Genomic DNA, 57,671 nt, shown 5'->3' with positions numbered 1-57,671 from the left:
GAATCAGTTATTCGTAAAGATTTTTTTACATAGATCCAGCTCGTCTCTCATAAAGATGTAAATATATATGAAACTAGAGGTGGGACATGAAAAGAAAAAGTCCATTCCCTATCCTGATTATTATCATTATGAGTATGGGATTAATTGCTTTTACACTATTTAAAATAATAGGTAGCAACCCAATGATCCAAAGCCCTGAAGAAGTGATTAAAACCTTTTACCAATATGAGAAGGAAGGGGATTTCGGAAACTCATGGAATCTTTTTCATTCAGAGATGAAAAAAAGGTTTGCAAAGTCAACTTATATTCAAACGAAGAATCATGTGTTTTTAGGTCATATGGGAGTAAAAACCTTCGACGTGAAGGTGGGAGAGGTTAAAAAGGTAAAGAGGTTTACATTCAGTAAGGATGGGCTAACGTTTAAAGATGCAAGGAAGGCAGAGGTTACCTTACTTTTTGATAGTCAATTTGGTGAGTTGGTCATAAATCAAACCTGTTATGTTGTGCGGGAAAAAGGTGAATGGAAGGTTTTATGGAATTATAATTTTTGAAAAGAAGAAAATGGAAATGATTTTACTTTAAAAAATGGTTTTAATTTGAAAGTACGGGGTATAAATTAACTAATTATTTAATAAAGGAGGTCATTAGCTGTGTCGCTGTTATATGTAAAGGCTCGCGAAAAGTATGAGTTAGACTCGAAGGTAGCTCACCCCCAAGTGACTCAAATGCGCGAATTTCGAAGAACAAAGCCCGCACCTGTTGTAAAAAAGAGCTAATGGAACCCAACGTTTAACAAATGAGTGAAATCCTTCAGTCTAAAATTTATTTTAGGCTGTTTTTTTTATTTTGACACATAAATAAGAAAATCCAGGCTCTATATGCCTGAATTTTCTTTTTCACTTTATTCCAAATCCTCACCAATAATTCTTACTTCTCGCTCTAATTCTACATCAAACTTTTCTTTTACCGTTTTCTGTACATGTTCGATCAATGAAATATAATCGGATGCTGTTGCGTTATCTTTGTTAACAATAAATCCGGCATGCTTTGTAGATACTTCTGCTCCTCCAAAATTAGTTCCTTGTAGCTCACTATCTTGGATGAGTTTTCCAGCGAAATATCCAGGTGGTCGTTTGAATACACTTCCGCAAGAAGGGTATTCTAGCGGTTGTTTTGATTCTCTTTTGTAGGTTAAGTCGTCCATAACTTCCTTAATTTCATCATAATCTGCTGGTTTTAAAGTAAATGTTGCTTCTAACACGATGTCTCCATTGTCGGAGATGTTACTATGACGGTAATCAAGCTCAAGGTCAGCAGCTGTTCGTTTCACGAGATTTCCTTCTCGATCCACTACATAGCAATAATCAAGAACATCTTTGATTTCTCCACCGTAAGCACCTGCATTCATAAACAACGCTCCACCAACTGTACCGGGAATCCCACATGCGAATTCTAGACCAGAGAGCTTTTCAGCTAATGCTCTTCTAGACACATCAATAATAGCAGCACCACTCTGTGCTACGATCTGTTGGTCATTCGTTTTGATGTCTTTGAAGTTTTTTAAATGAAGGACAATACCGCGAATTCCACCATCTTTTACAATTAAGTTGGATCCGTTTCCTAATAATGTGAATGGAACATCCACTTCATTTGAAAGTTTCACAATGCTCTGTACCTCTTCATATGTGGTGGGAGTTAAAAAGAAATCTGCTCTTCCACCAAGCTTTGTATACAAATGCTCTCTTAACAATTCGTCTCGTTTAATATTGTCAGAATGCATGACGTTTGATAATTGTTCGAACACTTTTTCTTTATTGTACATTCTATATCAGTCCTATAAAGTAATTTTCTTATCCTTAATACTAAATCCTACCCTAACATTATATGATGAAAACCCATGAAAGTTAAATGGTTTCCTATGGCAGGTGGAAATCTCATTCTAAAGGTATGGTTAATAGAGGAGGCTTTAAGTTTAATATAAGAAAAAGAACCCCCATAATGGAGGTTCTTGGTAGCACTGTCTTATTCTTTAATATTAAACGATTTAGCCACTGCAGAGATGAAGTTCGTCATGAAATTTCCTTTTTTCTCTTGTCCTGGGTTTGTAGCACCGCTTTGCTTGAATTTTATAGAATATTTTGCAAAGCCACTTTCTTCGGTTTTAATGTACTTATACGTTCTCGCATCATGAATATATTGTTTAGCTTTAGGAGAGGTTTCAAATACAACATTTACATCTCCATGGATTGGAGCAAAAGTCCAGTTGCCATCTGCTTCAGGATTAATACTACCTTTTTCCATTATATAATTAATAATCACATTTCGATTCTCGTCTGGAGCTTGAATAATGATGTTAGATCCATCAATTCCTGGGAAGTGTCCGCCTCCGCTAGCTCGATAATTGTTTGTTGCCACAATGAACTTTTGATCTGGATCAATTGGTTCACCGTTAAATGTAAGATTCTTTATTCGGTGCGAGTCTTCATTGATAAGTTTACCGTCCGTTCCATACCTTGCTGGTTTCGTTACATCAATTTCATACGTGACACCATCAATGACATCATAATTATAAGAACGGAAATCTCCATTTACAAGGGATTGTTCTTCTGAAGTTTCTGTATCAATGTGATTAAATTGTCCTGCAGACATTTCTAACCATTCTTTTACCTGAGAACCATTGATTAAGACTGCTTGTAGCGTATTAGGATATAAATATAGGTCTGCTACGTTTTTAATGGCAATTTCACCGGCGGGAATATCTGTGTAATAAGAAGAATCTCCACGAGTTCCTGCTTTAAATGGTGCTCCAGCTGATAATACAGGTATTCCTTCATACTCAGTACCTTGAATATACTTTTCAACATACCATTTCTGGGCATTCGTTACAATTTGTATAGAAGGATCATCTTTCACCTGCGCAAAGTAGCTATTAATTGGAGACGTTGTTTCTCCCACTGCACTTCTTACCCAATCTATCGTATCATTATGGTCTTCTTCAATAGCGCTGAAAATTTCTTCGTCCCGATCTACCAAAGCATTCCCATCTTTATCAGCAATTCCCCTTGTTGAGGTCTGTGAATTTACAACTGCCCATTTTCCATCTTTGTGTTCTAGCTCAAGATCTACAAGACCTAAATGACTACCCCAATATCCTGGCATAACTGAAGGTACTCCGTTGATCGTTCCTTTTTTCGTATCTACACCTTCAATTCCATCATAGGAAGAGGAAGGGAAGGTACCATGTGAGTGACCGAAAAGAATTGCATCTATTCCATCTACTTTAGAAAGGTCGTATGTTGCATTCTCTTCCATTCCGTCATTGGTTACCGTCCCAATTCCAGAGTGTGGAATGGCAACGATAATGTCTGCGCCATCTGCTTTCATTTGTGGAATGAACCTATTGGCTGTTTCAACCATATCTTTTGCAATCACTTTGCCTTCAAGGTTTGCTTTGTCCCACTGCATGATTTGTGGTGGAACAAATCCAATGACTCCAACTTTGATGGAATGTTTTTCTCCATCTTCATCAATAACTTCACGATCGAGTATTTTGTATGGTTCGAAATAGTTCTGATCATCAGACGGATCGTTATTTCCATCATTGATAAAAACATTGGCGTTTACATATGGAAAATTAGAGCCCGCCAATGATGTTTCTAGAAAATCCAACCCATAGTTAAACTCGTGGTTTCCGACATTTCCAGCATCGTAGTCTAGTAAATTCATTGCTTTATATACAGGGTGAGTTTCACCAGATTGAAGTGGATTTACTTTTGCCACGTAGTCACCCAGTGGATTTCCTTGAAGAAGATCGCCGTTATCAAATAAAAGACTGTTTTTTGACTCTGAACGAGCTTGTTTAATAAGAGTAGCGGTTTTGACAAGGCCATATTTGTTTGTTTCTGTGTCTTGGTAGTAATCGTAGTTTGCAAGGTTTACATGAATATCCGTTGTTTCGAGAATGCGAAGTTTTACAATATCCTGATCCATTACATCAGCATACGTAATTGAAGGAGTGGCTTGTGGAATAAGAAGACCTAATGCTAAGGTAGAGCCGGCAATAAGCTTTTTTTTACGTGAGACAGAATTTTTCATCAATGGTATCTCCCCTAAATATGTATTTATTGTCAAACAATTACATCCTAGCATAATAATTTAAATTTAAAATGGTTTAAAAGTATGATTTATTTGAAAAATGTTATTATTTTGTAAATGGATTTTTGTCATTCTCTTTTGCCAAAAAACAAGGGTAGTTCAAGAGGATGTTCGTTTAAAAACACTTTCTGTATGGATGCTAAATAGTGTTTACTTTTATTTGTCCAATAAGATAGGATAGATATATTGTAAAATCCGTTATAGCATCTAAATATCTATTAAATTATACATTTAGGACAAAAGGTGATGTCGGAAGGAGGAAGCAGGTTGGCTCGACTATATATAGCATTAATAGGCCTAAGTCTTATTTGGGGAATGTCCTTTGTTTTCATTAAATGGCTTGTTGATCCGGTAGGTGTGTGGGGAACGGTTTTCTTACGTTGTTTGGCAGGTGCTCTCGTACTTCTTCCTATCTTCTTTAGACAGAGAAGAAAAGCAGAAAAGAAGCCGTTACCCTTATGGAAGTTATTCGTTGTGGGCATAGGAAACGCAGCTCTCCCTTGGACTTTGATTGCCTTAAGTGAAACGCAGATTAACAGCAACACAGCCTCCATTCTCAACGCAACGACACCGATTTGGACAGGATTGGTTGGTTTTTTACTTTTCTCTGTCGTTTTAACGAGCTTTCAATGGGTTGGTATTATAACTGGTTTCTTCGGTATTTTAGTATTAATGAATTTCGAAGTGAGTGGCATATTTTCATCTGATTTTGTTGGAGTGGGAACAATGGTTTCAGCAACGCTCTGCTATGCATTCACCTCCCAATTTACGAAGAAATACCTCGCTGGAACGAGTGTTGTGGTGATTTCCACGTTTCAGCTGTTAATTGGTGCAGGAGTCGGTTTTGTTGGTATGCTAATGACTAGTCCGATTTCAATGGGAAGCCTCTTATCTGGAGAAGTCATTCTCGGTATCATTGGACTAGGATGCTTTGGATCTGGAGTTGCAACACTTCTTTATTTTTATATAATGACAAAAGGTAGCCCGGAATTTGCGTCTACGGTGACGTACCTTATTCCTGGCACCGCCATGATATGGGGATTCTTATTGCTGGGAGAATCTGTGACGCCTAACCTGCTATTAGGATTACTCATCATTTTTGTAGGAGTATTTTTATCCTCAAGGAAATCGAAAAAAGTCATTTCGTCCTTACGTGTTGGAATGAGATAGAAATTTAAACAAACGTTTGATTAAGAGCATGAACCCTTTGTAGGAATGGGTTTTTCAATCTTAAACAAACGTTTGATTTATTTTTAAAAGGCAATAATTAACGCCGTTTTTACGTTGAACATAGTGCAAAATACGCTATATTCATATAAAATGATAAGGATACATAACATAGCCTATTAGTGATTGAAAAATAGATAAAAGGAGGGGATTTTATGAAAACAGCCATTGTCACGGATAGCACCGCCTACATCTCCAATGCATTGCGCGATCAACTAAACATACATATGATTCCTCTAAGCGTCATTTTCGGAGGAGAAACCTATCGAGAAGAGATTGATATTACAGCAAACGAGTTCTACGAAGAAGTAAGGAGCCAGGACAGACTACCAACCACTTCGCAGCCTCCTATTGGACACTTCGTGGAGCTCTTCGAAACACTTTCCAAGGAGTACGATGCAGTCATTTCCATCCATTTATCAAGCGGCATCAGCGGAACGTACCAAGGGGCCGTTAGTGCAGGAGAAATGGTTGAAGGAATTGACGTCTATGCCTATGACTCAGAAATCAGCTGTATGGTTCAAGGTTTTTATGCCCTTGAAGCAGCAAAGCTCGGTCGTGAAGGAAAGACAGCAGAGGAAATCGTCACTTTACTCGACGAAATGAAACAATCCGTTCGAGCCTACTTCATGGTCGATGACTTATCACATCTTCAACGCGGTGGCCGTTTATCAAGTGCTCAAGCCATTATCGGCAGCCTGCTACAAGTAAAACCGCTTCTTCATTTTGTGGACAAAGTCATTGTTCCTTTCGAAAAAATTCGTACAAAGAAAAAAGCATTAAAACGAATTGAATCCCTCCTTGAAGAAGACGTGAAATCAGGAGAGATCTTTCAAGCATCTATCATCCATGCCAATCGAGAAGAGGAAGCAATGGAATGGATGGAGGAGCTTCAGAGAAAATATCCAAACGTCGAATTTGATGTTAGTTATTTTGGTCCTGTAATCGGAACTCATTTAGGTGAGGGTTCGATGGGAATGGGATGGAGTCGTAGGGTTAGTCAGTAGGGAGTTGGTGGTGCCTGGTACAAATGGCAGGAGAAGTGCCAGGTACAAAAGGAAGGATTTGTGCCAGGCACCAATCGTAAGGGGAGTACCAGGCACCAATCGCAAGGAAAGTACCAGGCACCAACCAGTGAAAATGTACCAGGCACCAAACCACCAACTACGTACCCGCTCCATCTTTTTGAAGGAATTCCCAACCCCAACAAAGAATAATATACCTAACCCCAAAAAGGAGCGATGCCATTGCGCTATGCACTAGTAGAAAATCAATTAATACCCGAACCATTCCACGATAATCTATCTTCTCCCCTTCAAAAAATAGCCGACTTCATGAACCTACCCCCACAACCTCTCAATAAAGATTTCTCCTATTCTCCTAGACTACAATCCTTTCTCAGCGGACGATCCCTTTTATTAGATGAAATGCCTTTCGATCTCAAATGTCTTCATGAACATTACCTGAACGGCTACCTTACTTATGGAAAGGGAGTGGAACAGAACTGTTGCCATCGATGCGGCAACACCCGGAATTTTGCTTCCTTTCAATGTGCAAGGTGCTACACGAAATGTACCTATTGCCGAAACTGCATTATGATGGGACGAGTCTCTGAGTGTACTCCACTATTGAGATGGACTGGCCCAACTCCTGAAAAGACCTGTGTTAGGAGCTTCTGTTGGTCTGGTGTTCTTTCACCTGCACAAAAAGAAGCATCCGATAGAGTCGTTGATGCCATTCAATATGATAAAAGCCTATTGGTTTGGGCGGTATGTGGAGCAGGGAAAACGGAAGTCCTATTTGAAGGCATTCATGAAGCTCTCAAGCAAAACAAACGAATCTGCATCGCTGCTCCTAGAACAGACGTGATTCTTGAATTATCTCCTCGGCTCCAAAAGGTTTTCCCAACCAACTCTATCACCACCCTATTCGGAGGTTCAGAAGAACGTCATAATTACGGACAGCTTGTTTTGTCTACCACTCACCAGCTCTATCGTTTTCAGGATGCATTTGATGCCATGATCATTGATGAAATGGATGCCTTTCCGTATTCCTATGACTCTTCACTACAATGGGCAGTGGAAAAAGCACGCAAACCCTGTTCCTCTATTATTTACCTAACAGCCACCCCTGATAAGAAAACACAGCAGAAATGTAAAAACAGAGAACAAAAATATATTAGAATTCCTGCCCGATTTCACAAGCAGCCCATTCCTCTGCCACGGTTTGTCTGGTGTGGAATTTGGAAAAAGGCTCTTGAGAAAAATAAACTTCCACCTCCTTTGAAAAAATGGACACTCCACAAACTACAGCAAGAAAAGCTAGCCCTCATATTTTTTCCAACTGTTGAACTCATGGAGAAAGCCTTGCCTCTTTTTCAAGAACTGAACCCTCAAATCGATTCCGTTCATGCAGAAGACCCTTTAAGAAAAGAAAAAGTCACCAAAATGCGTAATAAAGAAACTCCGATCCTATTAACTACTACTATTTTGGAAAGGGGAATTACCATTCCTAATATTGATGTTGCGGTGCTGGGTGCAGAAGAAAGGATATTCACTGAAAGTGCCCTCGTTCAAATCAGTGGAAGAGTAGGAAGAAGTGCCGAATTTCCAAGTGGAGACATCGTCTTTTTTCACTTTGGCCGTACAAATGAAATGGTCAATGCTCTTCTTCATATTGATCGTATGAACAAGGAAGCTAGAAAGAGAGGATTGTTTCATGGAAAATAGCTGTCTTTATTGTGCTGGTGAAATTGTCGAGGTTATGTCATGGTGTAGTATATTTTCAAAAGAGAAATCATTTCTTTGTGTAAAGTGTGAGAGTCAACTAGAAAAAATCAAAGGGAAGCGGTGCAGGGTTTGTTCTCGTTCTCTTGAAACTCTCCCACCTGAATTAATAAAAGGTGAGGTTTGTTTCGATTGCTTCCGTTGGGAGTCAGATCCTAAGTGGCAAGGGATATTACACAATAACACTTCTATCTTCTATTACAATGACTTCTTGAAAGACTATCTTGCTCAATACAAATATCGAGGGGATTATGAATTGGCAAAAAGCTTCACGCCTCATATAAAATCCTGCCTAAAATCTCTTCATTTCGACATCATCATCCCGATCCCTCTAAGCAAAAAACGACTATACGAACGAGGTTTCAACCAATCCACAGCTCTTTTAGAAAAATTAGAGGTCCGTCCCTCAAACAACCTTTCTCGAACACATTCAGAAAAACAATCGAAGAAATCGAGACGAGAGAGGCTTGTGAAGGAGCAGGTTTTTCGATTGGATGAATCGAATGTAGAGGGTAAGTCGATTTTGTTGTTTGATGATATTTATACGACGGGTACGACGTTGAGGCAGGCTGCTAGAATTTTGAAGGTGGCTGGTGCAGTAGAAGTTTCATCCTTAACTGTCGCCAGGGGTTAAACCAAATCCACATCCTGCCGATATAGGTAGTAAGAGAAGTGTATCATCAGGAGGAATAGATATGTCAGAAATTATGAATTGTCCACGTTGTAATGCTATTTTTATGAAAAATCAATTTCGTGATGTGTGTGATAAATGTTATAAAGAAGATGAAAAAATGTTTGAAACCGTAACCGGATTTTTGAAAAAACGAGAGAATCGTGCTGCTACCATGGAGACAGTCTTGACCGTTACAGGAGTGGATGAAGAGCTTCTGTATAAATGGGTGAAAAAAGGGCGAATTCATTCTAAGCAATTCCCAAACCTGGGTTATCCTTGTGATAAATGTGGGAAGATTATACAAACCGGAAGAATTTGTGACGGGTGCGCCGGTGGACTGATAAGTGACTTAAAAAAGTTTGAAGATGAGCAAGAACGGAAAAAACAAAGAGACTCGTCTCCTAGTACGTATTACACAATGAAAGATAAACGCTAGCTAGAAAGAAGACAGTTTGTATTTCCTCAGATTGTCTTTAAATCTTTTATAGGTCCTTTATAGTCTAAATAAAATTAGGAATAACTGACCAATGGGTAATACTAAACATTCTTTTTAACAATCCGATATAATAGGTAGTAATCAATCGAACGTGAAGAAAGCGAGGGGAAAATGATGAAGATTAACAATATCGGTAATCAAAACATCAATCCTTACAAACGTAACATGAATAAAATGGATCAAGTAGCGAAGACAGGAAAAACCGCTGCAGATAAAATTGAGATTTCTTCTACTGCGAAGGAAATGCAGGAAGTATCGAAGCTGGGGAAAGAACGTCAAGCCAAAGTAGAAGCACTAAGAGATCAAGTGCAGAACGGTAACTACACCATTGACGCAAAAGCCATTGCAAAAGGCATAAAAAATTTCTATCACCAAAACTAATGGAAGGAGAGGTCAAACATGTTAATCACAACTCTGGAAAAGCTTTATAAGTTGCATAAAAGTTTATACGACCTCTCCGTTCAGAAAACCAACGTTATAAAAAAAGGTAATATGAATGAGCTTGATCAAATGTTAAAAGAAGAGCAAAAGCATCTTGCGGCTATTCATACAATTGAGTTAGAGCGACAACAACAATCGGTTCTCTACTTACAAGCACAAGGTGTTCAATCCAACGGTGCTCCAACGATTTCTCAGTGCATTGAGCATAGTTCAGAAGATGATCGACAGGAGCTCATTACCTGGCAGCAAGAGCTTGTTTCCATCATAGACGAGCTAAAGAATCGAAACGAATTGAATCAAAAGCTAGTCTATCAATCTCTTCAATTCGTCAATATGAATCTATCAATGATGCAACCTCAACCTGATCAATCCACTTATACACGTCCAAATGGTGAAAAAAATTCACCTTCTGGGCGATCCATGTTTGATTCAAGAGCATAATTATTTGAAACGGAGGCAACACCATGCGATCCACTTTTATGGGGCTAGAAACAGCTAAACGAGGGATGTACACTCAACAAGGTGCCCTTTATACAACTGGCCATAATATCTCAAATGCCAATACACCTGGATACACTCGTCAACGAGTAAACTTTGAGCAAACAGAACCATATCCTGCTCCTGCCATGAACCGTCCACAAATTCCTGGTCAAATTGGAACAGGAGTCGAAGCCGGTTCAATTCAGCGTGTTCGTGAATCGTTTCTGGACGTACAATACCGTGGCGAAAACAACAAGCTTGGGTATTGGGATACGAAGATGGAAGCTATGAAAAAGATGGAGGAAGTTATGAATGAACCCTCTGATTCAGGCTTGTCAAAAACGATGGATATGTTCTGGCAGTCCCTTCAGGATTTGGCTGTAAACCCGTCGAACTCTGGAGCCCGCTCTGTTGTCCGTCAACGTGGAATCGCTGTTGCTGAAACGTTTAATTATTTGTCTTCCTCGTTAACAAATGTGAGAAATGATTTAAACTACGAGCTTTCTGTGAGCGAAAAACAAATCAACTCTCTAACAAGGCAGATTGATAAAGTAAATAAACAGATTGCTGATGTAGAACCACACGGCTATTTGCCAAATGACCTCTATGATGAGCGCGATCGATTGATCGATGAACTATCTCAACATGTATCGATTCAAACGAGCTACCAATCAAATGGTGGAGCATCCTCCCCGGTTGCTGAAGGAGCCGTTACGGTAAAATTAGTAGGAAAGAATGGGAATTTCGCCGTTAATCTTGTTGGGAAAAACGGAGCAAATGAAATTAAAGTTTCTCAAAAAGGTTTTAAAGACACAGTAGATAGTGTCACAATAGGCGGTCAAACCTTAGGGATTAATGACTTTTTATCTCAAGGAGAAGGAAAGCTGAGAGCGCTTATCGATACATATGGATATGTAGATAAAAATGGTAAAGCAACCGGCTCTTATGTTTCTATGTTAGATGAATTAGACAGTATGGCCTATGAGTTTGCGAAAGCCTTTAACGAACAACATCAAGCAGGAGTAACCCCTGCACAAATAGAAGATCCAACTGCACCTGATACTCCGAAATTCTTTCAGGATTCTGCTGATTCTTCATTAGGTTTGGACACTGTAAGTAAAGAAGGATTTGCCCAAAGAATGCAAATCGCCGATGAACTGAGCAACTTAGATATGATTGCAACGGCAAGTAAAGATAATCCGACTCTTGGAGACGCAAAAAATGTTATTGCTTTAGCCAATATCATTACCACAACAAAATTACCTTATGGAGAAAAGGCAGCTTCTTTCCAAGCGCACTTCGAATCCATCATAGGAAAAATGGCTGTTGAGTCCCAAGAATCTGTACGCCTATCGAATAACTCTAACGTCCTTCGTTCAGCAGTGGACGAACGACGAATGTCCGTCAGCGGTGTTTCACTAGACGAAGAAATGACTGATATGATCAAATTCCAGCATGCATACAATGCCTCTGCCAGAATGATCACCTTACAAGATGAAATGCTCGATAAAATTATTAACGGTATGGGTACCGTTGGAAGATAGGTAGGTGAAAAATAATGCGTGTGACACAAAGTATGCTAACGAACAACTCTATGAGGAATCTTAGTTCCTCCTATGGACGAATGGGCAATCTTCAGGAACAACTGGCTACTGGGAAAAAGATTACGAAGCCTTCTGATGATCCGGTTGTTGCCATGAAGGGGATGTTTTATCGTTCGAATTTAACTGGGATTGAACAGTATAAGAGGAATCTTTCAGAGTTGTATTTATGGATGGAGAATTCTGAGGCGGGGATTGATCATGCCAATCAGGGACTTCAGCGTGTTCGGGAACTAACGATTCAGGGTATGAACGGAACGCTAAGTGATGACGACAAAAAAGCTGTCGCAGTCGAAATAGAACAGATAAAAAAAGATCTTGTTGGTGTCGCTGAAACAAAGGTTGCAGGACGTTATATTTTCCACGGTACAGACGTAGGAAGTTCGCCTGTAAAGAATGGTGCGCCCGCAGATGGTAGTGCGCCTCAAGTAGCAGATAACCTAACAAATATCGCTATTGGGAGCTATAATGTAGAAGTGTCTCAAGGAGTCTCGTTAAAAGCTAATGTAAACCCTGGTAATGTATTCAGTCAGAAGCTTTTTGATACAGTACATACCATACAAAAAGCTCTAGAGACAGGCAATGCTTCAGGCCTTGAAGCTGAATTAAAAAATTTAGATGAGGTCATGGAAACCTTATCAGCAGAACGTTCGGAATTAGGTGCCCGTTACAATCGTTTAGAAATGATTGATGATCGCTTGTCTCAACAAGAAGTGGTAGCAAATCGAATCCTCTCGGACAATGAAGATGCAGATATCGAAAGAGTCATTACTGATTTAAAAACACAAGAAAGTGTACATCGAGCTGCACTTGGTGTCGGTGCTCGAATTATTCAACCGACTTTGATGGACTTTTTAAGATAAAAAGCAAGGGGACTGACCCTTTAAGGTGTTTTGTCACCTTATGGGTCGTCTCCTTTTTTTAATGGAGGTGAAAGAATATGAACTTACCACAAATCAGATTGCAATCAACCCCTTCTACCCTGGAAATTCGAACAAATGCTGGGAGAGTAGATATAGAAACGCCACCACCCTCATTAGACATTCAACAGCCGAAAGCTAAGATGGAAATAGAAAGACGACCTTCCAAACTGACAATTGATCAAACAGAAGCTAGGGCCGACATGGATTTAAAGTCTGTGAGGAGACGTATTGAAGAATTCTCTAGACAAGGATATGAAGATTGGTTGGCGGGGATAGCTCGAATGGCACAAGACGGTGATGAGCTTATGATGATTGAAAATGGTGGAAATGCCATAGCAGAACAAGCAAGAAGAAACAGTGAGAATCCAATGTACGAATTTAACATCGGCTGGATACCTTCTGCAGGTAGTGTAAAGATCCAGTATGACCCTGGCAACGTGAAAGTGAATATTGAACCCCAAAAAGTGATTAATAATACGCAAGTGCAAAAGCCGATAATCAATGTCTCCAAAGCAAAAGTAGATATCAGTGTTAAACGTTATGCAGACTTGCAAATTGATTTTGTAAACCTTAAACATGTTGGTATTCAATATGAACAAGAAATTTAATAAGAAGGAATGAGATCATGAAAATCGATACTAAATACCACGGAGAAATTGAAGTGAATCAAGAGGAAACCCTTATTTTTGAGCAGGGAATACCGGGTTTTATAGAAGAGAAGAGATTTATCATGCTCCCACTTCCAGAGAATGAATGGTTTCAAATTTTGCAATCTACTAAAACTCCACAATTGGGATTTGTTGTGACTGATCCTTTTATCTTTTTAAAAGAATATGATTTTGTTCTAGAACAAGGGAGTGTTGATTTGCTCGAGAACCCTTCGGATAAAGAAGTGAAGGTCTTCTCTATCTTAAACATAAAAGAACCTCTTCACCTATCAACTGCAAACCTTCAAGCTCCTATTATTATCAATCTATCAAACAACAAAGCGAAACAAGTTATTTTGAACAACACAACCTATCAAACTAAACACTTAATCTTTGTACAACCAGAGGACACAGACAAGAAGGGGTGAGAAGATGCTAGTTTTAACTAGGAAAACAGGAGAAACAATTCAAATCGGAGAAAATATTGAATTAACTGTGGTTTCAGTAAATGGGGAGCAAGTCAAACTTGGCATCAACGCACCCAAGAATGTAGAAATTCATCGAAAAGAAATTTATCTTAATATTCAAGAAGAAAATGCTGCAGCATCTAAGGGAATTGACAACCTTTTCAATATTTTACCTAAAAAATAATTATTTTTCACAAAAACTATTAAACTCATCTAAAAGGAACCGATATTAACATTGTAAGCAAGGAAGAGAAGGGCGGCCGACCTTTTTGTTCTTTGCAAACTAAAACTATAACAGTTCACAAGGATGTGAACTTACTTTCAAGGAGGAAATTTAATAATGAGAATTAATCACAATATTGCAGCCTTAAATACTTACCGTCAACTGAGCAATGCAAATGGAGCTCAAGGAAAATCTATGGAAAAACTATCTTCAGGTCTTCGTATCAACCGTGCTGGAGATGACGCAGCTGGTCTTGCAATTTCTGAAAAAATGCGTGGTCAAATCCGTGGGTTAGACCAAGCTTCACGTAACTCTCAAGATGGGATTTCTTTAATCCAAACTGCTGAGGGTGCATTAAATGAAACACATTCAATCTTAAATCGTATGAGAGAACTAGCAGTTCAATCATCCAATGATACGATGACAGCTGATGACAGAGCTCAAATCCAAAAAGAAGTAACTGATCTTACTGCAGAGATTAATAACATTGGTGGTAAAACTCAGTTCAATACACAAAACCTTCTAGACGGTACTTATACAGGAAAAGTGATTCAAATCGGTGCTAATGATGGAGAAAACCTTACAATTAGTATCGCTGACATGCAAGCAGGTACATTGGGAGTAGGCGCAATCGATTTAGGAACTGATTCTGCAACTTCTAGTGCAGCAATTACTACGATTGACTCTGCAATCAAATTAGTTTCAGATGAAAGAGCGCAATTAGGTGCAAAGCAAAACAGACTTGAGCATACAATTAACAACTTAGGTACTGCTTCTGAAAACCTAACTGCTGCTGAGTCTCGTGTTCGTGACGTTGACATGGCTAAAGAAATGATGGAGCAAACAAAGAATTCAATTCTTGCTCAAGCTTCTCAAGCAATGTTAGCTCAAGCTAATCAACAACCTCAAGGTGTATTACAATTACTTCGTTAATTAATTCTATTTTTGATAGAATTAATAGGCTCTGGGATATCCCGGAGCCTATTTTTTAGAGTTATTATAGGTATAAAGTAATAGGAGATTGATACAATTTAGAGTTTTACAATCCTAATAATTATAGAGATCCCCACTCCAATACTTCTTGGTCCCTACATCAAGTCGGTATCAGAAATCGCATTGATACATCCATTCCAAAAACAGGTTGAGTAACAAATAAAATGGTGAAATATTCTTACTTTAGTAATGAGTTTTATACATAAAAAAAGATAAATCCAAATAAGGATTTACATATTTCAATCAACAAGTCATAAATGATGCTGAAAATGGCAAAAAATCTAGGACAATAAATTATATTGTAGATAGAGATGAATTACCTCGTGTAAAACATCTTATTATTCAGTAGGACCTCTATTATGAAAATTCTTTAAGAATGATTTCTGTAAATATACGAATACTGAATAAGTTTACTCCTTATATGATTTACTTTATAAATTAAACTTTTTTAGATGAACCACCGATATAACTAATATAACCCTGAGGAGGATAAACAATGATTGAAAAAGTGGTAGGGAGTGTATCGAATAACCAACAATCATTTACCAAAATTGAAGCCAAATCTAATGAAACAGTAAACCAACTTCTAGTGCAGAATGGACAACAGGAAGTAACCAAAACAGCACCTGTCACAAAAGAAAAGATGGAAGAAGTCCTGCATGGGATGAATGAGTTATTATCAGCTTCCAACACACACCTTAAATTTGAATATCACGATAAATTAAAAGAATATTATGTAACAATTGTGGATGAGCAATCACAGGAAGTAGTAAAGGAAATTCCGGCAAAAAAGATTCTCGATATGTTTGCGGCAATGACTGAGTTTGTGGGGTTAATGGTTGATAAGAAGATTTAAAATAATGATAGATAGGACGAAAGGAGAATACTATGGCTAGTGATATGCGAATTAGTGGACTTGCAAGTGGTATGGATACCGAGCAAATTATAACAGATCTCATGAAAGCTGAACGAATTCCACTAAATAAATTAGAACAGAAAAAACAATATCTTGAGTGGCAACGCGATGATTATCGGAGTATGAACAAGATGATGTTTGATTTTCGTAATCTTATTTTTGATGGTGTCATGAAAAAAAGTACGTATAACCAAAAATCTGTTACAGTCTCAAACCCAAATGATCTTGCAGTTAAAAATATTAACTCTACAACAGATTTTTCAGGAACAATTAATATTCAAAGCTTGGCGACAGCTGCCACTATGTATAGTTCAGGACAAATCACTCAATCAGATGGTGCAGCTTTTGATTCTAGTAAAAAACTAAGTGATTCATTTGGACTAACTGGGCTACAGAGTATAAAAGTTAAAGCAGTTAATGCGGATGGTACAATGGCTACGGACTTCACAGAAATTACTTACACTGCTGAAGATGAATCACTGGATAGCTTAATAGCAAAAATTAATGCACAAACGGGTGTTTCCGTGTTTTATGATTCGCAAACGAAGAAAATGTCAGTCATGAGTAAAAACACGGGGAATAATACCGCAGGAGCGGAGATTGAGCTTCAAGGAGACTTATTTACAACTCATTTAAAGCTGGATACTGATAACGACACAGCTTTCGCAAATAGTAGGGGATCGGTTGGAACAAACGCAAAGTTTACATACAATGGCATGAGCACAGAACGTTCTTCTAATACCTTTACAATTAATGGTTTTGAATTGTCGTTAAAAAATGCTTCTAACACAAATGTAACATTTAGTTCACAGCCGGACACAGAAAAAATATTAGAGAAAATTGTTAAATTTGTTGATGAATACAATAAGTTAATCGAAAAAGCTAATGGCGAACTGAATGAAAAGAAATATCGAGATTTCCAACCACTTTCTGCTGAACAAAAGGAATCGATGAATGAAAAAGAAATCGAGATGTGGGAAGAAAAGGCTCGGAGTGGTACGTTACGAAATGATTCTGTACTATCGTCGGCTATGAACAAAATGCGAATAGATTTATATACTTCTGTGTCTGGTGGAGTTTCAGGTATTGATCAATTAACCCAAATTGGAATCAAGACATCAAGTAATTATCTAGATCGAGGAAAGCTTATTATAGATGAAAGCAAGTTAAGAGAAACGATTTCTAAAGATCCTAATGCTATTTATGAAATTTTTGCAAAAGATGGGGCCACATCTGGTGAACAAGGTATTGCTCGACGTTTACGTGAAACCTTGAAAAATACGATGGACAGTGTAGAGACAAAGGCTGGGAAATCTACAAGTATAAATAATACTTTTACATTAGGACGTTTATTAAATAATATGGATAATCAAATCGATCGGTTTCAGGAACGTTTAATGCAAGTAGAAGATCGCTATTGGCGTCAATTTACAGCAATGGAAAAAGCAATACAGAGAGCAAACTCGCAATCTATGTATCTTATGCAACAGTTCGGTGGAATGTAATTAATAGTAAAGCAACAATCTTAAAGGAGTGTCACTATGGCAATCAATAACCCTTATACAGCATATCAAAACAACTCAGTCAACACAGCTTCCCCTGGGGAACTTACGCTAATGCTTTATAACGGAAGTTTGAAATTTATTCATTTAGCGAAAAAAGCCATTGAAGATAAAAATATTGAACTGAGAAATACGAACATCCAGAAGATACAAGCCATTATACAAGAATTAATGGTTACTCTTAACACAGACCTTGAAATTTCACAGAATTTAATGTCTTTATATGACTACGTAAACCATCGTTTAACAGAAGCAAATATAAAAAATGATGTGGCTATCTTAGAAGAAGTAGAAGGACTTATCAGTGAGTTTCGAGATACATGGAAAGAAGTTATTCAACTCAATCGTCAGAAACAGCATGCTGGCCAAGGTGGAAAAGCATAATGAGTTCTATCCTTCGCTGCCACTCTATCACGAAAGAATTAAAAGAAGTAATCGAACAAGGAAATGAAAGTCGGGATGCAAAGATTGAAAGAATTGAGGCTCTATTAGAAAAACGACAAAGTTTACTTGGTTCACTTAATCCACCTTTCTCAGAAGAGGAGCAGGCTCTAGGGAAGCAGATGATGACCTGGAATAAAGAAATTGACTCCAAATTAGTTCAAATACGAGCAGAAGTTAAGCGAGACATGAATGGATTATCAAAGAAGAAAACATCTGCTCAAAAATATAATAATCCATATGAATCCATGCAATTCGATGGAGTATTTTATGATAAAAAGAAATAAATAGTATTTAACGATGAAGTCTCAATAAATTGAGGCTTTTTTTGTAAGGTCGAAAATGAAAGTATTCAAATGCTATAATAGTAAAAAAATGGTGGAGGTAAGGTTTATGTTAGTAGATAGAGTCAGAGAGGTATGCATGGCATTCCCTACTGTTGATGAACGCGTAGACGGCTTCGGTCACACTTCCTTCCGGGTGAAGGATAAGCCCTTTGTTATTTTAGAAGAACAAGCGGAACTCTCTTTATCTATTAAAGTACCCCCCACAACTCAAGACATTTTGCTGGAACAGACAGGGTTCAGAAAAGCTCCCTACATTGGTAGGCACGGCTGGATAGTGGTGGAGATTGAAGAGGTAAACTGGAAACAGATTGCAGACTTGATTCGAGAAGGTTATGTAAGAGTAGCTCCAAAAAAATTAGCAAATGAAGTTCTGAATGGATGAAGTAAATGATGAAAAATTTGATCATCAATGAATTCTTGAAACAGCTTTCCAGACCTCGAATGTGGGTTTCGATTGGAATCATAGTCTTTATCAATTCTCTCGCTTCTTTTTTTGTCTATATGCTATTTGAAGGCATCCAATTTTCCTTCTGGGAGTTTATGAGAATCAGCTCTAACCTCCTCCTCGTCATACAAGTCTTTTGTTTGATTATCGCTGGAGATATTGTGTCAGATGAGTTTTCATCTGGAACGGTTAAACTATTACTCATTCGTCCCATTAATCGAGGGAAGATACTGCTGTCAAAATACTTAACTGTCATCGTAATGGCAACGATATTAACAGCTTCTCACTTTCTATTTTCTACTTTAATCGGGACTCTATGGTTTTATAAAAGCTTCTTTCAGTTTCATATGAATGTTTTCATCGTAGCAGGCGCATACGTCTTACGATTCTTAGAAATGGTAATCATCTGTTCTCTGGCTTTTACTTTGTCCGTACTAACAAGAAACAGCTCCTTTGCGATCGGGACAACTATTTTCTTAACTTTTTCAACCAATACATTCCTGATCTTGATGAATGAGCGAGGTTTGGAGTGGGGGAAGTATTTGCTTTTGGCGAATACCGATTTGCAGCAATACTTTTTTGGTACACCTCCTTTTGAGGGGATGACGTTTGGGTTTTCGGTCTTGGTCATCTTGTTGTATTTGGTTGTATTCAGTGGAGGCGCTTGGTTGTTTTTTTGTAGGAGGGATGTGGAGGTTTAAAAGAAGGGCGGTGCCAGGCACAAATCACCTGTTTTGTGCCTGGCACCAAAAGGGTAATTAAGCAGGATTTTATTAATAAAGGTCGAATTATACAGTTGAATAATTTAATAAAGGGAGGACGATTTTATGCCAAGAAAACCAAGGGTCTGGTATCCGGGCGCGATGTACCATGTTACCGCTAGAGGAAACAGAAAGAACAATCTCGTTCGAGATCAGAGAGACTACCAACGATATTTACACTTGTTACTTAAATCAAAAGCAAATACCCCATTTATTCTCCATTCCTATTGCCTCATGCCCAATCACATTCACCTCATTATTGAAACCATCGACCACCCTCTATCATTCATTATATTCATACTAATTATGCAAAATATTTTAATAGGAAGTACCAGTATATTGGTCACGTTTTTCAAGATCGATATTATGCAAAGTTAATAAAGAACTGGAAGCAGATGATTGATACAAGCGGATATATTCATTTGAATCCTGTGAAGTCGAACTATACCAAACTGCCGGAAGATTATAGATGGAGTAGCTATAAGTCATTTATTACTATGGGAGCCAACAGAATTGTTGATACACAAAAACTTCATCAGTATATGGGTGAAAACCCTCATGAAAAATATAAGTTCTATATAAATACAAAATTAAATACTCGTGATTGGAATATGAGTTGATGTGTAATCTTGGTGCCTGGCACCATATAATCCAAAAGTACCTGGCACCAATCAAGGGAAGGGTGCCAGGCACCAAACTCATGAAAAGTACCAGGCACCACCCACACACACCACCCCAACCCCCATTCACAAATCCGCCCCAACTTATACACCAAATCTCCAAATTTCCACCGTTTAAACAACCAATATAATGAGAAAATAATAATAGAAAGAGTGATTCCAACTAGTAATACATACCAATGAAATCAATAAAGAATCACTCATTCTATTTTCCAATCCCTTACCTACCAACGCTTTCGACAAATTTCACGATAACGTGACAAAAGTTTCAATAAGTTGACAAAAAATTTTGAAAGTTTAGGCAGGAATCATTGAGGGAAAGGAGAATATATAAACATAGCTTTATTTTTAAAAGGAGGAGTTTACATGTTGAACTACAACATTCGAGGCGAGAACATTGAGGTAACTCCAGCGATTCGCGAACACGTGGAGAAGAAGATTGGAAAGTTAGACCGTTACTTTAATGAAACTCCTGATGCAAATGTACATGTTAATTTAAAAGTGTATCCTGATAAAAATACGAAAGTAGAAGTGACTATTCCAATGCCGCATTTAGTATTACGTGCAGAGGAACGCAACATCGATATGTATGCGGCCATTGATCTAATATTAGATAAATTGGAGCGTCAGATTCGTAAGCATAAAACAAGAGTTAACCGTAAAATGCGTGAAAAAGGTAGTCCAAAAGAGTTCTTTGCAGCTCAAGAGGATTTAAGCCATGTTTCTCCAAATGGAGCAGCACCGGTTGATGTAGATGATCAAGAGGACGATGCAGAAGTAGTCCGTACGAAACAATTCAATTTGAAGCCAATGGATAGTGAGGAAGCAATCCTTCAAATGAATATGTTAGGGCATACATTCTTCATATTCACAGATGCAGAAACAAACGCAACGAACATTGTGTACAAGCGTCGTGATGGCAAGTACGGTTTAATTGAAACGAACTAATGAATAAACTCGAAATCCTGCAGCCTTAAAGGCTGCAGGATTTTTTTGTGCAGGGAAGGGTTTTTTCCATTTATTGTCGAAATAGGTACGTAGAAGTTCTATTAAGGGAGGAAACCGAATGAAGGATCCACGTTTAGAGAAGCTCGCAGAAGTGCTTTTAACTCATTCTATTAAAATAAAAGAAAACGAAAAGGTAATGATTGCAGGGGATTACGTAACGAAGCCCCTCATGAAGGAGCTTGTTCAAAAAGCCTATGAGATAGGAGCAATTCCGTATTTTGAAATTGACGATCAAGAGCTGACACGAATGATGGCAACAAATGCAAACCCAGAACAAATGATTCTTCAAAACAAGTGGAATATGGAGCGTTATCAAGACCTTGATGCGATTATTAGGGTGGTAAGTGAAGCAAATGATGCAGAGTTTGGGGAAGTACCATCAGAGCAGTGGCAAATGCTTTCAAAGCATATTAAAGAATCTAATGACTATCTTGTGCAAAACAAAAAATGGGTTTTGCTCAACTATCCAAACCCTGCTCTTGCTCAAAAGGCGAAGATGAGTACGGATCGTTTTTTCGATTATCTTCTTGAAGTTTGCACAGTCGACTACAAACAAATGGAAGAAGCTCAAAAACCCCTTAAAGAACTCATGGACCGAACGGATAAGGTTCGCATTACGGGTGAAGGGACGGACCTTACTTTTTCCATTAAGGATATCCCCTCTGTCATGTGTTTTGGAGAACGGAACATACCCGACGGGGAAGTGTTTACGGCTCCAGTCAAGGATAGTGTAAATGGAACGATTACATACAATACGCCGACGTTGTATCGTGGAATTGCTTTTAACAACATTAGCCTTACTTTTGAAAACGGAAAGATCGTTAAAGCCACATCTGATAAAACAGATGATTTAAATAAAATACTGGATACAGATGAGGGTGCTCGTTTCATTGGTGAATTTGCTCTTGGCGTGAATCCGAAAATCAAAGAGCCGATGCTGGATATTCTTTTTGATGAAAAAATTAGTGGAAGCTTCCATTTCACACCTGGGCAAGCTTATGAAAATGCGGATAATGGCAATCGTTCCAGTGTGCATTGGGACATGGTTTGTATCCAACGCCCTGACTATGGTGGAGGAGAAATTTACTTCGATGATGTTTTAATTCGTAAGGATGGGTTATTTGTAATAGAAGAGCTGAAGGGATTAAATCCTGACGCTCTACTTTAAAAGGAGGACGACTTCATGACATATTCCATTGTCGGATATGACCCGGAAGAAAAAGAGTGGGGAATTGCAGTTCAGTCGAAGTTTCTAGGTGTTGGTTCTGTTGTACCTTTTGCCAAAGCAGGAGTAGGAGCAGTGGCGACTCAGTCTTATGCGAATACGTCCTATGGTCCACATGCCTTGCAGTTAATGGAGGAAGGGAAAACAGCTGAGGAAGCGTTGGAAATCATCACAAAAGATGACCCTGAACGACCTTTAAGACAAGTTGGAATGATTGATCGTTGTGGGAATTCAGCCACGTTTACTGGAGAAGGCTGTTACGATTGGGCAGGTGGAGTGACTGGGAATAATTTTGCTGCTCAAGGAAACATTTTAGTGGATGAGGACACGGTGAAAGCTATGGCGGACACCTTTGAAATTACGACAGGTACTCTTGCCGAACGACTTCTACATGCATTAGATGCTGGTCAAGATGCAGGAGGAGACTCCAGGGGAATGCAGTCTGCAGCCCTTTTAGTTGTAAAAGAAAACGGAGGTTATGGTGGATTTAATGATCGGTATATCGATCTTCGTGTGGATGATCATGCCTCTCCGATTAAAGAATTAAAGCGAATATATCTTCTGCACCAGCTCTACTTTAAAGAGTCAGATGCAGGCAGAGTGGTGTTAATGGAAGGTGAAATTCGTGATGATGTGGAACGTGAACTTACTCGTCTTGGCTATGTGGGTGAAAAGCAGTCCCTGCACCAGTGTTTAAAGGATTACCTTCATACAGAAAACTTTGAGATGCGGGAACAGGACGAGAATTATATCGATCTAGATGTATTGGATTATATGAAAAAACAAGGCAAATAGAGATCGTTTTTAGATAGGAAGAACCAATTGTTAAGGATTGGTTCTTTTTTCTTGTCTTAAAACAGTTTAATGAAAGGCTCATATGTTATATAATGAATGTTTGTGTACGGGACTCGAGAATTTGGAGGTAAATACAAACATGAGTACAGTCGGAAGAAATGAACCATGCCCATGTGGCAGTGGAAAGAAATACAAAAAATGCTGTGAAAAAGAAAACGTTGTAAATATAGATGCTTTAATCAATCAAGAGCTGGATGTTTTGCAGGCTCAACTCTATGATTTTATTGCAACAACTCAATCACCTGAAATTGAAGAGTCATATCATTATTATTTGTCGAAAATGGAATTGATGAAAGCGGACCCTGATATTTATGAAATGGCTTTTGTGAGCTGGTACGGTGCAACACAACAGGATGCAGAAGGGGTACGTCTGATTGACCGCTTTGTAGATAAGCAATTAAGCACAGTCACGCGTCCTCAGACCCGTGAAGTGTTAGAGTCGTGGAAACAGGTTCGGGTTACTGCCGGAACTGTTGAAAAAATCAACGAAGATACTCTTCATGTACAAGAAGTGATGTCAGGAGATACGTTGGTGGTAACAGAGAAATTCGGAAAGCTTGAGAACAGCAGCTTCTTCTTAGGTCTTCTATTACCAAACGGCGAAAAGTATCTGCCATTTGCTCAATATTTCATTTATCCTGCCATTGAAAAAGCAGCGATGGAATTAGTGGAAATTCGTTTTGAACAAGGTGAGTTTGACAGCTTACAAGATTACTTGTCTGCACAATATTTAGAGCTTGCTGATGTAGGCTTTGTACTATATGGTGCGGAGAAGAAGAAAGCGGGCAAAGCTTCGGCAGCATCTAGTGATGTAGCGGAAGTTGAAGAAGAATCTTCAAGCATAGAAGGTGTTGAAATATGGAAAACACCTGAATACGTTGAAGCCATCACAGAGCTAAAGCGCTTTTTAGACGAAAAACGGGAAAACAAGGCAGAAAGCGAGCTGCTTATAGCGGTATTAGAAAAATACTTCTACACAGAACGCCCGACCATTCGCAACCCGAAAATCTACTCAGGTGCACTTGTGGATATGGCCAAAAACATCGACGAAATCAGTATTCGTCACGTTCAAAAAGAACTGGCAGAATACTTCGATGTCTCAGCTAACAGCATCTCAAGACGCAGCAAACAAATCTGGGAAAGCTACCAGGACACTGTGTACGAATTGCTGAAAGCAAAATAAATATTAATTGAAAAGTCGCCTTTAGGGCGGCTTTTTTTATAGGGACGGACCTCTATGAATTTATTCTGGATGATATCTGGACGAGGATTGGGACTATAACTCAATTTTGGATGATGTAAAGAAATTCGGAGGTCCGTCCCTGGAACAATAGTAACTGCTGAGGGTCGGACCTCCTCAAAGTAACCTCATCTACCTCACACCTGAAATCCAACTACCACTTCCGTTTCCAGACTCTCCTCCAATTCGGAGGTCCGTCCCTCAATAAGTTGTAACCCATACTGTATAGTGGTAATATGGATAGGGAATATATCGTGTTTTTGTGGGAGGATATTGGAAGCTTTTAGCGAATTTTTAATAGTGGATTAGTGGCGAAAAGGAGAATTTTTCGTCTATTTTTAAAGGACTTTCATTTTTTCTCATCTATTTTTCATTTTCTATCGTTATACTAGTGAAATGATTTTGACTCTCACATATACAAGGATAAAAGGAGCGTTTATACATGCTTGGGATATTAAACAAAGTGTTTGATGCAAATAAAAGAGAATTAAAAAAGCTAGAGAAGCTAGCTGATCAAATAGAAGAATTAGCCCCGGATATGGAGCGTTTAACGGATGATCAGATCCGTGAAAGAACGGAACGATTCAAGGAGCGCTATCAAAAAGGAGAAGACCTTGAAGATATGCTTGTTGAAGCGTTCGCTGTCGTAAGAGAAGCGGCTCGTCGTGTACTGGGTTTATATCCATACCGCGTTCAGCTTATGGGTGGTGCCTCCCTTCATGGCGGGAACATTTCTGAGATGAAAACCGGTGAAGGTAAAACGTTAACGGCTACTATGCCTGTTTATTTGAATGCTATCACAGGAAAAGGTGTTCACGTTGTCACTGTCAACGAATACCTTGCTAGTCGTGATGCTGAGGAAATGGGTCAACTCTACAATTTTCTTGGGTTAACGGTTGGCTTGAACCTTAATTCAATGTCTAAAGAAGAAAAACGGGAAGCTTATAAGGCAGACATAACATATGGTACGAACAACGAATTTGGATTCGACTACCTACGTGACAATATGGTGCTTTACAAAGACCAAATGGTGCAGCGCCCTCTTCACTTCGCTGTTATTGATGAGGTTGACTCGATTTTAATTGATGAAGCTCGTACACCATTGATTATTTCCGGGAATGCACAGCGTACACCGCAACTTTATATCCAAGCAAATGCAGTCGTTCGTACTCTGAAAAAAGAGGAAGACTACACATATGATGAAAAAACAAAGGGCGTGCAATTAACAGAGGATGGAATCAGTAAAGTGGAAAGAGCTTTCCACATTGAGAATCTGTTTGATATCTCTCATGTAACGCTTAACCATCATATTAACCAGGCTCTTAAAGCTCACGTGAGTATGCATCGTGACTTTGATTACGTTGTACAGGAAGGCGAAATTGTCATCGTTGACTCCTTTACGGGTCGTTTAATGAAGGGGCGTCGTTATAGTGACGGTCTTCACCAATCCATTGAGGCAAAAGAAGGATTGGAGATCCAAAACGAAAGCATGACAATGGCGACTATTACGTTCCAAAACTACTTCCGTATGTACGAAAAGCTGTCTGGTATGACGGGTACAGCGAAAACAGAGGAAGAAGAATTCCGTAATATCTACAATATGAGCGTTATTGTTATCCCGACAAATAAGCCAATTGTCCGTGATGATCGTGCCGATTTAATTTATGCTTCTGTTGAAGGTAAATTTTTAGCGGTTGTAGAAGATATTAAAGAACGTAATCAAAAGGGACAGCCTGTGCTAGTAGGGACAGTTGCCGTTGAAACATCTGAACTTATTTCAAAGCTTTTAACAAAAAAAGGCGTGCGACATAATGTATTAAATGCGAAAAACCATGGTCGTGAAGCGGAAATTATTTTAGAAGCGGGACAACCGGGTTCTGTTACAATCGCAACAAATATGGCTGGTCGTGGTACCGATATCAAGCTTGGCGAAGGTGTCATTGAACTTGGAGGTCTAGCTGTCATTGGTACTGAGCGTCACGAATCTCGCCGTATTGATAACCAGCTTCGTGGACGTTCTGGTCGTCAAGGAGACCCAGGAGTAACGCAATTCTACCTGTCTATGGAAGATGAATTAATGCGTCGTTTCGGGTCTGACAATATGAAGAGCATGATGGAGCGTCTAGGAATGGATGACTCTCAACCAATTCAAAGTAAAATGGTCAGTCGTGCCGTTGAATCTGCTCAAAAACGAGTAGAGGGTAACAACTTTGATGCTCGTAAACAACTCCTTCAATATGATGATGTTCTGCGTCAACAACGTGAAATCATTTACACGCAGCGTAATGATGTTATCGAATCAGAAGACCTTCGTGAAATTGTTGAAGGAATGATCAAATCCGTTCTTGAACGTCAAGTAGCTGCTCACACGTCTGAAGACGAGATGGAAAAGTGGAATCTTCAAGGACTTGTTGATTACGTAAATGCGAATCTACTACCTGAAGGAGACATTACCGTTGATGATCTTCGTGGAAAAGAAGCAGACGAAATCATGGAGCTCATCTTTGAAGACGTGAAGCATCGATACGATGAAAAAGAAGAAGAGTTAACAGCTGATCAAATGCGTGAATTTGAAAAAGTTATTCTCCTTCGAGCTGTCGATACAAAATGGATTGATCACATCGATGCCATGGATCAATTACGTCAAGGTATTCATTTACGTGCATACGGTCAAACGGACCCACTGCGTGAGTACCAGCATGAAGGCTTTGGCATGTTTGAAAACATGATTTTAGCCATCGAAGAAGATGTCGCAAAATACGTAATGAAGGCTGAAATCAGAAACAACTTAGAACGCCAAGAAGTAGCAAAGGGTCAAGCAGTTAACCCGAAAGAAGAAGGCGGCAAAGCCAAGAAAAAACCAGTCCGCAAACAAGAGGACGTTGGACGAAACGATCCTTGTCCATGCGGCAGCGGGAAAAAATACAAACACTGTCACGGTCAAATCGGATAAACTTTTAAGATGCTACCTGGTACTTATTTTAGTAAAATAGGTGCCAGGTACTTTTCCGTTTATTGGTGCCAGGCACCAAAGACTGAACTTGTACCAGGCACCACCCGATTCCAACCAAAAATAAATTCCCATCAAAATAACTATAGAGGTGACCATTCATGGAAATTGCAGAAGTAAGATCAGAATTAGAGAAAACAGCGAAAACATTAGCGGACTTTAGGGGGTCTCTTTGACTTAGAAAACAAAGAGGCTAGAATTCAAGAACTGGATGAAATCATGGTTCAACCTGATTTCTGGGATGACCAACAAAAGGCACAAGGCTTTATCAATGAAGGTAACAGTTTGAAGGAGCTTGTGAATGAGTACAAATCGTTGCTTGAATCCCAGGAAAACCTTGAGCTGACTCTTGAATTAGTAAAAGAAGAACCAGACGAAGATCTTCAAGAAGACCTTGAAGAGGAGTTAGCCGATTTAGTTAAACGATTAAATGACTTTGAACTTCAGCTTCTATTAAGTGAAGAACACGATAAAAACAACGCGATTCTCGAGCTTCACCCAGGTGCTGGTGGAACCGAATCACAGGACTGGGGTTCTATGCTACTTCGTATGTACACGCGTTGGGCTGAAAAAAGAGGATTCAAAGTGGAAACTCTTGATTATTTAGCGGGAGACGAAGCAGGAATTAAGAGTGTAACCCTTGGAATTAAGGGTCACAATGCTTACGGTTACTTAAAAGCTGAAAAAGGTGTTCACCGTCTTGTACGTATTTCGCCTTTCGATTCCTCTGGCCGCCGTCATACATCCTTCGTATCTTGTGAAGTGATGCCGGAGTTTAATGAAGAAATTGAAATTGACATCCGCACTGAGGATCTTAAAATTGATACGTACCGTGCAAGTGGAGCAGGTGGACAGCATATCAATACAACTGACTCAGCCGTTCGTATCACTCACTTACCAACAAACGTTGTTGTGACGTGTCAATCAGAACGTTCTCAGATCAAAAACCGTGAGTCAGCAATGAAGATGCTAAAAGCAAAGCTTTATCAAAAGCGAATCGAAGAGCAGGAACAAGAGCTTGCCGAAATTCGTGGAGAGCAAAAAGAAATCGGGTGGGGAAGCCAAATTCGCTCATACGTTTTCCACCCATACTCCATGGTCAAAGACCACAGAACCAACACCGAATCAGGAAACGTCCAAGGCGTCATGGATGGCGACATCGACCCATTCATCAATGCCTACCTGCGTTCCAAAATAAAATAATGACAAGACAAAGCTGAACTCTCTTCTAGAGAATTCAGCTTTTTTTGAGGGACGGACCTCAAATGTAGATTGAAGTGATCTCTATAATAAGGAAAATGGCATTTAAATCTTCAAAATCGAATACAAATCTAAAAAAACGCACCCAATAAACAATTCTGAAAACCCAAAGAATTCATCAGTCAACCAAATGCCTCATTAAAAAGGTACGTCCCTCACCGCACCACCAAATTAATGCTTTAATACGTTATTGAGCTGTTATTTACACGCTTATAGACCCATGCTATACTCTCAAAGGTTGAGGTGGAGAGGATTGCAAAGAGTTATTCTCTATCTCAGGGACAGCAAAATCTACATAATAAATGAGTTAGTCAGCATGTTTACCATATTTTGTGTATTTCTTCACAATCAAAGGTGATCACTTTCAGCCATTCTAAGGTCCGTCCCTCAGAAGGGGGGCCAACGAATGAAAGAAGGTAGTTGTACTCATACTATTAATACAGAGGTTAAAGGAGTCGTATGGGATGGGTTTGAAGCAGAGGCGTCGTGAGCAGTCGTTTAATCCGAAGAAAGAAAAGTTTTTGGAGTATTTGTTTGTTGTGTTTGGGTCTACAATTGTGGCCATTGCCTTTAATGTGTTTTTACTTCCGAATGAGGTTGCTTCAGGAGGAGTTAGTGGGATATCCACTATTTTAAAAGGACTATTTGATTGGAAGCCGGCCTTTGTTCAATGGGCTTTTAACATACCTTTATTTATAGCAGGATTAATTTTTCTTGGGCTTCAGTTCGGAGTGAAGACAGCAATTGGTACCGTTTTTTTACCATTGGTTGTTTACTTAACAGAAGACTGGCAGCCATGGACAGAGGATCCGTTACTTGGAGCACTGTTTGGTGGAATAGGCGTAGGGTTAGGTTTAGGAATCGTCTTTCGAGGTAAAGCATCAACAGGAGGGACGGACCTTGCTGCACAGATTGTTAACAAGTTTACAGGTCTTTCCCTTGGGACCTGTGTCGCAATGATTGACGGAATGATTGTTCTATCAGCTGCGATTGTGTTTGACATTGAACGTGGGTTATATGCACTCATAGGATTATATGTTACAAGCAAAACCATTGATTTAGTGCAAGTTGGGATTAGCCGTTCGAAAATGGCTCTTATAATTACAAACAGACAAGAAGAAGTTCGTGAAGGAATCTTGAATAAAATTGATCGTGGTGTGACAAAACTATCAGCATATGGTGGTTTCACAGATGATGAGCGTCCAATCTTAATGTGCGTAGTCGATCAAACGGAATTCACAAAATTGAAACAACTGGTAAAAACCATTGATCCATCTGCCTTTGTCGTCACAATGGACGCTTCAGAGGTATTAGGAGAAGGTTTCAAACGGGTTTAACATTGGTATAATTATGTAATAGAGAGGGACGGACCTTAGTCGCGAAAAAACACTGAAGGAAACCATAACTCTTAAATTTTTTTCCTAGGGGGAGAAAAGATGAAGAAAAAGCTATTAGGTATAGTATTTGGAGCGTCATTAGTACTTGCAGCCTGCGGTGGAAACGGCGGAGATAGTACAGAAACGAGTTCTGGTGGAGTAGATCCAGAAAAAATCGTGAATAACAAATGCACGAGCTGTCATGGTGGAAATCTCGAAGGTGGAATGGGTCCTGCTCTTGAAAAAATTGGATCACAATTAAGCAAAGATGAAATTTTAGAAATCATTCAAAATGGTAAAGGCTCGCAAATGCCTGCTGGTCTCATTAAAGGAGAAGAGGCAGAAGCGGTTGCAGAATGGTTAGCAAATAAAAAATAATATTCTTAAAGGAGAGTCCTCAGATGGGATTCTCTTTTTTTTTAGCCAATAAATAACGAACGACCAAGCATTACCCGTTTTCTTCATTAAATCTTTATTACACTCCTCCTTTCCTCTGTATTATAAAATAAAGTCTCTAAGACCTTTATCAGAATACTCTTTCACAAGTCCACACAATGCTGCGCACATAAAACTTTCGTACTTAATATTAAGACCTGTTAATAGATATAATGATCTATACGAAAGAAATAAAATGGGCATAAAAGCCAGTAAAAAAGGTAAAAAATTCATAAAAAAAGCCTGTTTGCAATGAAACTGTAATAATTTTTTTCCTTAACAACGTAAGAAGTGATGTTATAATATTTTCGTGAGCGTAATTCGAGCATTTTCACCAAAATATGCCTAATGGTGGTGAAGGGAACTTGAGTTCGTGTCATACACATATGTTGAGTACAGCCAAGAGGGGAACTACATAATACAAATAAGGTGATTAAAAAATGATTGAAATGAAAGACGTATATAAGCAGTACAACAATGGTGTCATGGCTGCTAATGGCTTTAACGTCCACATTAAGCAAGGTGAGTTTGTGTATGTCGTTGGTCCAAGTGGCGCCGGGAAATCTACTTTTATAAAAATGATGTACCGCGAAGTAAAACCTTCTAAAGGGGATATCGTGGTAAATGGTCTTAACTTATCAACATTAAAGAATAGAAGAGTACCATATTTGCGAAGAAATGTAGGGGTCGTGTTCCAGGATTTTAAGCTGCTACCATCACTTACAATCTATGAAAATATAGCCTTTGCACTTGAAGTAATAGAAGAACATCCAAAACAGATCAAGAAACGTGTTATGGATGTACTAGAATTAGTAGGGTTAAAGCATAAAGCAAGAATGCTTCCAAATGAATTATCAGGTGGAGAGCAGCAACGTGTGTCGATTGCTCGATCAATTGTTAATACACCGAAGCTTGTGATTGCAGATGAGCCTACTGGTAACCTGGATCCAGAAACGTCTTGGGATATTATGAATATTTTTGAAGAAATCAGTAATCGAGGAACTACCGTTATTATGGCTACCCATAACCGAGAAATCGTAAACACTATTAAGCATCGAGTAATCGCCATTGAAAATGGTCGAATTGTTCGAGACGAACAGCGAGGTGACTACGGTTATGAAGGCTAGAACGTCTGCACGTCATTTAAGAGAAAGCATAAAAAGCATTGCGCGTAACGGATGGATGACATTCGCATCTGTCAGTGCTGTAACTGTAACACTGTTGCTTGTTGGTGTTTTCATTGTACTAATGCTAAACATGAACAAGGTAGCAACCGATATTGAAAAAGACGTTGAAATTCGCGTTCTATTAGAAATTGGAACAGAAAAAGCACAAGTAGAAAAGCTTGAGAAAAAGATTGCGCAAATTGATAGAGTTGAATCGGTAGAGTTTTCTTCAAAGGAACAGGAGTTACAAAATCTTGTCCAGGATTTAGGGGATGACTTTAGGCTGTTCGAACAAGATAATCCATTGTTTGATGTGTTTATTGTTAAGGCAAAGCTACCCCGGGATACAGGTCAAATTGCAAAAGAAATTAATCAATATGAAAGTGTGAACGAAGCTAAGTACGGTGAAGCGAAGATTGAAAAACTGTTTAATGTATTAGAAATGAGTCGTAATGTAGGGTTAGTGTTAATCATTGGATTATTATTTACCGCTATGTTCTTAATTTCTAACACGATAAAAATTACGATCGTCGCAAGAAGAAGGGAAATCGAGATAATGAAACTAGTAGGTGCAACCAATTGGTTTGTACGCTGGCCTTTCATTTTAGAGGGCTTATGGCTTGGAGTTTTAGGTTCTATTATCCCGATCGCTCTTGTCACCACAGGTTATTACTATGCTTATGGATTTATTAAACCAAAATTACAAGACAATTTTATTCAGATATTAGATTTTACCCCTTTTATCTACCAAGTAAACGGATTGATTTTATTAATGGGTTGCTTGATTGGAGCATGGGGAAGCTTTATGTCCGTACGTAAATTCTTAAAAGTATAAAAAAATGATAGGTTGATAGAAGCTGAAAGGAGCATGCCGCTTGAACAAGAAATTTTTCGTCACATTATCTATTGCAGCAGCATTAACAATCGGAAGTCTACCAACGTTAGGAACAACTGCTAACGCTACTTCCTCAGTCGAGGAGTTAAAAAAGAAGCAAGAAGATGTATCCTCTAAAAAAGAAAAAATCAATGGTGAAATTAGTCAAAAAAGTGAAGAAATTAATCAAAATATAAATAAACAAAAAGACATTAAAGCACAAATTGCTGCTCTAGATTCGAAAGTGAAAGATACTGAAACAAAGATTACTGAGAAATCAAAAGAAATTGATGAAACAAATGCTGAAATTGCTCAGTTAAAAGAAGAAATAAAAGTACTAAAAGATAAAATCGAACAGCGGAATGAACTTTTGAAGGAACGTGCTCGCGCGATTCAAGAAAAAGGCGGCTCAGTAGACTATCTTGATGTCCTTCTAGGAGCAGAAAGCTTCGGAGACTTCATCAACCGAATCACGGCTGTAAACACTATTGTGAGTGCAGACAAGAAAATCATGGAAGAACAAAAAAGAGACCAAGCAGAATTAGAGAAGAAACAAGCCGAAGTAGAAGACAAACTTGCTACATTAGAAAAGTCTAAAGCTAATCTTGTTTCTCTTAAACAAGAGCTAGATAGTCAAAAAGCTCAAAAAGCAGAATTATTCAAACAACTTGAAAAACAACAAGCTCAATTAAAAGTAGAAAAAGCAGATCTTGAAAAAGAATCAAATGCACTTGCTCAAATGGAACAAGAAATTGGTGGGGAAATTCAAGCTGAGCAAGCCCGTTTAGCTGAACTTGCTCGTCAACGTGAATTAGAGCGTAAGCGCCAAGCAGAAGCTGAAGCAAAGAAACGTGCAGAGGAAGAAGCTGCAAGAAGAGCAGCTGCAAGCAATAGTGGTGGAAGCTCTTCAGCACCAGAACCAGCACCAGCACCTTCCTTTAGTGCTCCTGTAAGCGCTGGGGCTTGGACTGCCCCTGCTTACGGTTCTATTACAACTGAGTTTGGTTGGGATACACTAAATGGTAAGCCTCGTTATCACTATGGTATTGATGTTGCTTCCGGTGGCAGTGTACCAATCAAAGCAGCGGCAGATGGATATGTCATCAAAAGTCAGTACAGCTCAAGCTACGGAAATGTTGTGTACATTACTCACTCTGTAAACGGAAAGACCTTTACGACAGTATATGCACATATGGCTTCATCCTCTGTTCGTTCTGGACAACCAGTTGATAAAGGTCAACAAATTGGATACATGGGGAATACAGGATATTCTTTCGGTCAGCATTTACACTTTGAACTTCACGCAGGTTCTTGGAATTCATCGAAATCAAACGCTGTAAACCCACGTCAATACATTAACTTTTAATACTATCAAAACACCACTTCTCATCATTGAGAAGTGGTGTTTTTTCTTAGATAAAACCACATAGAAGAATAGGTAAGCACTAATACTAGAACAAAGATCATATGAGACAATGTATTCACCTCTAATTTCGCCTATTTCATAGATAAAAGGGGAAATGGAAATAGAACAAAAAATAGTAAAGCAAGTGGAATGGATACGAGGTACGCATAAAATGGTTTACGGTAGTGAAGGTATAGCACACTAAACAAGATAATATTTAACCAAACGTTATGCCAGTTGTTCCATCCATTCTCGTATACAAACATTCCTTTTAAAAAGAATAAAAACTCTAAAATGGTAAAAAAAGCAATCCAAATTCCAAAATAGGCTCCCTTAATTTGTTTGTTTTCAGGCATTCTCTGCAAGAAAATCGTTAATGCGGCAGGACAGATAAAAAAAGTAAATCCAACATTAATAATAGTATGGTTCAACCATTCTGCTGTTATCCCCTGAAACCTCCATAGTGTATGCTCATAATAAAAATAGTTATAAGCGAAATTGATAAAAATAAAAAATAGTATGGTAGGGTACTGTTTGTAAAATTCCTTCCAATCAATAAAGCGTATAGAGAATAATATCCATACGATGATAACAAATAATAAATACATAGAGGGAATATCCCCTTTCAAAAATATGATAATTTCCATTATTCACGAATTCTAAAGGTTTTATACAACATTTCATTTTTGTAAACATTAGATTTTTCCTTTCAATCTTCTGAAAAAATTGGTAGTATTGTACGAGTACTGTAAAAAATAAATATTCCTTTGATAATAGCAAACTAGTCGAAAGGCTGGGACGCAAAGCCGCGGGTCTACGGTTATGACAACCTTGATAGCCGGGTTACCAAAAAGAGTATGGATAAATGAACTTGTTCACTTATAACCGGCCATTCTTTTTGGTGGGTTATATTTATTTTCCATGAGGGTTAGGGTGAAATGTATGGAAGAAAAAATAAAAAGTGATATAAGGAATCAGATGAAAAGCTTTTGTAGAAGAAATCGAACGGCATTAAAACATACCTATGTAGGTACCCATACTGCTGAAGAGATTAGTGAAATGCTAGTAGAGAGACTTGGGTTAGAAGAAGTATCGAAAATGATTTATGATATTTCCTTAATAGACCGACGCAAAGGAAATGCCATTTTTTATTTTATACATATATTAGAAGCTCTTAAAGATTGCAAAACAGACTCACATAAAAAAGAAATTAGTTAATACCTAAAGATTGTTACTAGAACGGTTAAGAGGGTAGTATTAGTATAGTTTTGTCATCGAGCACATACCTTACTGAGAGAGGCTTTGGTTAAAAAAACGGTGATCTGCAATAACAGATCACCGTTTTTTTATCTTTGTAAAAGTAAAGAATCCAAATTTTTTTCCGCAGTTCGTATATCCATAGTGACAGCTGAAGGGATTTCTCCACGATGCCTTAAGGAATGAAAAATATAAGGCTTTTGGTATTTAATGACAGTCAACATTTCCACTACAGGTGAAACCGTATATTGTGTTTGAAGATTCTGGATGGAGTGAATGAGGTTGATAAATGGTTCAGAATGTATAGGCTCGTCTTCATACATTTCTACTAAAGCGTTTAACTGGCAAATATGCCGTTTAATCACATGAATCTCTTCTCTTAACACGTTCATTTCCCCTTTAAACCAATGTCGGTAGCTCGGCCATCCTAGTTGAGTTCACCTTAGATCCGGGAGCTTTGCGTCCTTCCCTTTCGAAAAGTTTGCCTTTTTCAACAGAAACCATCAAAAAAATCAATCTTTCCTCTCCTATCGGCAATTACTGAGACATCTTAACTAATTATCTATATTTTTTAATAGTATTAAAGTCCTTTTAATCTGTTAATATGACAAAAATCTTCAAATTGTTTCACGACCTTTTACTCATTGAAATAATCAGAGTATTCAATAATAATTAGTATGAAACCGTTTGCATTTCCATAACATACAATTCTAATCAAAATATGTTAACGGAATAATCTTTTAAAGAAAAGGGGAATTGCTAAATGAGGAGGAAGTTACAGCCATTATCTGTACTTGTTGTTTTCTTATTATTTTTGCAATCGTTTGCACAACCGTTCACTCCATTTGCAAAAGCAGAAGAAAGCACCGAACGATCCGTTGTGTTGGTAGGAAGCATGCAGAGTGAACTGGGGCATGACAAGGACTGGGATCCTGCCGCCACTGCAACACAAATGAATCACGTGGGTAATCAATTGTATTCCTATACAGCTACAATACCAGCTGGTAACTATGAGTACAAAATTGCCATTAACGGAAGCTGGGACGAAAACTACGGAGCTTATGGTGCTCCAGGCGGTGAGAACATTAAATTAGAGCTCACTGAAGAAACAGAAATCACCTTTTACTACCACGATGGTACACACGGAGTCACAGATTCCCGGTACTATACACCACTGTCTGAAGAAAAACGTCCGCGACTTGTAGGGAATATTCAGCCTGCTATTAATGCTGGTGATGAATGGTCTCCTGATACCTCAACAGCAAAACTCTACGATCATGATTTTGATAATATTTATACCTTTACCACGATCGTTCCAAAGGGAAGCTACGAGTATAAAGTGGTTCTTGGGAGTCAGTGGGGAGAAGAATATCCTGGATCCAACGCCATATTAAATGTTTTAGAGGACTCAGAGATTACCTTCTTTTTTAATAACGAAACGAAAGAGGTTTCAACCAATTACTCACTAAATGGAGCTGATAATGCTATTGAAAAGGACAAGCTTTATCATAATACATGGGATAACACGTATCGACAGCCTTTTGGCGCAATAAAAACCGGGGAGGAAGTAAGATTACGTCTTGCTTCCAAAAAGAATGATTTAACACGTGCCAACGTTGAAATGAAAAACTATCAATCTGGTACGTCTCAAGTTGTTCCCCTTGTAAAAAAAGCAACCATAGGAGATTCAGATTTCTGGGAAGCTTCCTTTACTCCTGAAGAAAAGGGTGTATACGGATACAAATTTATTGCAGGTGACGGAGATACTGTTGCTGAATACGGTGAAGATACTGAGCAAGGAGGAGAAGGGAAAGCTGCTGATAGTAATGGGGGGTTATTTCAATTAACCGTTTACGACCCTGCCTTTAAAACTCCGGATTGGATGAAGGAGTCTGTTGTGTATCAAATTTTCCCTGACCGCTTCTACAACGGAAACAGTGAGAATGATGAGGCAAAAACAAAAGCTCGTGGCCCTGAACCTATTGAGCATCAGGATTGGGAGGAGCTGCCTGATAACCCACGATTACAAAACGACGCCGGTTACGATGGAGATGGGATTTGGAGTAACGATTTCTTTGGGGGGGATATTAAAGGGATTCAAGAAAAGCTTGATTATATCCAATCTTTAGGTGTAAATACTCTTTATTTAAATCCAGTGGCAAAAGCTGCATCGAACCATAAGTACGATGCGACAGACTTTAAAGCAGTTGACCCGATGTTCGGATCCCCTGAAGAATTTAAGGCATTTACCGATGAACTGGCCAGTCGTGATATGCATCTTATTTTAGATGGAGTATTTAATCATGTTGGAGACGACTCCATTTATTTTGACCGATACAATAAATATGACACAGTTGGTGCCTATGAATATTGGTCGAAAGTTTATGACTATATGAATAACGATGGATTATCCGAGGAAGAGGCACGTGAAAAGGCAGAGTCTGATTTCACCAAAGAAGGACAAACCCTGAGCCCGTATGGCTTTCACCTCTGGTTCAATATTAGCAATGAAAAAGTGAAGGAAGCTGATTCGGGACAAGAGATTTACAAGTATCAAGCGTGGTGGGGCTTCACAAGTTTACCAGAAATCAAATCGATTCCTGGTGAGGAAGTACCTTACGACAGTGAATTAAATCAAACGAGCTTTGCCAATTATATTATGTATGATGAGGACTCTGTGGCAAAATCATGGATTACAAACGGTGGATCAGGCTGGCGTTTGGATGTTGCGAATGAAGTAGATACAGAGTTTTGGAGAGAGTTCCGAGCTGAGTTGAAGGCAGCATCCATTTCTGGAGATGGGGCGACATTGAAAGAAGGAGAAGAACCTCTGATTCTCGGAGAAATTTGGGACGACGCTTCTAAATATTTTTTAGGAGATCAATATGATTCTGTCATGAACTATCGCTTCCGTGGAGCGGTGGAAACCTTCTTGAAAAACGGAAATGCAGCACAGCAGGAAGCAAGCTTAAAGGCTGTCCATGAAGATTACCCTTCAGAAGCATTCCATGCCCTTATGAACCTGATGGGCTCACATGATACCCCAAGAGCGGTATTCCTTCTAGGAGGAGGGACGGACTCTAGTGAGCGTGCAGAATACGATAAAGGATATAATTATGAACTGGGTAAAGACCGTTTGAAGCTGGCTGCCATCTTCCAAATGGGCTATCCTGGTGCTCCTACAATCTACTACGGAGATGAAGCAGGAGTTACGGGCTCTAAGGATCCAGATGATCGTAGAACCTATCCATGGGGGGGAGAGGATCAAGAATTAGTTCAGCATTACCAACAGGTTGGGGATGTTCGTACTAAGTATAGCAATCTATTAGCATACGGTGACTTACATCATGTATACGCAGATGGCGATGTCATGGCCTATGCTCGTACCAATGATGAACAAGGTGCCATCGTTGCCATTAACCGTGGTGAAACAGCGAAAACCATCACCATTGATGTGAAAGATATCTTACCAAATGGTGCAGCATTTGTTGATCAATTAGACGATTCTTACCGAGTTACAACCGCGTCTGGTCAAATACAAGTAGAGATTCCTGGAATGAGTGGTCGTATGCTTATCGCTGATGACAAGCCGGCGCTTCCTGGAGGAGTGACCAACATTACGGGTGAAGCAAGTGAAGGAGCTGTTTCCTTGCAATGGAGTGCTTCACAAACTACGGATGTAGAGTATGTTGTCTACAAATCAAACCTGCAAGGTGCGTTTTACGAAGAGATTGGTACAACAACCGATACGCATTTTACAGCTGAAAACCTAACGAATGGAAAAGAATATTATTTTGCGATAGTAGCGAAGGACCCATCCGGAAACCTGTCTAAAAAAGCAGAAAGTAAAGGGTTTGTCCCTCATTATGATTTAACATCAGCATGGGCTGGCAACTTATCGGACTTAGCTGATGCGACTCTGGATTTAACGAAAACATATGAAATTGCAGCACAGCTATATATTGCTGGAGCAACTGAAATTGGACAAGCAGAAGGAATCCTTACAAAGCTTCAAATGAAGAAGTCTACTGAAGAACACTGGACAGATACAAAAGCGGTTTATACAGGTCAAGAAGGCAATAACAATGTGTACAAAGCTTCTTTTACACCTTTTGAAGTGGGTGTTTATGAATATCGGATGGCTTTCTCTAGTGACCTGGGTCAAAGCTGGATCTATACAGATAATACGAACTCTGTAGAATTTATACAAAGCGATGATGTGACTGCCCCAGCCGATGGAGTAACCCTTGAGCAGCCGACGAAAGAATCCGGTCAGGTGAATCTAAGCTGGAATATTGAAAATGTAGCAGAAGATGCTTATATGATGGCCATTGTTCGCAATGGGAACATCATTAAAAAAATCTATGATCTCTCCAAAACAACGTATCGAGATTACGAGGTCTCAAATGGTAAAACCTATGGGTACCAAGTCAAGCTGTTTGATCAAGCTGGGAATACTGTTACATCTAATGAAGTGAAGATTACACCTGAAATTGTTATGGTAGAGGTAACCTTCAAGGTACACGCACCTGATTATACGCCACTTAATACAACCATCAGCATGCCGGGCAGCGTGAATGGGTGGAACACGGGTGCGTGGGAAATGTCCCGTAACGGTGCCGTTACAGCTGACTGGGAATACACAACAGAAGTCCAAGAAGGAACCGAAATCACCTACAAATACGTCAAATCGAACTCATGGGACCAGGAAGGTCTATCCGACCACACCCCATACGACAAAACAGACGATGACATCAGTCTATACGGCTACGGAGCTCCAGGGACGGACCTCAAAGTAGTCGTCAAAAACCAAGGAAACAACAGGATGGTGGTGGAGGATAAAATTCTTCGCTGGATTGACAGGCCAGTCGTCATCACGTCTCCAAAAGAAGGACTTGAAACAGAAAAAGATTCTGTAACTGTTACAGGTAACGCCATTAAAGAAGGAGTATTAACGATTAATGGCGAGACAGTAACCATCGCAGACGACATGAGCTTTTCTCATGAAGTTCAACTGAAACAAGGTGAAAATAAACTAAACATTCATATTGAGCCATCAGAACAAAATAAAACAGACATTTTTAAGAGCGATGGTGGTGCCATCGGTAAAAATACAAAGGATTATGTGTTAAACGTCATAAGAGTGGATAAAACTCCACCAGCAACATCTATCGAGCTGAAACAGCCGGTTCAAGAAGAAGGTAAGGTTTCACTAAACTGGAGCTTTGAAGATCTAGATAAAAAGGATGCTCATAGCTTAACGCTTCTTCGTAACGGTGAAAGCTATCATACGATAGAAAACGCGGATGCTGTCGGATATGTTGATGAAAATGTTGAAAATGGAACAGAGTATACCTATCAACTTGTCCTGAAAGATCAAGCAGGAAATGAAGTGAAATCCAACTCAGTAACCGTTACGCCTAAATCAGCCGTCACCGTTGTAATTGAAGAATTCTTACTTGATGACACTACAGCTGAAAAAGCTTCGGAACTAATGGTCGAGCTTGTATTAAGTGAAGACTATACTCCAAAGGAAGTGAAGGAGCTACTACTAGCAAGTGTTGTAGCTGATGAAATGAAATCCGCTACTCAAAAGCAGGTAAATGAATTCACAGATGGAATACAGCGGGACCTGGAGAAACTTCAAAAAGAACTTGAGAAAAAGAACGCAAAAAAAGACAAGGAAATGGATAAAGCAGAGAAGAAAGTAGCTCATAATTTAGAAAAAATAAAGATGAGCGTTAATAAGCAATGATTTTGATGGGATTCCCTTCTTGGGGGAATCCTATTTTTATGGGTTATGCGTAGGTTAGGAGAAGTTATTCGTTAGAAATCCGAGTTTATCCGTAAAGTAAGGGGGTTTATACGTAACACACACGAAATTATGCGTGAAAACCACCAATTTTTCCGTATAATTGTGAACGTTTATAATGAATATAAACACAAAAATCACAATACTTCAAAACATACGCGCATAGGTATATAATAGAACCAAACAAATCCATATTACGAAGGAGCGAAATCATGACTGGACATCTCTTCGAACACCACAAAGCATCAAAGCTATTGGATCCAAAACGACAACAAATTGTACCGGTAGAAAGAGTACTGGAACTTCTTCAGCTCCAAAAAGATGATATTGTTGCTGACTTAGGATGTGGTAATGGTTACTTAACCTTACCAATCGCCGAGGTAGTCGAAACGAAAGTCCAAGCAGTCGATCTTCAGCAGGAGATGCTTGAGTATCTTCAACACAGAGCGAAAGAAGCCGGAATAGAGAATATTACGTATGAAAAATCATCCTTAGAATACTTAAGCTTTAACAAAGGCACATTGGATAAAATCATCTCAGCTTTTGTTCTTCACGAGGTACCGGACCTCGTCAAGGTTTTTCAAGATTTGAATGAGATGTTAAAAGAAGACGGTCTTTGGGTCATCCTCGATTGGGAAGCAGTCGAATCTGAAATGGGACCTCCGTTACATGAACGAATCCCGTCTGAGGAGCTGGCTCAACAACTGAAAGCAGCAGGTTTTCAAACATCAGTAGGACATTTACACCCGTCGGTTTATTTTATTGTAGTGAGAAAAAATAATCGGTAACCTGGTACATATGAAAATGAACACAGGAGATATACAATGAATCAACAATGGTACACCATAGGATCATTCACGTTTCCAGCATCATGGGCAGCCATTATCATCTCGTTTGTCATCACTTTTTTATTTCTCTATTTCTGGAATAGAAAAGCAAGCGACTGGTATTCCAACGCTATCTTTTATTTTATTCTTGTCTGGAAGCTTAGCGTCATTCTCGTCGATTTTCAAACCGTACTTGCTCATCCCATTACCATCCTATATTTTCATGGAGGAGTGATTGGTTATGCGCTTGGCATTCTAGCGGTATTGCTGTATACATTTTTCAAAAAAGAAAATCCATATTACGTAATCGTTGGATGGGTCACCACAGCCCTTGTCTATGAGACTGTCATGCAACTATTACAGGAGGAGTATATACTAGGAGGAATTCAGCTTCTGGTAAACCTTAGCCTTCTCTTCATATTGATAAAAGGGATAAAGCTTCCAAGAAAAAAAGAATGGGCATTCCAGCTGTTGATTCTTTTTACCTTAGGTCAGATTCTTTTTCAAGCATTCCGTGGAATTGAGTTGAACATCAGCTTTTGGACAAACCTTATTATCATGACATCTCTGATTTATTTGCTCAAAAGCAGGGAGGAAACTCAATGAATAAACGGAATTTTGCATTGGTTATTGTCGCATTACTTATTGGTATATTTCTAGTTAACTTTGTTCAGGGTCAACAAGAAAAGAAAGCAAAAGAAGAGGCTGCAGAGCTGGCGAATGAATCCATGGACCTCTCAGATGCTAAGAATGGTTTATCAAAAGGAGATCGCGCCCCAGACTTTAAGCTGACAAATCTTAAAGGCAAAGACGTGAGCTTATCTGATTATAAAGGTAAAAAAGTCATCTTGAATTTTTGGGCAACATGGTGCCCTCCGTGTAAAGCAGAAATGCCTCATATGCAAAAATATTACGAAAAAAATGCTGAAAAAGAAAACGTCGAAATTCTCGCCGTTAATCTAACGAGCCAGGATGAAGGTGAAAGAGCCGTACGGCAATTCGTCGACGGCTACAAACTAACCTTCCCAATATTACTGGACGAAGAGGGTGAAATCGGAGAAGAATACCGAGCCTTCACCATCCCAACCACCTACATGATCGACACAAAAGGAGAAATCCAACACAAAATCGTCGGCCCCATGAACGAAGACATGATGAAGAAAATGGTCGAAGGAATGAATTGAGGGACGGACCTCTATCCGATTTCAATGTTTACTCCTATACACCACAAGGTATAAAGTAAGTATGTCATCGTTTAAGTAAGAGAACCTAAAAAATAAAAGGAGGAGTTTTCAAATGTTTCATTACACAAAGGAAGTTTCGATGAGTGTGAAAGAGGCAGTAGAAAAAGTGGAATCTGCCCTTAAGGAAGAAAGCTTTGGCGTCTTATGGAATTTAGACCTTGCCCAAAAGCTGCAAGACAAAGGCCTGGATTTTAACGAAGAGGTGGTGGTTCTTGAAGTATGCAACCCTCATGAAGCAAAGAAGGTATTAGAACAGAGCATGCTGGTCAGCTACTTCTTACCGTGTAAAATCACCGTCTATACTGAAAACGGAACAACGAAAATCGGTATGGCTAAACCAAGCAAATTAATCGAACTTGTAGATAATGATGAGCTGAAAAGCATTGCATTGGACATCGAAAATCGACTGATCGCTTGTATGGATAACGTATAACCAAGAAACTGGCACTAGCTACTAGATAGTAGCTAGTGCTTTTTAATGGCTGTTCTCGTAAAGGTTGTTGCTATTTTAGAGGAGAAAGTGGTGGTAGATTTCCGCTACAGATACTCGCTTTCCGCGGGCGTGAGTTGGGCCTCCTCGGTTCCTGCACATACTGGTTGACAGAAATTATTAAGAGAACATGTTATAGAACAACAATCTTTGCGAAAAGAGACTTTTAAATATAAGACAAGCTCCTTATAAAAGAACATAATCCTCCTCACAATCTTCAGAATATGATACACTCTTCTAAATACTTGAATTCGAGAGAGGATGAAAGTCATGAAGTTCACTACGAAAGTCGTTCATAGTCAGCTGAAGGGCACAGAAGGCATACATAGTAAAGCTACTCCCATTTACCAAACATCCGCTTTTTCCTTTACATCTTTAGAAGAGTTAGAAGGTTTTTACGAAGGAAAGTCCCCTTACTTATACACTAGAACAGGAAATCCCAATACGGATGAATTAGGAAAAATGGTGGCGGACCTGGAAGGGGCACCAGCAGGCGTGGCCACTTCTTCCGGATTATCGGCCATACTTGCGGGTATCCTTGCTGTGGTGGAAGCGGGTGACCATATTGTCGCTGCAGAAGATGTGTATGGTGGAACCTTTCATATGCTAAATGAAGAGCTAAAAACCCTTGGCATTTCTACGTCATTTGTCGATTTTACACGTCAAGAAGAAGTCGAAGGTGCCATCCTGCCTCAAACCAAGCTTCTTTATAGTGAAACGGTCACTAACCCTTTCATGAGAGTAGAAAACATTTCAATGATGACTGAGCTTGGTGAACAGCATAGCTTGAAAACGATGATAGACAATAGTTTTGCCACTCCATTATTATCTCAGCCTTATCTAAAAGGGGTAGATTTGGTGGCTCACAGTGCAACCAAATACATAGGTGGTCACAGCGATATTACGGCAGGTGTTGTCGTTGGTAAGGAAGAACTAATTCAAAAAGCGAGACAAAGAGTGGTGAACATGGGATCGAACCTAAGTCCTTTTGAAGCATGGTTAACCTGTCGTGGTGCCAAAACTCTTGCCCTTCGAATGGGTACCCAAGCAAAAAATGCAGAAGTTTTAGCAAAAGAACTTCACACTAATAAACAGGTGAAAAACGTCTACTATCCTAAATATTTATCAGAAAAGGGCCACGGAGCCATTGTCACCATTGAGCTAGAGAAACACTGTAATATCAGCACTTTTTTCACGTCCCTTGGGTGGGTTAAAATCGTACCGTCCTTAGCAGGAGTGGAAACAACCGTATCCTATCCACTTGGAACATCCCACAGGGCACTTCCTAAAGAAGCTCAAGAAAAATTAGGCATAAATACGCATGTGGTCCGCATATCGTTAGGTATTGAAGACGCGGAGGATATTGTAGATCAATTCTGTAAAGCAATTGAAGCCAGCGTTAAATAATGTAAATATTCTAAAAATAGTCTTGACGATGAGGTTGGATAGCCTTTATAATTCATCTCAAGCATCAGCAGCTGAACACAACGGCTACACATTGACAACTTAATGCTCTTATCCAGAGAGGTGGAGGGACTAGGCCCGATGAAACCCGGCAACCTTCATGTGCATTTTGTACATGAAAAGGTGCTAATTCCTGCAGGCAGCTTTATGCCTGAAAGATAAGAGGAGGACCCTATTTCAATAGACCCTCTTCTTAGGAAGAGGGTTTTTTATTTTTCCCTCTTCTATCTTCAAAAAAATCTTCCCAGATGTGAAATGTCAGCTGCAGAAAAACTGAAAATCAGTAGCTGAAACCTTGTCACGAACAGATTTACTCATTCAAAAACAATCTAAAGGAGGAACAAATTATGACAAATTCATTTGAAATCGACACGTTACTTCTTCACGGTGGCCAAGAGCCGGATCCAGCAACAGGTTCTCGAGCAGTCCCGATTTACCAGACGACTTCCTATGTGTTTGATAGCACGGACCATGCGGCCAAACTGTTTGCTCTTGAGGAACCGGGTAACATTTACACCCGTATAATGAATCCAACTGTGGACGTTCTTGAAAAACGCCTTGCACTTTTAGAAGGTGGTATCGGTGCCCTAGGGGTATCTTCTGGAATGGCCGCCATTTCTTTATCAATCTTAAATATTGCGGGAGCAGGAGATGAAATTGTAGCAGCTACCAATTTATATGGAGGCACCTACAATCTTTTTGCAGTGACACTTCCGAAATATGGAATCAAGGTTCATTTTGTTGATCCGAGTGATCCGGAGAACTTCCGGAAAGCCATTACCCCTAAAACGAAAGCGGTATTCGCAGAAACAATCGGGAATCCGAGTCTCCATGTGTTAGATATCGAGGCGGTTGCAAAGGTGGCTCATGACAATCACATTCCACTCATCATCGACAATACTTTTGCCACTCCATACTTATGCAAGCCCATAGAATGGGGAGCTGATATAGTCATTCATTCAGCAACTAAGTGGATTGGTGGTCATGGAACAGCCATCGGAGGAATTGTTGTTGATGGTGGGAAATTTGATTGGAATCATGAAAAATTTCCAGGCTTTACGGAAGAGGATCGTAGCTACAATGGATTGCGGTATGCCATCGATGTAGGGTCTGCTGCTTTTATCACAAAATTGAGAGTGCAGCTGCTGCGAGATCTAGGTGCCTGCTTAAGTCCTCAAAATGCTTTTCTTTTGCTGCAGGGATTAGAAACGTTGCATCTCAGAATCGACCGTCACACTGAGAATGCATTAAAAATCGCCGAGCATTTAGAACAGCACAGCGGGGTAGCTTGGGTCTCCTATCCAGGACTTGACCAGCACCCATCTCATACCCTCACACAAAAATATTTGAAAAAAGGTGCCGGTTCTATCGTGGTCTTCGGAATTAAAGGGGGCAGAGATTCCGGTCGGAAAGTGGTGGACAATATTTCCCTTTGGTCACATGTGGCAAACGTAGGAGATGCTAAATCGCTAATTATTCATCCGGCATCAACCACTCACCAACAATTAAACGAACAGGAATTGAAGGCAACAGGAGTAACGGAGGAATTAGTGAGACTATCCGTTGGATTAGAATCTGCGAAGGACTTAATTCACGATTTAGATCAAGCTATAGAGGCAGCACTGGCAAAATCACCAGTGTAATGTAAGGTACTGTCACGATCTGATTTTGTAAATGAGCGAAATACATGTGAGAATGTGCGAAAAACACATAAGAATGTGCGAAAAACACAATTAATGTGTGAAATCATCGGATGAATGTGCGAAAAACACAATTAATGTGTGAAAAAACCAAACAAATGTGCAATGTCATCTATTTTTACCACAATGGGTAAACGCCGCTAATCTGAAGAGAAGGAGGTAAACCCATGCAAACCGAAATCAACACAATTGCGATCCCTTCCCTATCACTTGAATGTGGAAACACTCTACAAGATGTGGAACTCATCTATGAGCGAACGGGAAACACAAAAGGGCCGGTAATCCTCGTCTGTCATGCCCTTACTGGAAACCATATCGTGAAGGGCACAGATGAAGAAAAGGGATGGTGGTCTGAACTCATCGGACCGAATGATTCCATTGATACGAATCACTTCAACGTCATTTCTTTTAATGTGTTAGGAGGATGTGATGGTAGTACGGGGCCAACGTCTATTAACCCGAAGACAGGAGTTCCTTACGGAGGAACTTTTCCTGTAATAACCATTCGAGATATGGTAAATGCTCAATATGAGGGATTGAAGGAGCTTTCTATTCACCATCTTCATGCAGTTATTGGAGGTTCTTTAGGAGGAATGCAGGCATTAGAATGGGGCACCCTTTACCCAAGATTTGTAGATAAGGTATTTGCCCTGGCAGTAACTCCCGTATTGAGTGATTATGGAATTGCTTTCAATCATATTGGGATTAAAGCGATCGAAGAAAATCACACTAATAAAGAGAAAGGATTAGAAATTGCTAGAATGATTGGAATGGTGACTTATCGAACACCCGAGCTTTTTGATCATCGTTTCAAGCGGGAGCAGGTAAATACCACCTTCAATGTGGAAAGCTACCTGGAATATCAAGGAGAAAAGCTTGCTCAACGGTTTGATCCGAATAGCTATCTTACTCTCTTAAAAGCCATGAATTCTCATGATATTGGTAGAAAACGAGGAGGGATCACGAACGTTGCTAGGGATTATCAATGCGAGCTCATTACGGTTAGCTACGAAGGTGACATCATCTATTCACCAAGTAAGCTGAAGGAGTTCTCCCAGCAAGTATCGAGAAGTCATCATTATTTCGTCTCTACTGCCTTTGGTCATGATGGATTTCTAGTAGAGTTTGAGAAGTGGGGGGGGATCATTTCTACTCATCTAAAACCACAGCTAATTCCGAAACTCATGAATGGATAATCATAACTTGTCCCCCGTAAGCATATAGTTAGATAAGCAAAGACATCGCACCGCCTAAAGCGCGTTTTTGTGTGGTGTCTTTTTTTCGGAAAACAACCAAGACAAGTAAGTTGGAGGGGGATATATGGAGTGGAATGGCAGAAAGCTCATCATAACGGTGATCATAAGTATGCTCATCGGTGCTGGTGGAATGTATGGGGGGCTACAATGGACAGGTTATATTGGAGATTCTTCCACTGAGCTTACTCAATATGAAGGAAAAGGGGAAATAAATGACAAGCTACATAAGGTTGAGGTAGCTTACGATCTCATTAGTGAAAAATTCTTTCAAGATGTTAACAAAGGAGAGCTGGTAGCAGGAGCCATCCAAGGAATGCTGAAAACTTTAGATGATCCATATTCTGTGTATATGGATGCAGAAACAGCTTCTCAATTTAATGACGCTCTTGATTCGTCATTTGAAGGAATAGGAGCTGAAGTAACTGTGATGGAAGGGAAGCTCATCATTGTGGCCCCTTTTAAAAATTCTCCTGCAGAAAAGGCGGGGCTGAAGCCGAATGATCGTATTATTAAAGTGGATGGAAATAGTGTTGAAGGGTTGGACCTCTATGAAGCTACTTTAAAAATTAGAGGGAAAAAAGGCACTCAGGTAAAGTTAGAGATTTTAAGAGAAGGTCTTTCAAATCCCATTCAAGTATCGGTTAAACGCGATGAAATTCCTGTTGAAACCATTCACTCAGATGTAAAAGAAGTGAATGGAAAGAAAACAGGGTATATACAGATCACAACGTTCTCGGAAAATACAGCTATAGACTTCAAAAAACAACTCTCAGAATTAGAAAAGAAAAAGATTGAAGGGCTTGTCATCGATGTTAGAGGAAATCCTGGTGGGCTTTTAAAAAGTGTTGATCAGATTCTTCAGGAGTTTGTCACCGAGAAGAAGCCTTACGTTCAAATTCAAGAGCGCAGTGGAGAGGTTCTCAAAACATTTTCAACCAGCAAAGAAAAGAAAGCGTATCCTATCGCCGTGCTCATTGATGAGGGAAGTGCTTCTGCATCAGAAATTCTGGCAGGTGCGTTGAAAGAGGCAGAAGGATATCCATTGGTGGGGACGAAAAGCTTTGGGAAAGGTACAGTGCAACAGGCTGTGCCAATGGGAGATGGCAGCAATATCAAGCTCACCATGTTTAAGTGGTTAACACCGAATGGAAACTGGATACACAAGAAGGGGATCACTCCAGACATTCCAGTACGTCAACCATCGTATTTCTATGCCCATCCTCTTCAAATTGAGAAGCCGCTTAAATACGAGATGAATAATGAACAAGTGAAGAATGCACAGGAAATGCTTCAAGGATTAGGCTTTAAATTGGATCGAGTAGATGGTTATTTTAGTAAGGAAACAGAAAAAGTGGTGAAGAAATTCCAAATGAAGTACAACGTTCCAGTCAACGGAATCATCGATGTTACGACTGCTGAAAGGTTACAACAGGAAATTACCGAATCCATTAAAGATGAGAGTAATGATTTACAGCTTCAAGCAGCATTGGAATATATGGAACGTGTGATTAAAAAATAAACGATAAAGTGGATGAATGTGATTGTCACATCCATCCACCTTTTTTTGTTCTGCGACATTTCCTGATTTTCTACGACATCATTTCCCGGGAAAAAATGATGATTACTGTCGAGCATGAAATCAATCCGTAAAACAATCGAAAAAAAATGCAATAGGTTTTGCTAGAGTAATTTGCTAAAATAGAAGGTAATAGAAAATTTCTACAAGAGGGTGGTGACATGATTGATCGAGCTTTGGTTATTAGAAGCATTGAAAGGGTTAGGAAAGCTATTTTTACATCCTGTTTTGTACATGTCTGTACTGTTTGCTATTTTAACAGGATATTATCGTGTGAAGCGAGAAAGACGAGATTTCAATACTAGGTTACTAGATGGATATCATGATTTGAGAGTGATGTTCTCAAAAGGACTATGGCTTGGACTGATCTTTTCCTTTGTAATGATAGGGGCAGGAGTCGTAATTCCGATGGCTGCCGTCTTAATGATTGGAATCATGACTATTTTATTTGGGTTAACAGGCCGCTTTCAACTGTTGTCAGCTGCCATGAGTATCGGATTTTCGTACTTCATTTTAGTAACCATCCACTATTTCAATTGGAACATTCCTTATGTAAATACATACTTAGAAGAATTGAATTTGGGATTATTAAGTTCTGTGGTAGTTTTACTAGGATTGCTGATGATCGTAGAAGGACTCTTAATTCGAATGAATGGATGGAAAAACACATCTCCACGTTTAATTAACAGTACAAGAGGATTAAAAGTAGGTGCCCACCTCAGTAAAAAACTGTGGCTCGTACCAATGTTTGTCCTTCTCCCGACGGGACCTTTAGCGCTACCGTTTGAATGGTGGCCGGTTTTTACATTAGGAACACAAAGCTACACATTACTTTGTATCCCCTTCTTACTCGGGTTTCAGCAACTTGTAAGAAGTTCCCTTCCACATGCAGTCATCACAAAAGCGGGAGCACAGATTTTTTGGCTGGGAGCATTTGTATTAACTCTTGCTGTCACTGGTTTTTGGGCACCAATGTTTTCTGTGTTTGCCGGTGCCATCGCTATTTTTGGTCGCGCATGGATAGGTTATCGTCATCGTACACAGGATGATTCAAAGCCGTATTTTTATTCAAGGCAAGAGAAGGGTATGATGATTCTCGGTATTCTTCCTGACTCTCCAGCTGAAAAATTATCTCTTAAAGTCGGAGAGGTCATTTTAAAGGCAAATGGAGTAGAAGTAAATAACGAAAGAAGCTTCTATGAAGCACTGCAAAAAAACGGTGCCTACTGTAAGTTGGAGGTAAAGGGGACCAATCATGAAAATCGCTTCACTCAAGGAGCTTTGTATGAGGGAGATCATCATGAATTGGGGATTATCTTTGCCGACGATGAAACACGAATGGGAAGACATAAAGTGTCTTGAATTTCATAATGACAAACGCCTGGAAAACCTATGTACATAGGTTTTCCAGGCGTTTCTTATTCATGGAGTTGAATTGAGTTCAACCTTAGTAAAATATTCCCTGTCAAAAATACGATAATATAACCAATAAGGAATTTTGTCATGCAGGGGCTGTACATCACCTGTTACTTGCCACTGTGTTTTATGAGCCTCAACAACTGCCTTCTTTTCTTTTGCTTCACTAGCCATTTTTATGGCTACAGTCGGTTTTGGTAACCCATCTTCAGGGTTTTTCGGATATCGTTCTTTGAATGTCGTTGAGATTTTTAGAGCCGTATCAATCATCGGTTGAGGTAAGGTCATTTGATAAAGGTGCCTAACTGTATAAGCATCATCTACCAATACTTCTTTTACGTATTTCCCTGTAAGAAGATGGTCTGAATGTCCATAAAGCCCAAGTTTATCGTCAAATGTAATAATGATAGAAGGCTTACTTTTTTGGATAGCTTTCGTAATCGTCTTCTTTATAACGGCAGGGTCTTCATTCTGTAAACCACCATCGGGGTAATCAAATATCTGAAGCTGGTTAATTTCTAATATTTTAGCAACTTCCTTCATTTCTTTGGTACGTTCTGCACCTAACTTTTCTTGAGGAACAAGATTACCAGTTGGACCTGCTTCCCCTCGTGTTAAGTATAATGAAGTAATGTCGACTCCATCTTCTGCTAACTTATGTAGTGTCCCTGCAACCATAATCTCATCATCGGGATGTGCGAAAATGGCTAGAAGTTTTTGAGGGTCTCCTTTTGAAATAAGCGTTTCTTCTACCGTGATGGACTTGTCATTAATATATCCATTTAATAAAGCAATACCAATAACCATTAAGATTAGAAAGAAGAAAATGATACCTAAACTTATTTTTAGTAACATTGGTTTCTTTGTTGATTTATTTAAGATGGTTTGTCCCACTTCCATTTCCCCTTTTTATTGATCAATTTTCGGTTCTTCAATACCTTTTCTTTACACTTATTCCATTCGTTTTTAAAAAAACCTTCTTATTGCACACGAATCGTCGATAATAGTAGTGTGTAATTTCAAAACAAAACCGACGATTAGCAGCAATGAGAAGCAAGAAAACGTTTTTTGACAGTACTAATGACTATGTTTATACTATTTTCAATTATTCATCCTTTTTAGGTGTTCCAGGATTCTTCAATAAACTTGAACCATAAGAAAATGCACAGAAAGACTGTGTACACAGAGAGAAAAAAGCCCAGGAATATATCTGTTTCCGGACTTTCTTATTTACCTAATGCTTTTTGTTAATTTCCGCTTCAATCCCATTTCTTATCAAAGCTTTGCTTTCACAAAACCTAATTAAAAACAACCCTACACAATGGAGGAAAGAAACATGAGAATTCATTATTTGCAGCATGTACCCTTTGAGAATTTAGGCTTTATTAACGACTGGGCTGATGAAAACGAATGCACAACGACAAAAACAGCTGTCTTTAATGGAGAAGCATTTCCTACTTTAGATCATATTGACGTTTTAATCGTGTTAGGAGGACCAATGAGTGTATGTAATGAAACCGATTTTCCTTGGATGAAAGAAGAAAAAGAATTTATTCATTCTGCCATAAAAGCTAATATAAAAGTAATTGGTATTTGTATGGGCGCTCAGCTAATTGCCTCCTTATTAGGAGCCCGGGTATATAAAAGTCCTTCTGAGGAAATTGGATGGCATACTATTAAATTGAAAAAAGAGCACTGGCCTTTTTTGACTGGCTCAAAAGAATTCCTGGCTATGCAATGGCACTCAGATACATTTGACCTTCCACAAGGCACCTTGCTACTGGCAGAAAGTGAAGCATGCCCACATCAAGCATTTCTGTATCAAAAACATGTACTTTGCTTACAATTTCACCTTGAGTTTACGAGGGATATAGTCCGAATGGTAGCAGAGAATGAGGGAGAACTTTCTAGCGGACCGTATATACAAGATCCGGCATTTATTCTTTCTCAAGATCAATATTTTGAAGAATCCAAGAAAGTTTTAAGTGGACTGCTAAATAGATTCTTATTAGTAAATTCTAGACCTTTTAGTTAAAATGAAATCCCCAGAGAAGCATTTCTTCTCTGGGGATTTTTTTAATGATTAAAGAGAGGGGGTTTCCTTCTCCGTTTTTTGAATAACCGACGTACCAACTAAGTCACCAGTTACGTTCAGAGCTGTACAGCCCATTCCAACCAATGCATCAATAGCGGTGAGAAGAGCAACGGCTTCCATAGGCAGACCAAGCTGGGCAAAAACGGTGGCAATCATAATAATGCCTGCACCAGGCACTCCCGCCGTTCCGATAGAGGCAAGTGTCCCAATTAATACGACGACCAGCATATCTGATAAGCTTAATGGATCGCCTATAACATTTGCAGCAAACACAGCAGAAACGGCAATTCGAATAGCGGCTCCATCCATGTTGATGGTAGCCCCTAATGGTAAGCTGAACCCGTATAAACTTTTTGAAAGTCCCAGGTTTTTCGCTGCATTTAGGGTAAGGGGCAAGGTCCCTGAACTGCTTTGAGTAACGAATGCTGTAATCATTGGTGTCCGGGCTTCTTTGAAAAATTTTCTTGGACTAATCTTAAAGACAATCAAGAAACCAATATAGATCGCAATTTGAACAAACAATGCAATATACAAGACGCCGATCATATTACCAAGTGATAATAAAGTGTCAACTCCTTGACTGCCCACTGTATTGGCGATAATCGCAAAGATTCCAATCGGTACATATTGTAAAACCACCTTCATGATGGCTAATGTTGCCTCATTCAATCCATTGATGAATGTGTAAACATTCTCTCCCAGATCATGATATTCCTTCGAAGACCGCAAGTATGAAATCGCAATTCCAAAAACGATGGCTGTAAAAATAATTCCAAGTAAGTTGAATTCCGTGAATGCCAGTAGAATGTTATCTGGGACAATGTTTAGTAAAACATTTGTCAGACCAGGGTTTTCTGGTACCTTAAAACTTTCTGTCGTATCCAGTGTCATCCCCTTACCGGGGTTAAAAATACTTGCTACGGTTATTCCCACCATAATCGCTAAAGCAGATGTGAGTAGATAGTATAAAAACGTTTTTCCTCCCATTCGACCTAAGCGATTGACATTGGTTTGATTTACTCCAACAATCAACGTGAAAAAGATAAGGGGAAGAATAAGAAACTTAAGAAGTCGGATAAGCAAATCTCCTAGAGGCTTCAAGGTCGATGCCCCGTCACCAAATAGCAAGCCGACAAGTATTCCTAAAATAAGTGCAATTGTAATTTTAATAATTAATGATGTATCTAAGTAGCCTCTCCAAAGAGTCTTCATATGATAACCTCCCTTTTTAATAGTAGAATTCCCCAAAAAAATGAAATGATAATAATTATAATTCTTATAAGTTTAGTAGGGATTACATTTTAATAAAATACAACACTTATCATATTCTGTCAAAGAGAGGGCTCCTATTTTTTTAAAAAAAACAACAATACAAATACAAAAAAACGGAGCAGCTAAGCCACTCCGCAGGTTTTTTCTGTTAATGTTTTGTTTATTGTTGATGTTATCTTAATAAATATTCATATGACGATTCTTACCCTTAAGAATCTGGAAAACACCATATAGGAATAATCCAACTGCCACAACGCCCAGAATCCATTGTCCAAATGGCTGTTGTGCAATTTCCGATAGAGCCCCGTCCAGTCCTTTTGTTTTTTCGGGATCTGCCGTAATGGCCGTTTGGATAAAGAAATAACCGATAATTAAAAAGACGATGCCACGAGCATAGAAACCAAGTTTTCCGGACTTCCGACCTAATTCCCACTCTTTCTCTGACATTTCATGTCGTTTAAACTTATCTGTATATTTTTCTGTGTATGCTTTATAAATTTCATGTAATGCAAATCCAATAATAATGAGTCCGATGATACCTACAATCCATTGTCCAAATGGTTGTGCTAATAATTTCGCAGATAACGTTTGTTTTGAGCCTGATCCTGAGCTGCTTCCAGCGTGCATAGCGATGGAAAATGCCTTGTAAGTTAAAATTCCATAAGCAATACCGCTAATGAGGCTTGTGAGTCTTCTGAACATGGACTTTCCACCGTTTTTAACATGTTCAGGATCCATTATGACTTGAATCACTCTCCACATAACGATACCAATTAATCCGACTCCTAATATCCACAGGAGTACCTCGCCAAAGGGTTTGCTTGCAACGGCTGAGAATGCACCGCTTGAATCGGATGTGCTTCCACCTATACCTAAAGCAGCCATCACGGATAAAGCCCCAATGAGCATATAAACAAGTCCTCTTGAAACATACCCCACACGAGCAAAGCCTTTTATCCAGGGTTTTATATCAGATGATGAATCACTTTTGGTTGGACTCAATTTATTAGATGATGTCATGGACGGAAAATCTGCCATAAGATTCTTCTCTCCTTCTAGTACTAAATTCGTAATACTTATGTATGCTATTCCCTGTATTTACGAAAAGAAAACCTATTTTACATGGAGTAAATAATGGATGAAATCCCAACCCTGTTAATAGGAAATTTTACAAAAAGGCTATTTACAATGAATTAGGAGAGGAGTATTATATCTATCATCAAACGAATAGATTAGATACGCTTAATTCATGTTTGAATCGGGGGACCCAATTGTTTCATTGGGGTGAATCCTTTCATTAGGTAGGGCTACTTCCATAGCCCGAATCCGTCAGCTAACCTCGAAAGCGTCTTGGGAGTGGATGATACTTGTGATCGAATGTTTTGACCACAGGGCTTAGTTCCTGGTGGTTTTTTTGTGGTTTCATTTTTGAGGGAAGTGGAAAAGAAGAACTACTTATTAATAATGAACCAGTATAAGATGGTTAAGCTATAAAAAAGGTTTTGGAGGAAAGCAACATGAAAAAGCAATTTGCAGTGATTGGATTAGGAAGATTTGGAGGAAATCTAGTGCAGGAATTATCAGCATTAGATGTTGAAGTGTTAGCCATAGATATTCATCATGATGTCGTTCAGAAATTTATTGATATTGCGACTCATGCTGTACAAGCCAATGCAATGGATGAATCTGTATTGAAATCACTGGGGTTACGAAACTTTGATCATGTGATTGTTTCTTTCGGTGAAAATATCGAAGCCAGTATTTTGACAACCCTCCTGCTTAAGGAATTAGGGGTGAAGGAGGTATGGGTGAAGGCATCGAATGCCTATCACCAAAAAGTGCTTGATCGTATAGGAGCCGATAAAGTGATTCATCCTGAACGTGATATGGCAAGAAGAATTGCACATCATATAACCTCGGAAAAAATTATCGATTATATTGAGCTTTCAAAGGAACACAGTATCGTAGAGGTGTACGCTTCTAAAAAGGTAGCAAATAAAACATTGAATGATTTAGATGTACGGGCAAAATTCGGCTGTAATATTATCGCCATTCACCGTGGTGAAGAAGTCATCGTTTCTCCTTCAGCAGAAGAAATCATTAACATCGATGATCTGTTAATTGTGATTGGCCATAACCGTGATATCAATCGATTTGAAAAAGAAGGTGTATAAAAATGAATGATAAAGTGATTCGTTTAAGTCCACCTCAACTGTTGGTGGTGACGTTTCTCTTTTTTATCATCGTTGGGATGCTGCTGCTTAAGCTTCCTTTTGCTACAACCGAATCGATTTCTTGGTTAGATGCTTTATTTACGACTACCTCAGCTATGACCGTAACAGGATTAGTTGTAGTCGATACTGGAAGCGTATTTACCCTCTTTGGTGAAACGGTCGTCATGCTTTTAATTCAAATTGGTGGACTAGGTATTATGTCCTTTGCTGTCTTAATCTTTATGATGATTGGTAAGAAAATTGGATTTAAAGAGCGATTGCTTCTTCAACAGGCTTTAAATCAGACGTCTGTCGGTGGAGTCATCAAACTTGTACAATATTTATTTGTTTTTTCGTTTATTGTAGAAGCCTTCGCTGTCATTCTGTTATCCTTCGAATGGGTTCCTGAATTTGGCTGGAAAAGAGGATTATACGTGAGCTTATTTCACTCTATTTCCGCTTTTAATAATGCGGGATTTTCCATTTGGTCAGATAGTTTAATGGGGTATATGGGAAGTCCGATTGTAAATCTCACCATTTCTATCTTATTTATAATAGGAGGAATAGGGTTTACTGTCCTGGTTGATTTATGGAAGTCAACTAGTATTCGAAAGCTTTCCCTACACACGAAAATTATGATTGTCGGTACATTGATTATTAACTTTTTTGCCATGATGATGTTTTTTTTACTAGAGTTCAATAATCCTCATACATTAGGAGATTTATCTTTATTTGATAAACTCTTAGGGTCATATTTTCAAGGCGTAACGCCACGAACAGCAGGATTTAACACGTTAGATTATGGAAATATGGAAAGCTCGACCCTGCTTCTGACCATATTACTTATGTTTATTGGAGCAGGAAGTGCTTCAACGGGTGGCGGAATCAAATTAACTACCTTCTTCGTCATTGTGCTAAGCTCATTGGCTTT

The 57,671-nt window shown here is 39.1% G+C and carries 53 protein-coding genes and 4 riboswitches (1 of these 57 only partly in view); of the genes, 46 read left to right on the top strand and 7 right to left on the bottom strand.

Annotation, left to right across the window (positions count from 1 at the left end):
• Nucleotides 1–86: 86 nt before the first annotated feature.
• Entirely contained in the window at nt 87–551 is a 465-nt protein-coding gene (locus tag IQI_RS13120) for a hypothetical protein (RefSeq protein ID WP_064093095.1), read from the top strand.
• Nucleotides 552–901: 350 nt separating this feature from the next.
• On the opposite strand, the gene murB is transcribed toward IQI_RS13120, so the two are convergent.
• A complete protein-coding gene (gene murB / locus IQI_RS13115; RefSeq protein WP_064093094.1) occupies nt 902–1,822 on the bottom strand; it encodes a UDP-N-acetylmuramate dehydrogenase in 921 nt (306 codons plus the stop codon).
• A gap of 200 nt (nt 1,823–2,022) precedes the next feature.
• Nucleotides 2,023–4,095, bottom strand: a complete 2,073-nt coding sequence (locus IQI_RS13110; RefSeq protein ID WP_064093093.1) for a bifunctional 2',3'-cyclic-nucleotide 2'-phosphodiesterase/3'-nucleotidase — start codon at nt 4,093–4,095, stop codon at nt 2,023–2,025.
• A 327-nt stretch (nt 4,096–4,422) separates the two neighbouring features.
• Here IQI_RS13110 and IQI_RS13105 point away from each other — a divergent pair, with 327 nt between their 5' ends.
• The 31 genes from IQI_RS13105 (at nt 4,423) to IQI_RS12955 (ending at nt 34,079) form a co-directional block, all read left to right on the top strand.
• Entirely contained in the window at nt 4,423–5,325 is a 903-nt protein-coding gene (locus IQI_RS13105) for a DMT family transporter (RefSeq protein ID WP_082892704.1), read from the top strand.
• Between the two features lie 212 nt (nt 5,326–5,537).
• Complete coding sequence (locus IQI_RS13100; protein WP_064093091.1) at nt 5,538–6,389, top strand: DegV family protein; 852 nt, start codon at nt 5,538–5,540, stop codon at nt 6,387–6,389.
• Between the two features lie 621 nt (nt 6,390–7,010).
• Complete coding sequence (locus tag IQI_RS13095) at nt 7,011–8,111, top strand: DEAD/DEAH box helicase (protein WP_328585740.1); 1,101 nt, start codon at nt 7,011–7,013, stop codon at nt 8,109–8,111.
• The gene (locus IQI_RS13090) at nt 8,101–8,802 is read left to right on the top strand and encodes a ComF family protein (RefSeq protein ID WP_064093089.1); all 702 of its coding nucleotides are present in this window, start codon (nt 8,101–8,103) and stop codon (nt 8,800–8,802) included. The genes IQI_RS13095 and IQI_RS13090 overlap by 11 nt, the downstream gene beginning before the upstream one ends.
• Nucleotides 8,803–8,863: 61 nt before the next feature.
• Entirely contained in the window at nt 8,864–9,277 is a 414-nt protein-coding gene (locus IQI_RS13085) for a TIGR03826 family flagellar region protein (RefSeq protein WP_064093088.1), read from the top strand.
• Nucleotides 9,278–9,451: 174 nt separating this feature from the next.
• Nucleotides 9,452–9,718, top strand: a complete 267-nt coding sequence (gene flgM, locus IQI_RS13080) for a flagellar biosynthesis anti-sigma factor FlgM (protein ID WP_064093087.1) — start codon at nt 9,452–9,454, stop codon at nt 9,716–9,718.
• A gap of 18 nt (nt 9,719–9,736) precedes the next feature.
• The gene (locus tag IQI_RS13075; RefSeq protein ID WP_064093086.1) at nt 9,737–10,219 is read left to right on the top strand and encodes a flagellar protein FlgN; all 483 of its coding nucleotides are present in this window, start codon (nt 9,737–9,739) and stop codon (nt 10,217–10,219) included.
• Nucleotides 10,220–10,242: 23 nt separating this feature from the next.
• Nucleotides 10,243–11,802: a flagellar hook-associated protein FlgK gene (gene flgK / locus IQI_RS13070; RefSeq protein ID WP_064093085.1), complete on the top strand. Its 1,560-nt coding sequence runs from the start codon at nt 10,243–10,245 to the stop codon at nt 11,800–11,802.
• A 14-nt stretch (nt 11,803–11,816) separates the two neighbouring features.
• Nucleotides 11,817–12,722, top strand: coding sequence for a flagellar hook-associated protein FlgL (gene flgL / locus IQI_RS13065; RefSeq protein WP_064093084.1), 906 nt, complete (start codon nt 11,817–11,819; stop codon nt 12,720–12,722).
• Nucleotides 12,723–12,799: 77 nt separating this feature from the next.
• Entirely contained in the window at nt 12,800–13,390 is a 591-nt protein-coding gene (locus IQI_RS13060; RefSeq protein ID WP_064093083.1) for a DUF6470 family protein, read from the top strand.
• Between the two features lie 17 nt (nt 13,391–13,407).
• Nucleotides 13,408–13,857 carry a flagellar assembly protein FliW gene (fliW, locus tag IQI_RS13055; RefSeq protein WP_064093082.1) on the top strand — a complete coding sequence of 150 codons (450 nt, stop codon included), beginning with the start codon at nt 13,408–13,410 and terminating at the stop codon, nt 13,855–13,857.
• Between the two features lie 4 nt (nt 13,858–13,861).
• A complete protein-coding gene (gene csrA / locus IQI_RS13050) occupies nt 13,862–14,080 on the top strand; it encodes a carbon storage regulator CsrA (RefSeq protein ID WP_064093081.1) in 219 nt (72 codons plus the stop codon).
• 156 nt (nt 14,081–14,236) lie between these two features.
• A complete protein-coding gene (locus IQI_RS13045) occupies nt 14,237–15,052 on the top strand; it encodes a flagellin N-terminal helical domain-containing protein (protein WP_064093080.1) in 816 nt (271 codons plus the stop codon).
• Nucleotides 15,053–15,608: 556 nt separating this feature from the next.
• On the top strand, nt 15,609–15,968 hold the full coding sequence (gene flaG / locus IQI_RS13040) for a flagellar protein FlaG (RefSeq protein ID WP_064093079.1): 360 nt from the start codon (nt 15,609–15,611) through the stop codon (nt 15,966–15,968).
• A 32-nt stretch (nt 15,969–16,000) separates the two neighbouring features.
• Nucleotides 16,001–17,533: a flagellar hook-associated protein 2 gene (locus tag IQI_RS13035; protein WP_064093078.1), complete on the top strand. Its 1,533-nt coding sequence runs from the start codon at nt 16,001–16,003 to the stop codon at nt 17,531–17,533.
• Nucleotides 17,534–17,569: 36 nt separating this feature from the next.
• Nucleotides 17,570–17,974, top strand: coding sequence for a flagellar export chaperone FliS (fliS, locus tag IQI_RS13030; protein ID WP_064093077.1), 405 nt, complete (start codon nt 17,570–17,572; stop codon nt 17,972–17,974).
• Nucleotides 17,974–18,318: a hypothetical protein gene (locus IQI_RS13025; protein WP_064093076.1), complete on the top strand. Its 345-nt coding sequence runs from the start codon at nt 17,974–17,976 to the stop codon at nt 18,316–18,318. Before fliS ends, IQI_RS13025 begins: the two co-directional genes overlap by 1 nt.
• A 106-nt stretch (nt 18,319–18,424) precedes the next feature.
• Nucleotides 18,425–18,760: an MmcQ/YjbR family DNA-binding protein gene (locus IQI_RS13020; protein ID WP_231893419.1), complete on the top strand. Its 336-nt coding sequence runs from the start codon at nt 18,425–18,427 to the stop codon at nt 18,758–18,760.
• Between the two features lie 5 nt (nt 18,761–18,765).
• On the top strand, nt 18,766–19,524 hold the full coding sequence (locus IQI_RS13015; protein ID WP_064093075.1) for an ABC transporter permease: 759 nt from the start codon (nt 18,766–18,768) through the stop codon (nt 19,522–19,524).
• 126 nt (nt 19,525–19,650) lie between these two features.
• Nucleotides 19,651–19,962: a transposase gene (locus IQI_RS20340; RefSeq protein ID WP_082892703.1), complete on the top strand. Its 312-nt coding sequence runs from the start codon at nt 19,651–19,653 to the stop codon at nt 19,960–19,962.
• A 668-nt stretch (nt 19,963–20,630) separates the two neighbouring features.
• Nucleotides 20,631–21,212, top strand: a complete 582-nt coding sequence (hpf, locus tag IQI_RS13005; protein WP_064093074.1) for a ribosome hibernation-promoting factor, HPF/YfiA family — start codon at nt 20,631–20,633, stop codon at nt 21,210–21,212.
• 118 nt (nt 21,213–21,330) lie between these two features.
• Nucleotides 21,331–22,440: an aminopeptidase gene (locus tag IQI_RS13000; protein ID WP_064093073.1), complete on the top strand. Its 1,110-nt coding sequence runs from the start codon at nt 21,331–21,333 to the stop codon at nt 22,438–22,440.
• A gap of 15 nt (nt 22,441–22,455) precedes the next feature.
• The gene (locus IQI_RS12995; protein WP_064093072.1) at nt 22,456–23,292 is read left to right on the top strand and encodes a DUF1028 domain-containing protein; all 837 of its coding nucleotides are present in this window, start codon (nt 22,456–22,458) and stop codon (nt 23,290–23,292) included.
• 139 nt (nt 23,293–23,431) lie between these two features.
• Nucleotides 23,432–24,535 (top strand): YecA family protein, encoded by a 1,104-nt coding sequence (locus IQI_RS12990; protein WP_064093071.1) that lies wholly within the window; start codon nt 23,432–23,434, stop codon nt 24,533–24,535.
• 499 nt (nt 24,536–25,034) lie between these two features.
• Nucleotides 25,035–27,545, top strand: a complete 2,511-nt coding sequence (gene secA, locus IQI_RS12985; RefSeq protein WP_064093070.1) for a preprotein translocase subunit SecA — start codon at nt 25,035–25,037, stop codon at nt 27,543–27,545.
• A 158-nt stretch (nt 27,546–27,703) separates the two neighbouring features.
• A protein-coding gene (gene prfB, locus IQI_RS12980; RefSeq protein WP_156509899.1) for a peptide chain release factor 2 occupies nt 27,704–28,805 on the top strand; the annotation gives its coding sequence in 2 pieces (ribosomal slippage) (nt 27,704–27,775 and nt 27,777–28,805; 1,101 coding nt in all).
• 521 nt (nt 28,806–29,326) lie between these two features.
• A complete protein-coding gene (locus IQI_RS12975; protein ID WP_064093068.1) occupies nt 29,327–30,199 on the top strand; it encodes a YitT family protein in 873 nt (290 codons plus the stop codon).
• A 99-nt stretch (nt 30,200–30,298) separates the two neighbouring features.
• Nucleotides 30,299–30,616 carry a cytochrome c551 gene (cccB, locus tag IQI_RS12970; RefSeq protein ID WP_064093067.1) on the top strand — a complete coding sequence of 106 codons (318 nt, stop codon included), beginning with the start codon at nt 30,299–30,301 and terminating at the stop codon, nt 30,614–30,616.
• A 497-nt stretch (nt 30,617–31,113) separates the two neighbouring features.
• Nucleotides 31,114–31,800 (top strand): cell division ATP-binding protein FtsE, encoded by a 687-nt coding sequence (ftsE, locus tag IQI_RS12965; protein ID WP_064093066.1) that lies wholly within the window; start codon nt 31,114–31,116, stop codon nt 31,798–31,800.
• Nucleotides 31,790–32,674, top strand: a complete 885-nt coding sequence (ftsX, locus tag IQI_RS12960) for a permease-like cell division protein FtsX (protein ID WP_064093065.1) — start codon at nt 31,790–31,792, stop codon at nt 32,672–32,674. The genes ftsE and ftsX overlap by 11 nt, the downstream gene beginning before the upstream one ends.
• A 40-nt stretch (nt 32,675–32,714) precedes the next feature.
• A complete protein-coding gene (locus IQI_RS12955) occupies nt 32,715–34,079 on the top strand; it encodes a murein hydrolase activator EnvC family protein (RefSeq protein WP_064093064.1) in 1,365 nt (454 codons plus the stop codon).
• A gap of 131 nt (nt 34,080–34,210) precedes the next feature.
• On the opposite strand, the gene IQI_RS12950 is transcribed toward IQI_RS12955, so the two are convergent.
• Nucleotides 34,211–34,726 carry a CBO0543 family protein gene (locus tag IQI_RS12950; RefSeq protein ID WP_064093063.1) on the bottom strand — a complete coding sequence of 172 codons (516 nt, stop codon included), beginning with the start codon at nt 34,724–34,726 and terminating at the stop codon, nt 34,211–34,213.
• A gap of 157 nt (nt 34,727–34,883) precedes the next feature.
• Nucleotides 34,884–34,969: riboswitch (cyclic di-GMP riboswitch) on the top strand.
• A gap of 91 nt (nt 34,970–35,060) precedes the next feature.
• On the opposite strand from IQI_RS12950, the gene IQI_RS12945 reads away from it, so the two are divergent.
• Nucleotides 35,061–35,336: a hypothetical protein gene (locus IQI_RS12945; protein WP_064093062.1), complete on the top strand. Its 276-nt coding sequence runs from the start codon at nt 35,061–35,063 to the stop codon at nt 35,334–35,336.
• Between the two features lie 128 nt (nt 35,337–35,464).
• On the opposite strand, the gene IQI_RS12940 is transcribed toward IQI_RS12945, so the two are convergent.
• Entirely contained in the window at nt 35,465–35,761 is a 297-nt protein-coding gene (locus tag IQI_RS12940) for a hypothetical protein (protein ID WP_064093061.1), read from the bottom strand.
• Between the two features lie 23 nt (nt 35,762–35,784).
• Nucleotides 35,785–35,871: riboswitch (cyclic di-GMP riboswitch) on the bottom strand.
• 267 nt (nt 35,872–36,138) lie between these two features.
• Between IQI_RS12940 and IQI_RS12935 the strand changes: the two genes are divergently transcribed.
• From IQI_RS12935 to IQI_RS12890, 10 genes are all read left to right on the top strand, one after another.
• Complete coding sequence (locus tag IQI_RS12935) at nt 36,139–41,130, top strand: pullulanase X25 domain-containing protein (RefSeq protein ID WP_064093060.1); 4,992 nt, start codon at nt 36,139–36,141, stop codon at nt 41,128–41,130.
• A 269-nt stretch (nt 41,131–41,399) separates the two neighbouring features.
• Nucleotides 41,400–41,975, top strand: coding sequence for a class I SAM-dependent methyltransferase (locus tag IQI_RS12930; RefSeq protein ID WP_064093059.1), 576 nt, complete (start codon nt 41,400–41,402; stop codon nt 41,973–41,975).
• Between the two features lie 36 nt (nt 41,976–42,011).
• The gene (locus IQI_RS12925; RefSeq protein ID WP_064093058.1) at nt 42,012–42,620 is read left to right on the top strand and encodes a hypothetical protein; all 609 of its coding nucleotides are present in this window, start codon (nt 42,012–42,014) and stop codon (nt 42,618–42,620) included.
• Complete coding sequence (locus IQI_RS12920) at nt 42,617–43,198, top strand: peroxiredoxin family protein (RefSeq protein WP_064093057.1); 582 nt, start codon at nt 42,617–42,619, stop codon at nt 43,196–43,198. Before IQI_RS12925 ends, IQI_RS12920 begins: the two co-directional genes overlap by 4 nt.
• Nucleotides 43,199–43,310: 112 nt before the next feature.
• The gene (locus tag IQI_RS12915; protein WP_064093056.1) at nt 43,311–43,691 is read left to right on the top strand and encodes a DUF302 domain-containing protein; all 381 of its coding nucleotides are present in this window, start codon (nt 43,311–43,313) and stop codon (nt 43,689–43,691) included.
• Nucleotides 43,692–44,018: 327 nt separating this feature from the next.
• Nucleotides 44,019–45,155 carry a trans-sulfuration enzyme family protein gene (locus IQI_RS12910; RefSeq protein ID WP_064093055.1) on the top strand — a complete coding sequence of 379 codons (1,137 nt, stop codon included), beginning with the start codon at nt 44,019–44,021 and terminating at the stop codon, nt 45,153–45,155.
• A gap of 105 nt (nt 45,156–45,260) precedes the next feature.
• Nucleotides 45,261–45,377, top strand: a riboswitch (SAM riboswitch).
• 182 nt (nt 45,378–45,559) lie between these two features.
• Nucleotides 45,560–46,855 (top strand): O-acetylhomoserine aminocarboxypropyltransferase/cysteine synthase family protein, encoded by a 1,296-nt coding sequence (locus IQI_RS12905; RefSeq protein ID WP_064093054.1) that lies wholly within the window; start codon nt 45,560–45,562, stop codon nt 46,853–46,855.
• 224 nt (nt 46,856–47,079) lie between these two features.
• Nucleotides 47,080–48,108, top strand: a complete 1,029-nt coding sequence (gene metX / locus IQI_RS12900; RefSeq protein WP_064093053.1) for a homoserine O-acetyltransferase MetX — start codon at nt 47,080–47,082, stop codon at nt 48,106–48,108.
• Between the two features lie 124 nt (nt 48,109–48,232).
• Nucleotides 48,233–49,687 carry a S41 family peptidase gene (locus tag IQI_RS12895; RefSeq protein ID WP_064093052.1) on the top strand — a complete coding sequence of 485 codons (1,455 nt, stop codon included), beginning with the start codon at nt 48,233–48,235 and terminating at the stop codon, nt 49,685–49,687.
• Nucleotides 49,688–49,909: 222 nt separating this feature from the next.
• Entirely contained in the window at nt 49,910–51,106 is a 1,197-nt protein-coding gene (locus IQI_RS12890) for a PDZ domain-containing protein (RefSeq protein WP_064093051.1), read from the top strand.
• Between the two features lie 60 nt (nt 51,107–51,166).
• On the opposite strand, the gene IQI_RS12885 is transcribed toward IQI_RS12890, so the two are convergent.
• Nucleotides 51,167–52,054 (bottom strand): PIG-L deacetylase family protein, encoded by an 888-nt coding sequence (locus IQI_RS12885; protein ID WP_064093050.1) that lies wholly within the window; start codon nt 52,052–52,054, stop codon nt 51,167–51,169.
• Between the two features lie 442 nt (nt 52,055–52,496).
• Between IQI_RS12885 and IQI_RS12880 the strand changes: the two genes are divergently transcribed.
• Nucleotides 52,497–53,195 (top strand): type 1 glutamine amidotransferase, encoded by a 699-nt coding sequence (locus tag IQI_RS12880; protein WP_064093049.1) that lies wholly within the window; start codon nt 52,497–52,499, stop codon nt 53,193–53,195.
• 48 nt (nt 53,196–53,243) lie between these two features.
• Here IQI_RS12880 and IQI_RS12875 read toward each other — a convergent pair whose 3' ends face one another.
• Nucleotides 53,244–54,467: a dicarboxylate/amino acid:cation symporter gene (locus IQI_RS12875; protein WP_064093048.1), complete on the bottom strand. Its 1,224-nt coding sequence runs from the start codon at nt 54,465–54,467 to the stop codon at nt 53,244–53,246.
• Nucleotides 54,468–54,704: 237 nt separating this feature from the next.
• Nucleotides 54,705–55,565, bottom strand: a complete 861-nt coding sequence (locus tag IQI_RS12870) for a DUF1206 domain-containing protein (RefSeq protein ID WP_082892698.1) — start codon at nt 55,563–55,565, stop codon at nt 54,705–54,707.
• A 191-nt stretch (nt 55,566–55,756) separates the two neighbouring features.
• A riboswitch (cyclic di-AMP (ydaO/yuaA leader) is annotated at nt 55,757–55,891 on the top strand.
• 153 nt (nt 55,892–56,044) lie between these two features.
• Here IQI_RS12870 and IQI_RS12865 point away from each other — a divergent pair.
• On the top strand, nt 56,045–56,701 hold the full coding sequence (locus tag IQI_RS12865) for a potassium channel family protein (RefSeq protein ID WP_064093047.1): 657 nt from the start codon (nt 56,045–56,047) through the stop codon (nt 56,699–56,701).
• A gap of 2 nt (nt 56,702–56,703) precedes the next feature.
• Nucleotides 56,704–57,671, top strand: the 5' portion of a protein-coding gene (locus IQI_RS12860) for a TrkH family potassium uptake protein (RefSeq protein WP_064093046.1). The gene runs 355 nt beyond the window's last position; the window shows 968 of its 1,323 coding nt (coding positions 1–968); it begins with the start codon at nt 56,704–56,706; its stop codon lies beyond the right edge, outside the window.

The organism is Rossellomorea aquimaris TF-12 (assembly GCF_001648555.1).
GTDB lineage: Bacteria > Bacillota > Bacilli > Bacillales > Bacillaceae_B > Rossellomorea > Rossellomorea aquimaris.
This window is presented reverse-complemented; position numbering and strand designations above follow the sequence as displayed.

Excerpts from the sequence above, each read along its gene's own strand:
- IQI_RS13120 (WP_064093095.1), top strand. The coding sequence starts at position 87 with ATGAAAAGAAAAAGTCCATTCCCTATCCTGATTATTATCATTATGAGT.
- murB (WP_064093094.1), bottom strand. The coding sequence starts at position 1,822 with ATGTACAATAAAGAAAAAGTGTTCGAACAATTATCAAACGTCATGCAT.
- IQI_RS13110 (WP_064093093.1), bottom strand. The coding sequence starts at position 4,095 with ATGAAAAATTCTGTCTCACGTAAAAAAAAGCTTATTGCCGGCTCTACC.
- IQI_RS13100 (WP_064093091.1), top strand. The coding sequence starts at position 5,538 with ATGAAAACAGCCATTGTCACGGATAGCACCGCCTACATCTCCAATGCA.
- IQI_RS13090 (WP_064093089.1), top strand. The coding sequence starts at position 8,101 with ATGGAAAATAGCTGTCTTTATTGTGCTGGTGAAATTGTCGAGGTTATG.
- IQI_RS13085 (WP_064093088.1), top strand. The coding sequence starts at position 8,864 with ATGTCAGAAATTATGAATTGTCCACGTTGTAATGCTATTTTTATGAAA.
- flgM (WP_064093087.1), top strand. The coding sequence starts at position 9,452 with ATGAAGATTAACAATATCGGTAATCAAAACATCAATCCTTACAAACGT.
- IQI_RS13075 (WP_064093086.1), top strand. The coding sequence starts at position 9,737 with ATGTTAATCACAACTCTGGAAAAGCTTTATAAGTTGCATAAAAGTTTA.
- flgK (WP_064093085.1), top strand. The coding sequence starts at position 10,243 with ATGCGATCCACTTTTATGGGGCTAGAAACAGCTAAACGAGGGATGTAC.
- flgL (WP_064093084.1), top strand. The coding sequence starts at position 11,817 with ATGCGTGTGACACAAAGTATGCTAACGAACAACTCTATGAGGAATCTT.
- IQI_RS13060 (WP_064093083.1), top strand. The coding sequence starts at position 12,800 with ATGAACTTACCACAAATCAGATTGCAATCAACCCCTTCTACCCTGGAA.
- fliW (WP_064093082.1), top strand. The coding sequence starts at position 13,408 with ATGAAAATCGATACTAAATACCACGGAGAAATTGAAGTGAATCAAGAG.
- csrA (WP_064093081.1), top strand. The coding sequence starts at position 13,862 with ATGCTAGTTTTAACTAGGAAAACAGGAGAAACAATTCAAATCGGAGAA.
- IQI_RS13045 (WP_064093080.1), top strand. The coding sequence starts at position 14,237 with ATGAGAATTAATCACAATATTGCAGCCTTAAATACTTACCGTCAACTG.
- flaG (WP_064093079.1), top strand. The coding sequence starts at position 15,609 with ATGATTGAAAAAGTGGTAGGGAGTGTATCGAATAACCAACAATCATTT.
- IQI_RS13035 (WP_064093078.1), top strand. The coding sequence starts at position 16,001 with ATGGCTAGTGATATGCGAATTAGTGGACTTGCAAGTGGTATGGATACC.
- fliS (WP_064093077.1), top strand. The coding sequence starts at position 17,570 with ATGGCAATCAATAACCCTTATACAGCATATCAAAACAACTCAGTCAAC.
- IQI_RS13025 (WP_064093076.1), top strand. The coding sequence starts at position 17,974 with ATGAGTTCTATCCTTCGCTGCCACTCTATCACGAAAGAATTAAAAGAA.
- IQI_RS13020 (WP_231893419.1), top strand. The coding sequence starts at position 18,425 with ATGTTAGTAGATAGAGTCAGAGAGGTATGCATGGCATTCCCTACTGTT.
- IQI_RS13015 (WP_064093075.1), top strand. The coding sequence starts at position 18,766 with ATGATGAAAAATTTGATCATCAATGAATTCTTGAAACAGCTTTCCAGA.
- IQI_RS20340 (WP_082892703.1), top strand. The coding sequence starts at position 19,651 with ATGCCAAGAAAACCAAGGGTCTGGTATCCGGGCGCGATGTACCATGTT.
- hpf (WP_064093074.1), top strand. The coding sequence starts at position 20,631 with ATGTTGAACTACAACATTCGAGGCGAGAACATTGAGGTAACTCCAGCG.
- IQI_RS13000 (WP_064093073.1), top strand. The coding sequence starts at position 21,331 with ATGAAGGATCCACGTTTAGAGAAGCTCGCAGAAGTGCTTTTAACTCAT.
- IQI_RS12995 (WP_064093072.1), top strand. The coding sequence starts at position 22,456 with ATGACATATTCCATTGTCGGATATGACCCGGAAGAAAAAGAGTGGGGA.
- IQI_RS12990 (WP_064093071.1), top strand. The coding sequence starts at position 23,432 with ATGAGTACAGTCGGAAGAAATGAACCATGCCCATGTGGCAGTGGAAAG.
- secA (WP_064093070.1), top strand. The coding sequence starts at position 25,035 with ATGCTTGGGATATTAAACAAAGTGTTTGATGCAAATAAAAGAGAATTA.
- IQI_RS12975 (WP_064093068.1), top strand. The coding sequence starts at position 29,327 with ATGGGTTTGAAGCAGAGGCGTCGTGAGCAGTCGTTTAATCCGAAGAAA.
- cccB (WP_064093067.1), top strand. The coding sequence starts at position 30,299 with ATGAAGAAAAAGCTATTAGGTATAGTATTTGGAGCGTCATTAGTACTT.
- ftsE (WP_064093066.1), top strand. The coding sequence starts at position 31,114 with ATGATTGAAATGAAAGACGTATATAAGCAGTACAACAATGGTGTCATG.
- ftsX (WP_064093065.1), top strand. The coding sequence starts at position 31,790 with ATGAAGGCTAGAACGTCTGCACGTCATTTAAGAGAAAGCATAAAAAGC.
- IQI_RS12950 (WP_064093063.1), bottom strand. The coding sequence starts at position 34,726 with ATGTATTTATTATTTGTTATCATCGTATGGATATTATTCTCTATACGC.
- IQI_RS12945 (WP_064093062.1), top strand. The coding sequence starts at position 35,061 with ATGGAAGAAAAAATAAAAAGTGATATAAGGAATCAGATGAAAAGCTTT.
- IQI_RS12935 (WP_064093060.1), top strand. The coding sequence starts at position 36,139 with ATGAGGAGGAAGTTACAGCCATTATCTGTACTTGTTGTTTTCTTATTA.
- IQI_RS12930 (WP_064093059.1), top strand. The coding sequence starts at position 41,400 with ATGACTGGACATCTCTTCGAACACCACAAAGCATCAAAGCTATTGGAT.
- IQI_RS12925 (WP_064093058.1), top strand. The coding sequence starts at position 42,012 with ATGAATCAACAATGGTACACCATAGGATCATTCACGTTTCCAGCATCA.
- IQI_RS12920 (WP_064093057.1), top strand. The coding sequence starts at position 42,617 with ATGAATAAACGGAATTTTGCATTGGTTATTGTCGCATTACTTATTGGT.
- IQI_RS12915 (WP_064093056.1), top strand. The coding sequence starts at position 43,311 with ATGTTTCATTACACAAAGGAAGTTTCGATGAGTGTGAAAGAGGCAGTA.
- IQI_RS12910 (WP_064093055.1), top strand. The coding sequence starts at position 44,019 with ATGAAGTTCACTACGAAAGTCGTTCATAGTCAGCTGAAGGGCACAGAA.
- IQI_RS12905 (WP_064093054.1), top strand. The coding sequence starts at position 45,560 with ATGACAAATTCATTTGAAATCGACACGTTACTTCTTCACGGTGGCCAA.
- metX (WP_064093053.1), top strand. The coding sequence starts at position 47,080 with ATGCAAACCGAAATCAACACAATTGCGATCCCTTCCCTATCACTTGAA.
- IQI_RS12895 (WP_064093052.1), top strand. The coding sequence starts at position 48,233 with ATGGAGTGGAATGGCAGAAAGCTCATCATAACGGTGATCATAAGTATG.
- IQI_RS12880 (WP_064093049.1), top strand. The coding sequence starts at position 52,497 with ATGAGAATTCATTATTTGCAGCATGTACCCTTTGAGAATTTAGGCTTT.
- IQI_RS12875 (WP_064093048.1), bottom strand. The coding sequence starts at position 54,467 with ATGAAGACTCTTTGGAGAGGCTACTTAGATACATCATTAATTATTAAA.
- IQI_RS12870 (WP_082892698.1), bottom strand. The coding sequence starts at position 55,565 with ATGGCAGATTTTCCGTCCATGACATCATCTAATAAATTGAGTCCAACC.
- IQI_RS12865 (WP_064093047.1), top strand. The coding sequence starts at position 56,045 with ATGAAAAAGCAATTTGCAGTGATTGGATTAGGAAGATTTGGAGGAAAT.